Here is a 43,430-nt window from a genome sequence, read left to right as displayed (position 1 = left end):
GCCCGGTTACATTCCGAACCCGGAAGCTAAGCCTCACAGCGCCGATGGTACTGCAGGGGGGACCCTGTGGGAGAGTAGGACGCCGCCGAACTAATATTGATGAAAAGCCCCGTGCCATTCGGCACGGGGCTTTTCTGCGTTTGGGCCTCTAAAGTCGGGTCATGCGATACGACCTGGTCCTCTTCGACAATGACGGCGTTCTCGTCGACAGCGAGCCGATTTCTAACAAGCTCCTCGCCGCTTATCTCACCGAGCTTGGTCACCCCACCTCGTACGAAGACTCCCTCAGGGACTACATGGGTGCCGCCATGCACCGCATTCACGACCTCGTCGAGGAGCGGACCGGACAGCGGTTGCCTGAAGACTTCGATGACGTCTTTCACGGGCGGGTGTTTGCCGCTTTCGAGCGTGAACTCGAGCCCGTGCCTGGAGCTGTCGACGTACTCGACAAACTCACCGCGGACGGGGTCCCGTACTGCGTGGCCTCTTCGGGTAGCCATGAGCGGATTCGGGTCGGGCATCGCAAGACCGGGCTCGACAAGTGGTTCGACGGCGGGCGGATTTTCAGTGCGCAGGACGTCGGGCGGGGGAAGCCGGCGCCGGATCTCTTCCTCTACGCGGCTCAGCGCATGGGTGTGGCGCCGGACAGGTGCGTGGTCGTGGAGGACAGCCTGCTTGGCGTACAGGCCGCTGTAGCGGCCGGAATGGACGTGTACGGGTTCACCGCCATGACGCCGGCGGACCGGCTCGCCGGAGCGACCGGAATTTTCGGCGATATGCGGGAGTTGCCCGGTCTGCTCGCCTGACCTCCTGCTGGGTCGTTGCTGCTGTGAATGCCCTGCGCAACCGCTGTTTTCCGAGATCCTTCAAGATCCTTCGAGAACTATCTACCCATGAGTAGTTTTGGCGCTTACGCTGTGCGGCCATGACAGAAGTGCTGCGGCGTGGCAGAGGCTCGCTGGCGTTCAGTTTCTTTGTGCAGGGTGTCGCGTTCGCGCTCCTGGTGACCCGAATCCCGGCGATCCAGGATCAGTACGGGATATCGGACGGGCTGCTGCCCGTGTTCCTGGCTGCCGTGCCGATCCTGGCCGGCGTCGGCAGTGTGGTCACCGAGAAACTCGTGAAACGGGTGCGGCCGAGCCGCGTCCTGAGGTGGTCCCAGCCCGTCGTGCTGCTCGCCCTGCTCGGTGCGGGGTCGGGGGACACGATGTGGCAGGCGGCCCTGGCGCTGGGGGCGTTCGGGCTCTCGGTCGGGGCGCTCGACGCGTCGATGAACATGCTCGGCGTGAGCCTGCAGCGGGCGTACGGGCGCAGCATCATGCTCGGGTTCCACGCGGCGTACAGCCTGGGTGGGATCGTCGGGGCGTCGCTCGCCTGGGTGGGGGCGCACTGGCAGCTTTCGCTGTTCGTGTCGTACCTGCCGGTGGTCGTGCTGCTGTTGCCGGCCGCCTTTGTGGGGAGCCGCTGGTACGTCGACGGGGACAGTGCGGCCGGTGACGGCGTGGACCTGGACAAGGGTTCCGCGGGCGGGACCGTGGTCTTCAAGATGCTGCTGCCGCTGTGCCTGGTGATGACGTTCGCGTACATCGGGGACTCGACGGTTTCCAACTGGAGTGCGAAGTACCTCCAGGACGTGCTGGGCAGCTCGGAGCAGCTGTCCACGGTTCCGTACAACGTCTACATGGTGATGACGCTCGTGGGGCGCGCGCTCGGGGATCTCGGGGTGCGGAAGTTCGGGGCGGTCGTCGTGGTGCGGTTCGGGGCCGTGGTGGCGGCTGCCGGGTTTGCGGTTGTGGCGGCGGCGCCGGGGGCCTGGGTGGGGATGCTCGGCTTCACGCTGTTGGGGCTCGGGCTGTGCGTGATCGTGCCGCAGACGTTCGCGGCGGCGGGCCGGCTCTTCCCGAACGCATCGGACTCGGCGATCGCCCGGCTGAATGTCTTCAACTATGTGGGCTTCCTTGTTGGTTCGCCCCTTGTGGGAGCTCTGGGCGATGCGTGGAACTATCGCGGGGCCATGCTCGTTCCGATGGTGTTGGTACTCGTCACACTCGTGTACGCCCGGTCCTTCGCCCCCGGAGCGGACCGATACGGTGACGGGCATGAGCGGCCGCGCACAGTTGATGTGGGACGAGGCAGTAACGGGCTATGACTTCGGCCCGGATCACCCGATGGATCCGGTCCGGCTGGCTCTGACGAGGAGTCTCGTCGGGGCACTTGGGCTCGATCGTGAGGTGGAGGTCGTCGCCGCCAAGCCGGCGGGCGAGTCGACGCTGCGCCTCGTGCATCGCGAGGACTACGTGGAGGCGGTCAAGGCCGCCTCCGCCGATCCGGCGTCGGCGGATGGGAGCTACGGCCTCGGGACGCCCGACGACCCGGCCTTCGCGGGGATGCACGAGGTGTCGGCGCTGATCGCCGGTCAGTCCGTGGGCGCGGCGGAGGCCGTGTGGCGGGGTGAGGTGCTGCACGCGGTGAACTTCGCGGGCGGGCTGCACCATGCGATGCCCGGCGCTGCCTCCGGGTTCTGCATCTACAACGATGCGGCGCTGGCCATCGCGCGTCTGCTGGAGCTGGGCGCCGAGCGGGTGGCGTACGTCGATGTGGACGTGCATCACGGGGACGGGGTGCAGGCGGCGTTCTGGGACGACCCTCGGGTGCTGACCATCTCGCTGCACGAGCATCCCCGGACGCTGTTCCCGCAGACCGGGTGGCCTGAGGAGACGGGCGCGGACGGTCCGGCCGAGGGGTCGGCGGTCAATGTGGCGCTGCCGGCGGGGACGGGGGACGCGGGGTGGCTGCGGGCCTTCCACGCCGTGGTGCCCGAGCTCCTCGCGGAGTTCGGGCCGCAGGTCCTGGTGACCCAGCACGGGGCCGACACACACTTCGAGGACCCGCTGGCACACCTCGCGGTGTCGCTCGACGCGCAGCGGGCCGTGCAGGTCGCGTGCCACGACCTGGCGCACACATACGCGGACGGGCGCTGGGTCGCGCTGGGTGGCGGCGGGTACGCGGTGGTGGACGTCGTGCCGCGATCCTGGTCGCATCTGGTGGGGATCGCCGCCGGGCACGAGGTGGCGCCGGAGACGGTGATTCCGGAGAGCTGGCGGCAGGAAGTGTTCGCGCGGACACGGCAGTTGGCGCCCACGCGGATGACGGATGGGCGATGGCCGGTCGCGTACCACGAGTGGGAGTCGGGGTACGACCCGGCGGACCGGCTCGACCAGGCGGTCCTGGCGACGCGGCGCGCGGCGTTCCCGCTGCGTGGGCTGCTGGCGTAGGGCACCGCCTGGCCTGCGGCGCGGGCGGCCTGTGAAGTGCGCGGCGGCACTGCGGGCCCCGGCCAGATGGACCGCCGGGTGGTTCGCGGCGTCACACCGTTGGCCTGGGCCTGGGCTAGGCGGGCCGCCGGCGAGGCGTGCGGCGTCGCCACGGGCCCCGGCCGGACGGACTGCCGAGTGGTGCATGGCGTCACCACGGGCACCTGCCCAGACGGCCGGGTGGTGCATGACATCACGATGGCCCCTGGCCACGCGGGTCTTCGGCGAGGTGTGCGGCGTCACCACGAGCCCCGGCCACGCGAGCCGCGGGAGCGCACGGCCTCATCGCGGGCCCACGCCAGACACCCCGCCAGCAAGGCGTCACCACAACCCCCACCCAGACGCCCGGCTGGCAAGACTCACGCCGTCACCATGTCCCCCGCCCAGACGGATCGTCGGCGAGGTGCCCGGCAGCACACCATGGGCCCACGCCAGACGCGCCACCGCCGGCAAGGCGCAAGGCGTCACCACAGCCGCCACCCAGACGCGCCACCGCCGGCAAGGCGCACAGGCGTCACCACAGCCCCCACCCAGACACCCCGCCGACGAGATACGCCAGGCAGCGGCGCCCCATACCGGCTGGCGCCCGCGCAGCACGCCCCCCGTTACGCCAAGAGTGCGGTTTTCCCCGGTTTTTGGGGTGGCCGGGATCCCAATACGTAAGCATCACAAGCGTGTTGAGCACCGGAGCGTTGCGAGCGCATCTGTTGGCCGCCCGCCTGGCCGGGCCCGTGGCGACGTCTCGCGAGGAGAGTCTGCGCAGTTATCGGCTCTTCGCGGCGCGGGACCCCCGGATACTGCTCGGCCTGGACCCCGAGTGGAGCTGGGGTCAGCGGGAGCTGCTCGCGCTGATGGCGGACAAGTGCGGGGTCTCGGACGATCCACGGCACACGACAGGCCACGATGTGATCGATCCGGAGCGGACCCTGGCGGCGCTGGACGCGTTCGCGAAGCGGCTCGGTGAGGCCGCGCGGAATCGCGTTCCGGTGCTGTTCGGGACGGGGCACCCGCATCGGCTCCTCGGTTTCTACGCCGCGTTGGCGGACGCCCTGTCGGCGGCGGGATGCCCTGTTCTCACCCCCGCGCAGGGTGAGAGTGTCGACATAACGACCCGGTTCGGACTACGTACGTACAGCCTCGACTACGTACGAGGAGTTGCGCTGGTGCGGGAGCCCGGCGCGCGGGTGGCCGGGAGTGAGCCAGGCGCACACACCCACTCGCCGCTGCCGGTGCGCACCGCCCTCGCGGCGGCCGCGCAGGCCGGCGGACGGCTGCCGGAGCTGGTCGTGGGTGACCACGGATGGGTCTGCGGCGCAGGTCAGTTGGGGTTCGACGCGATCGGGCTCGCGGACACGGACGATCCGGCGCTGTTCGTGGGGGAGGCCGAGGGTCAGGTGTCGGTGGTGGTGCCGCTAGACGATGCCGTCCGGTCCGACTACTACCGGCCGCTCACTCGCTATGTACTCAATCGAGCGTGTCTGTCACAGTAGGCGGCCATACGCTGCTCCTCTTCCCCACTCGCACCACACGCCCCTACTCTGGGGAGTGAGCACGCAACGACGTTGAGTCACCGGAAGGGGAAGCCGGTGGCCGTCGAGTGCGGAAGGTTCAGGTGTGTCATGGCTGCTGCTGAGAGTAGGCCTCTGAACGAGGTGCAGTTCCTTACCGTGGCGGAAGTCGCCTCGGTGATGCGAGTCTCGAAGATGACCGTGTACCGGCTGGTGCACAGTGGTCATCTGCCCGCCATCCGGGTCGGAAGGTCCTTCCGCGTCCCGGAACAAGCGGTTCACGAGTACCTCCGCGAGTCCTACGTGGGGGTGGGGACGGCCTGACGGCATCCTTCGGGATCCCTCGATTACGGGCTCAGCGCTGGGCCGGGTAGGCTAGGCCGACGTAGGTCGTGTGGGCCCAGACGCCCCGCACCGAGTGAAGAGAAGTGAGCGAGGGTAGTCGTGGGCTCTGTTATTAAGAAGCGGCGTAAGCGGATGGCCAAGAAGAAGCACCGCAAGCTGCTGAAGCGCACCCGCGTGCAGCGTCGCAACAAGAAGTAAGCGACCGCTGTATCAAGCGCGAGCTGTGGCCCCTCCACCGTCCGGTGGAGGGGCCACAGTCGTTCCAGGGGTCTTTGTCGTTCCAGGAGCTTTGTCGTTCCCGGGGCCTTTGCCGTTTCCGGGCCTTTTCGGGCCGCGTGGTCATCACAGCGCAACATCCAGCCGCTAACGTGAGGCCAGAGCCTGGCGGCGCGGAACGGGGGCGTGGCAGGGCTGCGAGGGAAGGTAGGCGCTGATCTTGGGCAAGGTCGTGCTCGTGACGGGGGTGGCCCGGCAGCTGGGGGGCCGTTTCGTGCGGCGGATCCAGCGTGACCCCGACGTGGACCGGGTGATCGGCGTGGACGTGGTGGCGCCCGCGCATCAGCTGGGGAGCGCCGAGTTCCTGAGGGCGGACATAAGGCAGCCCGCGATCGCCCGGGTGCTCGCCGAGCACGCCGTCGACACGGTCGTCCATCTGGACGTCACGGGCACCCCGCTGGCCGGCGGCGGCCGGGGCTCCGTGAAGGAGACCAACGTCATCGGCACGATGCAGCTGCTCGGCGCGTGCCAGAAGTCGCCGGCGGTGAAGCGGCTCGTGGTGAAGTCCAGTACGAACGTGTACGGGTCCGCGCCGCGCGACCCGGCCGTGTTCACCGAGACGACGCCGCCCAAGTCGCTGCCCAGCGGCGGCTTCGCGAAGGACACCGTGGAGGTCGAGGGGTACGTGCGCGGGTTCGCCCGGCGCCGGCCCGATGTCGCGGTGTGCGTCCTGCGGTTCGCGAACATCCTCGGCCCCGCCGCCGATTCGCCGCTCGCCGAGTACTTCTCGCTGCCGGTCCTGCCGACCGTCCTCGGCTACGACCCGCGGCTGCAGTTCGTGCACGAGGACGACGTCGTCGAGGTGCTGCGGATCGCCTCGCGCGAACCGGCGCGCGGCACGCTGAACAGCGGCACGTTCAACATCGCCGGTGACGGGGTGCTGCTCCTGTCGCAGTGCTCGCGCCGGCTCGGGCGGCCCACGGTCCCGGTGTTCCTGCCCGCCGTGACCTGGGTGGGATCCGCGCTGCGTACGCTGGGCGCGACGGACTTCTCACCCGAGCAGATCAGGCTGCTCACGCACGGGCGGATGGTGTCGACGACCCAGATGCGCGAGACCCTGGGGTACCGGCCCGCGTACACGACGGCGGAGACCTTCGCCGACTTCGTGCGGAGCCGCGGGCCCGGACTGCTGCCGCCGGAGGCCCTCGCGGGGGCCGTCGACCGGATCGCCGCGCTGCCCTTCCTGGGCGGCCACCCCCCGACGCAGAGCGCCAGCTGAGGAGCGCATCAACGATGGCGGATGCCAAGGTCATTCCGTTCGACGACGACCGGTCGCGCGGCGGCGCCGGCAAGGTGGTGCCACGCCGCCGGCTGGTGAACGGCCGGCGCAAGGGCGAGCCCGTCGCCGTACGCGAGGTCGCGCCGCTGCCCGGGCAGCAGGACGGCGAGCCGCCGGCGGCCGGGCGGTCCCAGGGCCGGCAGGAACCACAGGGCGGCCCGGACCGCTCAGACAGGCCGGAGGGGGCGGACGTGCCGAGGGACGGCGGCGGTCTGGAGCGGCGCGTCGCGAGCGGCCTCGCGTTCCTGAGGCGGCGCCTGACGGGCGATTACGAGGTCGACGAGTTCGGCTACGACAAGGAACTCACCGACCAGGTCCTGATGTCCCTGGTGCGGCCCCTGGCCGAGAAGTACTTCAGGGTCGAGGTGAAGGGCATCGAGAACATTCCGGCGGACGGCGGTGCCCTGATCGTCGCGAACCACTCGGGGACGCTGCCGCTGGACGGCGTGATGCTCCAGGTCGCCGTGCACGACAACCACCCGCAGAACCGGCATCTGCGGCTGCTGGCCGCGGATCTCGTGTTCATGCTGCCGGTGGTCAACGAGCTGGCGCGCAAGGCCGGTCACACGCTGGCCTGCGCGGAGGACGCGCAGCGGCTCCTGGAGGCGGGCGAGCTGGTCGGGGTGATGCCGGAGGGGTTCAAGGGCATCGGCAAGCCGTTCAGCGAGCGGTACAAGCTCCAGCGGTTCGGCCGGGGCGGGTTCGTGTCGACGGCGCTGAGAGCCGGGACGCCGATCGTGCCGTGCTCGATCGTCGGGGCGGAGGAGATCTACCCGATGATCGGCAACGCGAAGACGCTGGCGCGGCTGCTCGGGTTCCCGTACTTCCCGATCACGCCGACGTTCCCCTGGCTCGGCCCGCTGGGCGCCGTGCCGCTGCCGACGAAGTGGACGATCCAGTTCGGCGAGCCGATCCCGACGGACGGGTATCCGCCGGAGGCGGCCGACGACCCGATGCTGATGTTCAACCTGACGGATCAGGTGCGGGAGCAGATCCAGCACACCCTGTACAAGCTGCTGGTGCAGCGCCGCTCGGTGTTCTTCTAAGAGTTACGCAGATGGGCGGTCACCTGATCACAGGTGACCGCCCATCCACGTATCGCAGAGAACTACTTCGCGTCCTCGCTGTCGATGCCCAGGCCGGGCAGGAGGCCGGGGAGCAGCGGGGGGAGGGTGACGTCGGGCTTCGGGAGCGGGTTCTTGCCCTCGGACGGGGTGGGGCTGGTGCTGTCGTCCTTGGGCGGGTCGAGCAGGTCGCCCGTGCCGCCGAGGAGGCCGTCGTCGTGGGTGTGTGAGGTGGACGGACGGGGCTTGCCCGAGCTGTCCTGGTGGCTGTGCGACGCTCCGCCGGCGCTCGGCGAGGAGGAGCCGGAGCCGGACGAACCGGGCGTCGTACCGGGGGTGCCCGAGTACGTGCCGGTGGGATCGTCCTTGGTGGGCGTCTTCGGCAGCAGGGACCGCAGCGGACCGACCTCTTGGTCTATGGCGTCGAAGACCGAGCTGACCTCCGCGCCCACGTCACCGAGCTGCACGGGGAGCCGGTTCCGCAGCGCGTCCCAGTTCTCCCGGTGTGACTGGGTGAACGTGGAGAGGGCCTGGATGGGGCCGAGAGAACCGTCTCTGCGGTACGCCTCGGAGAGCAGGCGATGCCCCTCGGCAGCGTCGTACCGGACGCCGGACAGGGTGCGCCTGACCTCGCTGAGGGATTCGTGGTCGAGCTGGCCGGCGCGGCCGCGCTCCATGAGCCGGCGCGCCTCGCTGAGGCGGGTCGAGGCCTGGTCGAGATAGATCTGGCCGCGATCGGTGTCGCCGGCGGCCATGCCGAGCTTCAGGTCCTCCATCCCGCGTTTCAGTCCGTAGAGATGGTCACCGGGGAGGGCGTCGGAGCTGGCGGCTGCGACGCCGCTGAAGGCTCCGGCCGCGACGCCGACGGTGAGTCCGCCGGCCGCGATGCCCTTGGACAGGCGTGAGCGGGGTCGCAACTTCCCCAGCGGGCTCGCCCGGTGAGCGCCTTTGCGCGCGCGCTGCTCGGGCACCGAAGGGCCTGGGCCCGCACCCCCGGCGGCCGTGCCCTCGAGCAGCATGGCCTCCATGGCGGCCACGAGCTGGGCTCGTTGGACCACCTTCACTTCGGGGTCAAGCTCAGGCTTGGGCAGCTCGTCCAGTCCGGTCGCCAGAGCCAACAGCTTGCCCTGCTCGCCCTGATCGGCGGGGGGCTCTTCGTGCTGTACGGCTGCCGCTTCCCGGTCGGACTGCTCCTCCAGGGCCTGGGCGAAGGCGTTCGCCCGCCGGTGTGCCGAAACATTCGCGATCACTGGCGGCACCTCCTCTCGTCATGACGGTCGACTCCCCAGGGGGTCCTGAGGGTTGCACGCCCTGAGCACTTCCACACGTTCGAGTGAGTGGAAGTGGCCCGGGAGTGACCACAGGGAGCCTGCATCCCGCATAACGAGCGACTCGGCACTTGGGTTACGGACGACGGATGATCCGACCGTGATCCCATCTCCCGCTCACAGAAGGTGAGTTGGCGGATACGGAGGGGTGCGGTGCGGCGGGTGGGGCGGGCCCCACCGGCGGCTAGCGGGCGTCGTCCGGGAGCAGTCGTGCCAGGGTGCGCACGGCGCGGTACTGGAGGGTCTTGATCGCGCCTTCGTTCTTGCCCATGACGTGGGCGGTCTCGGCGACCGAGAGGCCCTGCAGGAAGCGCAGGGTCACGCACTCCTGCTGCTGCGGGTTGAGGCGGCGTACGGCGTCGAGCAGTGCCGCGTTCGACAGGGACTCCAGGACCGAGTCCTCGGGGCTGCGTTCGACCTCGTTCGCGTCGAGCATTTCGCCGGTGGTCACTTCGAGGCGGAAACGGCTCGACTTGAAGTGGTCGGCGACCAGGTTCCGCGCGATCGTGACCAGCCAGGCGCCGAAGTCGCGGCCCTGCCAGGTGAACGTTCCGATGCGGCGCAGCGCCCTCAGGAAGGTCTCGCTGGTGAGATCCTCGGCGGTCGCCTTCCCGCCCACGCGGTAATAGATGTAGCGGTAGACGGTGTCGCTGTACTGATCGTAGAGACGGCCGAACGCGTCGGCCTCGCCCGCCTGGGCGCGCTCGACGAGATCCATCATGCGGGCGCTGTCGCTGTCCGCGGCTGGGCGGCGCGCGGTGGACGTGCCTGCGGAACCTGAGCGGGCTCGTCTTCCGACGGTTGTGCTCCCGGTGGCCAGGGCATAGCAAGGACGGGTAGGGCCGTTCGCGGCTGGTGCCGCTACGGCGAGGGCGGGGACGGCGTACGCGGTGGGGACGAAGCCGCGCAAGCGGTCGAAGACCGATGCGCGCAGCGTAGCCAGGCCCGAGGCGTCAACCCCGACGTGTGGGTACACGGGACTCCCAGAGGCAGAGCTTCCATCACGTGCAGTGCGGGACCTTTCACTCGTCGTGTTGACGTGTGGGTACCGGTTTGCGTCTGAGGAGAATAACGCTTCGTGCAGGGAGCGCTACACCCAGTTGCTCAAATCACCGATTACGACGGTTCCGTTACTGAACGGAGTCGATTCGCGTGCCGGAGAGTGACCGTTTGTTGATCGAATCAGTGCAGATTCGGTCTGGGTGCACGGTGCGTTGCGGACGAGTCGACCTCTGCGTGACTGGCGGAGGCCGTGCACGGGTAAGGGGTTGAGAATCCGCGGCGACACTTCAGGCCCCGGGGTGCGGCCGGGGCCTGTTCGTCAGCGGCGGCGGCGGTGCAGGGCGACGGCGGCCGCGGTGCCGCCGGCCAGTGCGCCGACTCCCGCGGCGGCCGGGATGCCGACCTTCGCGGCCTTGCGGCCGGTGCGGTAGTCGCGCAGCCGCCAGTCACGTTCGCGCGCGTGCTTGCGCAGTTTCGCGTCCGGATTGATCGCGTACGGATGCCCGACGAGCGACAGCATCGGGATGTCATTGTGCGAGTCGCTGTACGCGGCGCAGCGGCGCAGGTCGAGGCCTTCGGCGGCGGCGAGGGCACGGACGGCCTCGGCCTTCGCGGGGCCGTGCAGGGGTTCGCCGACGAGCTTGCCGGTGTAGACGCCGTCGACGGACTCGGCGACCGTGCCGAGGGCGCCGGTCAGGCCGAGGCGCCGCGCGATGATCGTCGCCGTCTCGACGGGGGCCGCGGTGACGAGCCACACCTTCTGGCCCGCGTCCAGGTGGGCCTGGGCGAGGGCGCGGGTGCCGGGCCAGATGCGCTCGGCCATGTACTCGTCGTAGATCTCCTCGCCGATGGACATCAGCTCGGCGACGCGGTGGCCCTTGACGATGGACAGCGCGCTGTCGCGGGCGTCCTGCATATGTTCCGGATCCTCGACGCCGGCGATCCTGAACCACGCCTGCTGCCAGCCGAACTTGACCAGCTCGCGGCGCCTGAAGAACTTCCGCTTGTAGAGGCCGCGGCCGAAGTGGAAGATCGCGGCGCCCTGCATCACGGTGTTGTCGAGGTCGAAGAAGGCGGCGGCGCGGACGTCACCGACGACGGGGAACTCGGGTTCCTGGACGCCTTCGGGCTGTTCCGTCTCGACGAGCTTTTCCAGCTCCTGCGACGACTTGCGGGCGGCCTCGGCCGAGGCCTCGCCGGCCAGCACGCTGCGCGCGGTGGCGGGGCGCCTGCGAGGAGTGAGCCATCCGATTCCGATGTGCGGCACGAAGTGCCTCCTGCCGGGGTGGTGGTCGGGAGACGGGCGGGCCATGACGTGAGCATAGCCAGTTGGTTCCCTGGTTCCGGAGTCGTGCGGATTCGGCCTCGTGAACTCTGCGCGACCGAGTCATGAAAGAAGAGGCCGTCCGGGTGCTCCGGGTGCCGCGGGCGGAGCGAGAATGGCCGGTATGAGCCCCATTTTTCGCCGGAGCGAGAAGAAGAGCCCCGAGGAGCGCCTGGTCACCCTGATCGGGAAGCCCGGCTGCCATCTGTGTGACGACGCGCAGGTGGTGATCGAGAAGGTCTGCGGCGAGCTCGGGTCGGCCTGGGAGAAGAAGGACATCACTCAGGACGAGGAGCTGTACCGCTTGTACTGGGAGCAGATCCCCGTGGTGCTGGTGGACGGAGCACAGCATGACTTCTGGAAAGTGAACGAGGACCGACTTCGGCGTGCGCTGACGGGCTGACGTGCCGGGCGGGGCGCGCGGGAGTCGTGAGCGTCACTGACCGACCAGTCCAAACGGTCCGGAAAGTCGCTTAGGATCGTGGGCGGTTTGGTCTCGGGGGCGTGGATCGAAGAGGAGAGTGGGCGGTTTTGCCCCCTTCACGTAGGCAACGAAGCGGCTGGCGCGGCGGTTCCACAAGTGCGTGCCAGGGGCGCGTGACCCCGGTCACGTTGCCCGGGCAAATCGGACACAATCTTTGTGCACGCGTTCACAAAGACATAGCCTGCATTCGACGGGGCGGTCACGGAAATTTCAGCCGCCCGCAGCCCCGCTCTACCCGCAGGAGCACCGTGGCAACTGGCCGAACTCACCGACCGGCGACCCGCAGCCGAGGCATTCCCGAGGCCACTGTCGCCAGGCTTCCGCTGTACCTCCGAGCCCTCACCGCTCTGTCGGAGCGCTCGGTCCCCACGGTCTCCTCGGAGGAGCTCGCGGCCGCGGCGGGGGTCAACTCCGCGAAGCTGCGCAAGGACTTCTCGTACCTCGGCTCGTACGGCACTCGCGGTGTGGGGTACGACGTCGAGTACCTCGTCTACCAGATCTCGCGCGAGCTCGGGCTCACCCAGGACTGGCCGATCGTCATGGTCGGTATCGGTAACCTCGGCGCCGCCCTCGCCAACTACGGCGGGTTCGCCTCGCGCGGCTTCCGGGTCGCGGCGCTCATCGACGCCGACCCGGCGATGACCGGCAAGTCCGTCGCGGGCATGGCCGTGCAGCACGCCGACGAGCTCGAGAAGATCATCGACACGAACGGCGTCTCCATCGGTGTCATCGCGACCCCCGCGGGCGCGGCCCAGCAGGTCTGCGACCGGCTCGTCGCCGCCGGTGTCACCTCGATCCTGAACTTCGCGCCGACCGTCCTGGTCGTGCCGGACGGCGTCGACGTGCGCAAGGTCGACCTCTCCATCGAGCTTCAGATCCTCGCCTTCCACGAGCAGCGCAAGGCCGGCGAGGGCCAGGAGAGCGAGACCGAGACCGAGAGCGCGGCCGGTACGGAGAATGCGGAGACGGTCGAGGCCGAGACCGCCGTCGCGCCGAAGCAGAACCGCAAGGGACCCGACGGGGACGTCCCCGCCGTGATGCCGGCATGAGTCTCCTCGTCGTAGGCCTGAGCCACCGCAGCGCCCCCGTCAGCGTTCTTGAGCGCGCGGCGCTCTCCGCGGATGCCCAGGGCAAGCTGCTCCAGGACACGCTCGCCGCCGAGCCCGCCGTCGAGGCCTCGGTGCTGTCGACGTGCAACCGCATCGAGCTGTACGCCGACGTTGACAAGTTCCACGCGGGTGTCGCCGAGCTCTCGACCCTTCTCGCCCAGCACAGCGGCGTCGGTCTGGAAGAGCTCACTCCTTATCTTTATGTGCACTACGAGGACCGGGCCGTCCACCACCTCTTCTCGGTGGCGTGCGGGCTCGACTCGATGGTCGTGGGCGAGGGCCAGATCCTCGGCCAGATCAAGGACGGCCTCGCGCGCTCGCAGGACCTGCACACCGCGGGCCGCCTCCTGAACGACCTGTTCCAGCAGGCCCTGCGGGTCGGCAAGCGGGCCCACTCGGAGACCGGCATCGACCGGGCCGGCCAGTCCCTGGTCACCTTCGGCCTGGAGCAGCTTGCCGACGGCACCCCCGTCGACGGCTGGGCGAGCGGCAAGCGTGCCCTGGTGATCGGCGCGGGCTCGATGTCCTCGCTGGCCGCCGCGACGCTCGCGCGCGCCGGAGTTTCCGAGATCGTCGTCGCCAACCGCACCCTGGAGCGCGCCGAGCGCCTCGCCCAGATTTTGAGCGAGCCCGGCGGCACCGGCGTGACCGCGCGCGCAGTCCGCATGGACGCCGTGGGCGCCGAGATGGCCCGCGCCGACGTCGTCGTCTCCTGCACCGGCGCGACCGGACTCGTACTCGCCGAGGCCGAGATCAGCGGCGCCATCGGCGAGCGTGAGCGCGAACTCGCTCTGCTCGACCTGGCCATGCCGCGTGACATCGACGCCGCCGCCCACCGCCTCGCCGGAGTGCGTCTCGTCGACATCGAGTCGCTCGCCGAGGCCTCGGCCGACGCGCCGATGGCCGCCGACGTGGACCAGGTGCGGGGCATCGTCTCCGACGAGGTCGCCGCGTTCGGCGCCGCCCAGCGCGCCGCGACCATCACGCCGACCGTCGTCGCCCTGCGCACGATGGCCGCCGACGTGGTCGCCGGCGAGATCGCGCGGCTCGACGGGCGCCTCCCGGAGCTCGACGAGAAGCAGCGCGCCGAGATCACCCAGACCGTGCGGCGCGTCGTGGACAAGCTCCTCCACGCGCCCACCGTGCGGGTCAAGCAGCTCGCGGCCGAACCCGGGGGCGCCGGGTACGCGGACGCGCTGCGGACCCTTTTCGACCTCGACCCGGAGGCGGTAGCCGCCGTCTCGCGGGCCGATCTGAACGAGCTGAACGAGCCGGTAGCCAAGAATCGAGGCCGGGCATCATGACGGACAGGGCACTCAGGCTCGGGACCAGGCGCAGCAAGCTCGCCATGGCCCAGTCCGGGCACGTGGCTGAGGCCGTGCGCCAGGTGACGGGACGTCCCGTCGAGCTGGTCGAGATCACCACGTACGGCGACACCTCCCGTGAGCAGCTGGCGCAGATCGGCGGCACCGGGGTGTTCGTCGTCGCGCTGCGCGAGGCGCTGCTGCGCGGCGACGTCGACTTCGCCGTGCACTCCCTCAAGGATCTGCCGACCACCCCCCACCCCGGCCTCACGCTGGCGGCCGTGCCGCTGCGCGAGGACCCGCGCGACATCCTCGTCGCCCGTGACGGACTGACCTTCGCCGAGCTCCCCGACGGGGCCCGCGTGGGTACGGGTTCGCCGCGCCGCATGTCGCAGCTGAACGCATACGCGCGCAGCCACGGTATGCGCATACAGACCGTACCGATCCGCGGGAACATAGACACCCGCATCGGTTACGTGCACAACGGGGAGCTCGACGCCGTCGTGCTCGCCGCCGCCGGACTGAACCGGATCGGCCGTACCGGGGAAGTGACCGACTTCCTCGCGGTCGACACCGTTCTGCCCGCCCCCGGCCAGGGGGCTCTGGCGGTCGAGTGCGCCGCGTCCGACGCGGACCTCGCCGCCGCGCTCGCCGAGCTCGACGACCCGTTCACACGAGTCGCCGTGACCGCCGAGCGATCCCTGCTCGCCGCCCTGGAGGCCGGCTGCAGCGCACCTGTGGGTGCGCTGGCCGACCTGCTGGCCGACGGGCAGATTGCCAACGAAATGCGCCTGCGCGGCGTCGTCGGGACCACCGACGGCTCCTCGCTGGTGCAGCTGTCCACCACCGGTCCCGTGCCCGAGACAGATGACCAGGCGCAGGCGCTCGGTCGCGAACTCGCTGCCGAGATGCTTGCCAAGGGCGCGGCCGGTCTGATGGGGGAGCGAGCACTTTGAGCCCCACCACCTCTGACCCTTCCGCCACCTGGGCAACCGGGCACGTCACCTTCCTCGGTGCCGGACCCGGAGATCCAGGACTACTGACGCTGCGCGCCGTGGAGGCGCTCGCCCGAGCGGATGTGCTGATCGCCGAGCCCGAAGTGCTCGACGTCGTCCGCACACACGCGAAGGCGGGCGTGACCGTCCTCGGCGCGGAGAACCCGGGCACACCGGGGCAGACGGCTGCTGATGATGCGTCAACTGCCGTCGCGGTCCCCGCGTTGAGGGACTGCGCCAATCTTGTCATGGAGGCCGCGCGGGGCGGCAAGCGGGTCGTCCGTGCGGTCAGCGGTGACCCCGGGCTCGACACGTACGCGGCCGACGAGATGCTCGCCTGCGCCGCCGAGGGGATCGACTTCGAGGTCGTTCCCGGCATCGCGGCCGCCGTCGGTGTGCCCGCGTACGCCGGTGTGCCGCTGCGGGACGCCCAGGGCGCGGACGTGCGCTTCGTCGACGCCCGTACGGCTTCCGACCGGTGCTGGACCGAGGTCGGCGCGTCCGACGGCACGGTCGTCGTGTCGACGACGCTCGACGCGGTGGCCGCGGCCGCCGGTGAGCTGGTGGCGGCGGGCCGTAAGCCGGACACCCCACTCACCGTCACGGTCGGCGGTACGACGACGCGCCAGCGGACGTGGACCGCGACGCTCGGCACCATCGCCCAGACCTTCAAGCAGGCGAAGGTGCTGCCGTCCCCGGACGGCGGGCGCCCCGTCATAGCCGTGGTCGGCGAGCGTTCCGCCGCCGCCCAGCGCGACCAGCTCGCGTGGTTCGAGTCCAAGCCGCTGTTCGGCTGGAAGGTGCTCGTGCCGCGTACGAAGGAGCAGGCGGCGTCGCTCTCCGACCAGCTCAGCTCCTACGGGGCCGTGCCGCACGAGGTGCCGACGATCGCCGTCGAGCCGCCGCGGACGCCCCAGCAGATGGAGCGGGCGGTCAAGGGCCTCGTCACCGGGCGCTACGAGTGGATCGCCTTCACCTCGGTGAACGCGGTCAAGGCCGTGCGCGAGAAGTTCGAGGAGTACGGGCTCGACGCCCGTGCCTTCGCCGGGATCAAGGTCGCGGCCGTCGGTGAGCAGACCGCCAACGCGCTGATCGCGTTCGGTGTGAAGCCGGATCTCGTGCCGAGCGGTGAGCAGTCCGCCGCCGGTCTGCTCGAGGACTGGCCGCCGTACGACCCGGTCTTCGACCCGATCGACCGGGTGTTCCTGCCGCGGGCCGACATCGCCACGGAGACGTTGGTCGCCGGGCTCATCGAGCTCGGGTGGGAGGTGGACGACGTGACCGCGTACCGGACGGTGCGGGCGTCGCCGCCGCCGGCGGAGACGCGGGAGGCGATCAAGGGGGGCGGGTTCGATGCCGTTCTCTTCACTTCGTCGTCGACCGTGCGGAACCTTGTGGGTATCGCCGGTAAGCCGCACAACGTGACGGTGATCGCTTGTATTGGTCCGGCTACCGCCAAGACGGCGGAGGAGCATGGGCTTCGGGTTGATGTGATGGCTCCTGAGCCGTCTGTGCATCGGCTGGCGCAGGCTCTCGCGGACTTCGGTGCGCGGCGGCGTGCCGCTGCGCTTGAAGCTGGGGACCCTGTGTCCCGGCCGTCTGAGCGGCGGCCGGGGGCGCGGCGGCGGCGCGCGGCGCCGTAGGGTCGAGATGGGTGGGCGCCCTTGTGCCGTGACCCGGCGCATGGGCTGTGCCCACCCGTTCCGCCCCTGGCGGACCAGCTGCCCACAGCAGTAAGCGGTGGGAGTCGTAGTGAGACACGGAGTGTTGGTGTGACCGAGTACGGATCGTTTCCTGGTGTGCGGCCTCGGCGGTTGCGGGTCAATCCCGCTATGCGGCGCATGGTTGCCGAGACTCGGTTGCATCCGGCTGATCTGATTCTGCCCGCGTTCGTGCGGGAGGGGATCAGTGAGCCCGTCGAGATCGGGTCCATGCCCGGGGTCGTGCAGCACACCCGCGACACCCTGAAGAAGGCCGCCGTCGAGGCGGTCGAGGCCGGGGTCTCCGGGATCATGCTCTTCGGCGTGCCGGAGGAAGAGAAGAAGGACGCTCTGGGGACGGTCGGTACGGATCCCGACGGGATTCTCCAGGTCGCCCTGCGCGACGTACGCGCCGAGGTCGGGGACGACCTGATCGTCATGTCCGACCTGTGCCTCGACGAGTTCACGGACCACGGCCACTGCGGTGTCCTCGACGCCGACGGCCGCGTCGACAACGACGCGACCCTGGAGCGTTACGCCGAGATGGCGCAGGTCCAGGCCGACGCCGGCGCCCATGTCGTGGGCCCCAGCGGCATGATGGACGGCCAGGTCGGCGTCATCCGCGACGCGCTCGACACCATCGGCAAGGAAGACGTCTCGATCCTCGCCTACACGGCGAAGTACTCGTCGGCGTTCTACGGGCCCTTCCGCGAGGCCGTCGGCTCGTCGCTGACCGGCGACCGCAAGACGTACCAGCAGGACCCGGCCAACGTCCGTGAGTCGCTGCGCGAGCTCGCCCTCGACCTGGAGGAGGGCGCCGACATGGTGATGGTCAAGCCGGCCGGCCCCTACCTCGACATCCTCGCCAAGGTCGCCGAGGCGGTGGACGTGCCCGTCGCCGCGTACCAGATCAGCGGCGAGTACGCGATGGTCGAGGCGGCCGCCGAGCGCGGCTGGATCGAGCGCGACCGCGCCATCATGGAGACGCTGCTCGGCATCAAGCGCGCCGGCGCCAACATGATCCTCACGTACTGGGCGACGGAGGCGGCGCGGCAGCTGCGCTGAGCCGCACCTTCTGACTACGTAAACGGCCCGGCCCTCAGGTCTCCCTGAGGGCCGGGCCGCTTACGTAATCGCTTGAGCGTCAGAGCTTCTCGGGCGTGCGGATGCCCAGGAGCGCCATGCCCTGGTGCAGGGTGCGGGCCGTCAGGTCGCACAGGAACAGGCGGTTCTCGACCTGCTCCGGGGTGTCGGCCTTCAGGACCGGGCACTGGTCGTAGAACGTCGTGTACAGCGACGCCAGCTGGTACAGGTACGCGGCCAGCTTGTGCGGGGCGTGCTCGGCGGCGGCCTCGAAGACCGTGTCGCCGAACGCGTCCAGGTGCAGGCCGAGCGCGCGCTCCGCCGGGGCCAGCTCCAGCTCCGGGTGGGCGGCCGGGGTGGCCGACTCGCCGGCGCGGCGCAGGATCGACTTGATCCGGGCGTACGCGTACTGGAGGTACACGCTCGTGTCGCCGTTCAGCGACACCATCTGGTCCAGGTCGAACTTGTAGTCCCGGCTCGGCGACGTCGACAGGTCGGCGTACTTCACCGCGCCGATGCCCACGTACCGGCCGTTCTCCACGATCTCCTGCTCGGTCAGGCCGACCTTCTCGGCCTTGTCGCGCACGACGGCCGTGGCCCGCTCGGCGGCCTCGTCGAGGAGGTCCTCCAGGCGGACCGTCTCGCCCTCACGCGTCTTGAACGGCTTGCCGTCCGCGCCGAGGACCGTGCCGTAGCCCATGTTGTGGGCCGTGACCTCGTCGCTCAGCCAGCCCGCCCGGCGGGCCGTCTCGAAGACCATCTTGAAGTGCAGCGACTGGCGCACATCCACGACGTAGATCAGCGAAGTGGCGTGCAGGTCGACGACGCGGTCGCGGATCGCGGAGAGATCGGAGGCCGCGTAGCCGAAGCCGCCGTCCTTCTTCTGCACGATCAGCGGGACCGGCTGGTCGTCCTTGCCCTTGATGTCGTCGAAGAAGACCACGAGCGCGCCCTCGGAGCGGACGGCGACGCCCGACTCCTCCAGCTGACGCGCCGTCTCGGCCATCATGTCGTTGTAGGCGCTCTCGCCGACGATCTCGTCGTCGCGGATCTCCATGTCGAGCTTCTCGAAGACCGAGTAGAAGTAGACCTTCGACTCGTCCACGAACCGCTGCCACAGGTCGAGCGTCTCCTTGTCGCCCGACTGCAGCGCGACGACCCGCTTACGGGCCCGCTCCTTGAAGTCCTCGTCCGCGTCGAAGACGGCGCGGGACGCCTTGTAGATCCGGTTGAGGTTCGACATGGCCTGCTCGCCGTCGACCTCGTCGGCCGGGGCCAGCTCGCCCGGGTGCTCGATCAGGTACTGGATGAGCATCCCGAACTGGGTGCCCCAGTCACCGATGTGGTGCCGGCCGATCGTCTTCTCGCCGGTGAAGTCGAGCATGGCGCGCAGGGCGTCGCCGATGACCGCCGACCGCAGGTGGCCGACGTGCATCTCCTTCGCGACGTTCGGCTGCGCGTAGTCGACGACGGTGACGCCCGCGTTCTCCTTCAGCGGGACGCCGAGGCGGTCGTCGGCGGCACGGGCCGCCAGCGTCTCGGTGATCGCCTTGTCGGTGACCGTGACGTTCAGGAAGCCGGGGCCCGAGACCTCGACGTCGGCGAGCAGGTCGCCGGCCGTGATCCGCTCGACGACCTGCGTGGCCAGCTCGCGCGGGTTGGCCTTCGCCTTCTTCGCGAGCGCCAGGATCCCGTTGGCCTGGAAGTCGGCCCGGTCGCTACGTCGCAGCAGCGGGTCCGCGGCGCCGGCCTCCGGCAGGGCAGCCGAGAGGGCGTCCGCGAGACGCTGGTGGACGGAAGCGGTGAGGGACGTGACCGAGGCCATGGGGAGACGCCGTTCTGCTCGGGTGCCTGGGTTTCTGGAACTCTCCGTGCCCGGAGAGACTCTCCATACACGGAGAACGTCAGTATCCCACGCGGTGAAAAGCGGTTTTCGCGGATACGGGCGTTGCTGGGAGAATGGTGTACGTCAGGTTCCTGACGTACACCACGTATGAGGAAGAAGGACGTGCCGATCGTGGCTCAGAGCACAGAGACCACCGACTGGGTCTCCCGTTACGCGGACGAGGTCATTGCCGAGTCGGAGCGTCGTGCCCCGGGCAAACCGGTCGTCGTCGCGTCCGGACTCTCCCCGTCCGGGCCCATCCACCTGGGCAACCTGCGCGAGGTCATGACCCCGCACCTGGTCGCCGACGAGGTCCGCCGCCGCGGGTACGAGGTCCGGCACCTGATCTCCTGGGACGACTTCGACCGGTACCGCAAGGTCCCGGCCGGTGTCCCCGGCACCGACGCGTCCTGGGCCGAGCACATCGGCAAGCCCCTCACCGCGGTCCCCGCGCCCGCCGGTTCGGCGTTCCCGAACTGGGCGGAGCACTTCAAGGCCGCGATGATCGAGGCGCTCGCCGACCTCGGCGTCGAGTTCGACGGCATCAGCCAGACCGAGCAGTACAAGGCGGGCGTCTACCGCGAGCAGATCCTGCACGCGATGAAGCACCGCGGTGACATCGACGCGATCCTCGACCAGTACCGCACCAAGAAGGCCCCGGCCAAGAAGCAGCAGGGCCAGAAGCCGGTCGACGAGGCCGAGCTGGAGGCCGCCGAGGGCTCCGGCGCCGCGTCCGAGGACGACGGCAGCGGCGGCGCGGGCGGCTACTACCCGTACAAGCCGTTCTGCGGCGAGTGCGGCAAGGACCTCACCACCGTCACGTCGTACGACGACGCGACGACGGAGCTGTCCTACACCTGCACGCTCGACGGCTTCACCGAGACGGTCCGGCTCTCCGAGTTCAACCGCGGCAAGCTGGTCTGGAAGGTCGACTGGCCGATGCGCTGGGCGTTCGAGGGCGTCGTCTTCGAGCCGTCCGGTGTCGACCACTCGTCGCCGGGCTCGTCGTTCCAGGTCGGCGGGCAGATCGTCGAGCTGTTCGGCGGCAAGCAGCCGATCGGCCCGATGTACGCCTTCGTCGGCATCAGCGGCATGGCCAAGATGTCCTCCAGCAAGGGCGGGGTCCCGACCCCGGCCGACGCGCTGCAGATCATGGAGCCGCAGCTGCTGCGCTGGCTCTACGCCCGCCGTCGTCCCAACCAGTCGTTCAAGATCGCCTTCGACCAGGAGATCCAGCGGCTCTACGACGAGTGGGACAAGCTGGAGTCCAAGGTCGCCGACGGGTCCGTCCTGCCGGCCGACGCGGCCGCCTACACGCGCGCCGTGGGCACCGCCGCCGGTGAACTGCCGCGCACGCCGCGCCCGTTGCCGTACCGCACGCTGGCCTCCGTCGCCGACATCACCGCCGGCCACGAGGACCAGTCGCTGCGCATCCTCAGCGAGCTCGACCCGGCGAACCCGGTCACCACGCTCGACGAGGTACGGCCGCGGCTCGACCGTGCCGAGGCGTGGATCAGCAAGTACGTGCCGGCCGAGTCCCGCACCCTGGTGCGCGCCGAGCCCGACACGGAGGCCCTCGGCGGGCTCGACGACGCGGCCCGCGAGTCGCTGCGGCTCCTCCTGGAGGGCCTGGACTCGCACTGGTCGCTCGACGGCCTGACGCACCTCGTCTACGGCGTGCCGAAGGTCCAGGCCGGTTTCTCGGCCGACGCGACGCCGAAGGAGCTGCCGCCGGAGATCAAGACGGCCCAGCGGACGTTCTTCGCGCTCCTGTACCACCTGCTGGTCGGCCGTGACACCGGGCCGCGACTGCCTACGCTGCTGCTGGCGGTGGGCGCGGACCAGGTGCGGAAGCTGCTTGGCGCGTAGGCGCTAGCCGCTCGTGCATGTGAAAGGGGCGCCCCGGATATCCGGGGCGCCCCTTTCATGCGTTGCTGCGGCTGCTGGCGTTGCTGCGGCTCAGGCGATGTGGTTCTCGATGAACTCGCTGTTCAGGCGCTCGAGGAACAGGTCCATGTAGCGCTGGAGTTCGCGTGGCTCCAGCTTGATGCCGTACGTCGCCTCGACGTTGGCGTGGAACGTGCCCGGCGTCGGCGCGCCCTCACCCTCTATCGACTTGCGGAACACTTCGTAGAGGTCCTCCTCCGTGAGCGGCGCCTCGCCGTTCTCGGCGATCCCGTCGCCGAGCGGGCGGGTCCGGCCGGGACCGGCGGGAACGGGGAACTCCGGGTCGTGGGGCTCCGGCTGGGGCTGGGCCGGGGCCTGGGGCTGAGCCTGTGCGTGCGGCTCGGGCGAGGCCTGGGCCTGGGCGGGAATGAAGACTTCCGGCTGAGGCTGCCCAGGGTTCTGGCCGGCGTTCTGCTCCGGGCCCTGGGCCTCGTACCACTGCTCGTACTGCTGCTCAGGGTCGTAGTTCGGGTCGTAGCCGCCCCCGTACGGTCCCGCCTGCTGGGGCGTCTTGAACCACGGGCTCGCCTCGTCCGCGACGGCGGTCCCCGCGGCGGCTGCCACGGGCTGGGCCGGGGTCTCGGCGGCCGTCCCGGCCGGGGCGGCCTGGACCAGCTCGGGCTTGGGCGGCGCGGTCACCGGGGTCGTCGAGGCCGGCGGCAGCAGTACCGGTTCGATGCCGGCGGCGGCGAGGCCCGAGGCGGCCGTCTCCTCGAGCGGGACGCCGTAACGCGCGAGGCGCAGCGGCATCAGGGACTCGACGGGGGCCTTGCGGCGCCAGCCGCGGCCGAAGCGGGAGTGCAGCCGGGCCTTGTAGACCATGCGCTCGCGCTCCAGATTGATGACGGCCTCGTAGCTGCGCAGCTCCCACAGCTTCATGCGGCGCCACAGCAGGAACGTGGGCAGCGGGGAGAGGATCCAGCGGGTGAGGCGGACGCCCTCCATGTGCTTGTCGGCGGTGATGTCCGCGATCCGGCCGACCGCGTGCCGGGCCGCCTCGACCGCGACGACGAACAGGATCGGGATGACGGCGTGCATCCCCACGCCCAGCGGGTCGGGCCACGCGGCCGCGCCGTTGAACGCGATCGTCGCCGCCGTGAGCAGCCACGCCGTCTGGCGCAGCAGCGGGAACGGGATGCGGATCCAGGTCAGCAGCAGGTCGAGCGCGAGGAGTACGCAGATGCCCGCGTCGATGCCGATCGGGAACACATAGCTGAAGTTCCCGAACCCCTTCTGGAGCGCGAGCGAGCGCACGGCCGCGTAGGACCCCGCGAAGCCGATGCCGGCGATGACCACCGCTCCGGCGACGACCACGCCGATGAGTATGCGGTGAGTCCGGGTCAGCTGTGGCACGGCCACGCGAGTCCCCTCCCTGTACGGCTGATTGGCCGCAACAGCCTCGCACATCGATGCGGAGGGCCGTGTCCCGGTACGCCGGGAGCCCGGCCCCATAAGGGACCGGGCTCCGCAAAAGGCTTGTCAGGGTGGGGAGTTGAGGATCCCGCCCCGGTTCAGTTTCAGGACTTCGAGCTGGCCTTGGCGGACGGCTTGTCGGAGGCCTTCTCGGACGGCTTGTCCGACGCCTTGTCCGACGGCTTCGCCGAGGAGCTGCTGGACTCGTTCGCCGCGACGACCGCCGCGACGGCCTCCTTCGCGGCCTTCTCGGCGTCCTTCACCAGCTCGGAGGCGTCCGGCGCCCCCTGGCCCGCGAGACCGGCGCCGTTGTAGTCGATCGTCACGACGACGTTCTTCACGCGCGCCACGATCGTCTGCTGCTTGAAGGTGCCTTCCTTCTTCTTCAGCTCGTACGTCACGGCCGTCGCCTCGTCGCCCGTGCCGCTCACCGGCTCGGCCTTCGGGGACTTCGCGCCCTCGGTCGACTGCGCGTCCGTGACCTGCTTCGTGAAGTAGGTGTGCGCCAGCTTGTCGCCGCTGCCGCGGGTCGCGTCCGAGTCGAAACGCATCAGCGACGCGTTCAGCCAGCGGAACTGCGAACCGTCGACGCCCTTGTTGTCGAGGCTCGACCAGGAGCAGGTGCCGCGCACCGACTCGTCGTCGGAGGAGCCCGCCTTGCCCGCCTTCGCCGCCGGCACGAGGGAGTCGAGCGTGTTCTTCGAGATCGCCGAGCAGGGCTGGGGCAGCGAGCCGTACGCCGCCGGCTTCACCTTGACGGTGTCGGCGGACGCGGCGGCCGACGGCTTCGACGAGCTCTTCTTCGCCCCGTCGGAGGAGCCCGAGCCGGAGGAGCAGCCGGCTGCGACGAGGATCACCGGCACGGCGGCTGCGCAGACGAATACGCGGTTGAGTCGCTTGGTCGGTCGGTGCATGGTTCCTTATTCTCCGGGTTTGCCTGATACGTACCCGGAGGTGCGGCCCGGGTCCGATGGGTCACCGTACGCCCAAGCCGCGCCGGGCGGTTCCGGATCGGCGGACCCGCCCGGGTGGGATACCGCCGGTTACTCGCTCAGCCGCCCGGCCAGTTTGACGGCCAGTTCCTGCGCTCTGTCCTGCATTTCCTTGCTGTCCGGGGCCATGACGGCGGGTCCGGACTGCTCCTCGTACTCGATGGTGACGATGACGTTGGACGTGCGGAACACCACAGTCACGGTCCGGTGGCCGCCCGTCGACGCGGACGCGCTGAGCTGGTCGTCGAGGAACGCCTCGTCACCGAGACCCTGGAGGACGCGGGGCCGCAGGTCGGCGCTCTGCGCGTCGTCGCCGGAGGCGCTGGCGGAGGTGCTGGCGGAGGCGTCGACGGACGCGCTCTCCGAGGCCGAGCCCCCCTTCTTCCCGCCCTTCCCCGTCCCCTTGTCCTTCTTACTGGCGCCGGCGGACGGGGAGGCGGACGATGAAGAGGAGGAGGACCCTGACGACGTGCCTCCGGGAGCCGGCTCCGGCAGGTGCGCCGCCAGCCGCTTCGACGCGAAGACCTGACCGGCCTCCGTGTCGTCGCTGACCGTGTTGTCGTAGGAGACGACCCGCTCGAAGTCGATCAGGAGCCGGTGCGAGGCGTCGGTGCCGTCGTCCTTCCAGCGGCAGCCCACGCGCCGGTCCGTGTCGTACGTGACCGTGGCCGCGCCCTCGTAGGCCTTGTCGCGCTGGTCGCCCTCGGGGAGTTCCTTGATGCCGGGGAGCATCTTGTCGAGGGTGCCGCGGTCGAGCTGGCGGCACGGCTCGGGGAGCGTGCGGTATTTGCCGGGGTGGGCGGCGGGGGCGCTGGTGCCGGTGTCACCGGGCTTGGAGTCGGTCGTGTCGCCGGACGGGCCGGGCCCGCCGGTGCAACCGGTGAGCAGCGCTGCGAGGAGCGCGGCGACGCCGGGTACATACGCCTTCCGCTGCACGGTGAGGGCCCCTCTCGACAAAGGTGACACGTCGTCGGACGTGGTTATTCGGTTGCCGCGACGAGGCGGCCGATGGACACAATGTCTATCGCACGCACCGCCGTGGACGCCGGTCCGATATCCCATTCGTTGACCTTGGCGCCGGTATTTGCGATTACAGACTTTTGATCAAGTACGAGAAGGTGCGGGGGAAAGAGGGCGTTATGTCGTACGTAGAGGTGCCGGGCGCGAAGGTTCCGATCCGGATGTGGACGGATCCGGCGACGGTCGAGGACGTGGCGATGGCTCAGCTGCGGAACGTGGCGACGCTGCCGTGGATCAAGGGCCTGGCCGTGATGCCCGACGTGCACTACGGCAAGGGTGCGACGGTCGGCTCGGTGATCGCGATGCACGGGGCGGTCTGCCCGGCGGCGGTCGGGGTGGACATCGGCTGCGGCATGTCGGCGGTGAAGACGTCGCTGACGGCGAACGACCTGCCGGGTGACCTGTCCCGCCTGCGCTCGAAGATCGAGCAGGCGATCCCGGTGGGCCGCGGTATGCACGACGACCCGGTCGACCCGTCCCGCCAGCACGGCTTCGGCACGGCGGACTGGGAGGACTTCTGGGGCCGCTTCGAGGGGGTCGCGGACGCGGTCAAGTTCCGCGAGGAGCGGGCGGTCAAGCAGATGGGGACGCTGGGCGGGGGAAATCACTTCATCGAACTTACGATCGATACTGAGGGTGTCGTGTGGCTCATGCTGCACTCCGGTTCGCGCAACATCGGCAAGGAACTGGCCGACCACCACATCGGCGTCGCGCAGAAGCTGTCGCACAACCAGGGCCTCGTCGACCGGGACCTCGCCGTCTTCATCGCGGAGACCCCGCAGATGGACGCGTACCGCAGCGACCTGTTCTGGGCGCAGGAGTACGCGAAGTACAACCGCGCCATCATGATGGAGCTCTTCAAGGACGTGATCCGCAAGGAGTTCAAGAAGGCGAAGCCGACGTTCGAGCCGGTCATCTCCTGCCACCACAACTACGTGTCGGAGGAGCGGTACGACGACATGGACCTGCTCGTCACCCGTAAGGGCGCGATCCGCGCGGGTTCCGGCGAGTACGGGATCATCCCGGGCTCCATGGGCACGGGGTCGTACATCGTGAAGGGGCTCGGGAACGCGGCGTCCTTCAACTCCGCTTCGCACGGCGCCGGCCGCCGGATGAGCCGGAACGCGGCGAAGAAGCACTTCACGACGCGGGACCTGGAGGAGCAGACGCGGGGTGTGGAGTGCCGTAAGGACTCCGGCGTCGTCGACGAGATCCCGGGCGCGTACAAGCCGATCGAGCAGGTCATCGACCAGCAGCGGGACCTCGTCGAGGTCGTGGCGAAGCTGAAGCAGGTCGTGTGCGTGAAGGGCTGACCCCGTAAGGCTTAAGAGCTGAGGCCTACTTCGAGTGCGTCACCGCGTAGATCATGACCAGGGCCACCAGGTGGATGCCGAAGAGGAAGTAGGCGAGGTACCACCACATGTGGCGTTCGCCGCGCTTTTCCTCTGCGCGGCGGCGCTCGTCGTGTTCCTGTTCCAGGGACTCCAGCGGGTCGGGGGACTCGGGTGCCATCACAGCTCCCTGTGGACCTTCGTGTTCGAGGCCTGGGCGCGGGGGCGGACGACGAGGAGGTCGATGTTCACGTGGCTGGGGCGGGTGACCGCCCAGGTGATCGTGTCGGCCACGTCGTCCGCCGAGAGCGGCTGCGCGACGCCCGCGTAGACCTTCTCCGCCTTCTCCGTGTCGCCGGCGAAGCGGGTGAGGGCGAACTCCTCCGTCTTGACCATGCCGGGCGCCACCTCGATGACCCGGACCGGCGTCCCGAGGATCTCCAGGCGCAGCGTCTCCGCGAGCACGTGCTCGGCGTGCTTCGCGGCCACGTAACCGCCGCCGCCCTCGTACGTGGCGAAGCCGGCCGTTGAGGAGAGGACGACGACCGTGCCGTCGCCGCTCGCGGTGAGCGCGGGGAGCAGGGCCTGGGTGATGTTGAGCGTGCCGATGACGTTCGTCTCGTACATCCGGCGCCACTCGGCCGGATCGCCCGTCGCGACGGGGTCGGCGCCGAGCGCGCCGCCCGCGTTGTTCACGAGGACGCCGATGGTCTTGAAGGCCGTCGCGAACTCGTCGACCGCGGCGCGGTCCGTGATGTCGAGCGCGTAGGGCATCGCCTCGTGGCCCGCCTCGTTGATCTCGGCGGCCAGCTTCTCGATGCGGTCCTTGCGGCGCGCGGTGAGCACGACCCGGTACCCGGCCGCCGCGAGCTGTCGGGCGGTGGCCGCCCCGATTCCGCTGCTCGCGCCGGTGACGACGGCGATGCGGGAGGCGGCTGCGGGCGCGGCGGCGGTCATGGACGTGCTCCTCGGGCGTGGGTCTGACACTCGGACGACTCCAGCCAGGATAGGCAGGCGGCGCGCGGTGCTGTCACCGGCCGCCGCGGGGCGCGTACATGATCACGGCCATGCCGGCCAGGCAGATGAGTGCTCCGGTGACGTCCCAGCGGTCGGGCCGGTATCCGTCGGCGACCATGCCCCAGGCGATCGAGCCGGCGACGAACACGCCTCCGTACGCGGCCAGGATGCGGCCGAACTCGCCGTCGGGCTGGAGCGTGGCGACGAAGCCGTAGATCCCGAGCGCGATCACGCCCGCGCCGATCCAGGCCCACCCTCTGTGCTCGCGCACGCCCTGCCAGACGAGCCAGGCGCCGCCGATCTCGAAGAGGGCGGCGAGGACGAAGAGGAGCGCGGAGCGGGCGACGAGCATGGGCACAGGCTGTCATGCCCGGCCGGGGGCGTTCGCCGTCGCCTGCCGGGCGGGGCCGGCTCGCGCAGGCGCCTACCGCGTCTGTGGTGCGTAGGCCGTCGGCGGTACCCCCACCGTGGCGGTGAAGTCGCGTACGAGGTGGGCCTGGTCGGCGTATCCGAGGTCGGCGGCGAGGGCGGCCCAGTCGACGGCGGCCTCGGAGTCGGCGCGTTCCAGGGCCTGGTGGATGCGGTGGCGGAGGATGACCCACTTCGGCCCGACGCCGACGTACGCGGAAAAGAGGCGTTGCAGGGCCCGTACGGAGATGCTCTGGGCGGCCGCGAAGTCGCCGACGCGGTGCACGGTGGCGTCGGAGCGGATGAGGTCGACGAGGGTGATGGCGAGGTCGGCCTGCGGGTCGTCGGCGGCGCCGAGGCCGAGCAGGAACGCGTCGAGCGCGGCCACGCGCGCGTGCTCGTCGTCGGGCCCGGTGACCGTCTCGGCGATGTCGGCGGGCGCGCTCGCGAACACGTCGTGCACGGGCAGCTCCTGTCCCGTCCACTGGAGTACGGGCACGTCCGGAGCGAACGGGCGGAAGCCGCCGCTGCGGAACTTCACCCCGCACACCCGGCCGCGTCCGGTGAGTTTCCTGGTGAACAGGCCGAGTGCGACGCCGGTGACCACGCCGACGGGCTCGTCCCACGTCGTGGCCGGGCTCTCGTCGCCGTAACGCTCGAAGGTCACGTTGACCGAGGGGTGCGGGACGATGTGCGAGGCGTAGGGCTCGGAGAGGTCCCAGTCCAGGAACCAGTAGTTCTCGACGTAGCGGCGCAGGGGTGGGGCGGGCTCGTGGCGGCGCAGCCGTACGCGGGTGAGGAGCTCCTGCGGGGCGACGATGCCGCGGGTGCCACGGCGGGGTGCGGCCATGGCCGGATCGTATGTCGCCTTTCTTCAAGACGTCTCTTCAAGACGCCTCTTCAAGGCGTCGCCTTTCTTCAAGACGGCCGGTGTTCGGGTTCGTAGCTTGGCGTCATGAGTGAGATGACTGAGCGGGCGAGCGGAATCGGTGAGCTTCTCGGGGTGGCGGTGGAGCGGGCTCTGCCGGTGGTCGGCGCGCTGTCCGACGACCGGCTCGACGCGCCCACGCCGTGCGCGGAGTACGACGTGAAGGCCCTGGTGAACCACCTCTTCAACGTGGTGGTGCAGTTCCAGCGCCTCGCGGTCAAGGAGGACTCCGACTTCTCGGCGACCCCGGACCACGTGGGCGCCGGGCCTGACTGGCGTGAGCGGTTCGGCGAGGAGGCCCGCAAGCTGGTGGCTGCCTGGTCGGCGCCGGGGGCGGAGGAGGGGACGACCGGCGCGATGAACATGCCCGCGCCCCTGGTCGGCTCGATGGTGCTGCTCGACCTGACCGTGCACGCGTGGGACCTGGCGCGGGCGACGGGGCAGGAGTACGTGCCTGAGGGGGACGAGCACGCCGTCGTGGACCGGCTGGCCGGGGCGGTGGCCGAGCTGGGGCCGACGGCGCGGTCGATGGGGGTGTTCGGCGAGCCGGTCGCGGTGGCGGAGGGGGCGTCGGAATTCGAGCGGCTGCTCGCGGCGTCGGGGCGGGATCCGGGGTGGGCGCCCGCGTAAGGGCTGACGCATAAGGGCTGACGTGCGATCCCGGGTGCCCGTGGAGTGACGCGCGGCACCCGGGAATAGCTGGAACGCCGCCACCGTTCGTGGGTATAGTTGAATAATCAACAACCGCGAAGGGTGAGCAGCCATGCAGTTCGGAATCTTCAGCGTCGGCGACGTCACGGCCGATCCGACGACGGGCCGTACGCCGACGGAGCACGAGCGCATCAAGGCCATGCTCGCCATCGCGCAGAAGGCGGAAGAGGTCGGCCTCGACGTCTTCGCCACCGGCGAGCACCACAACCGGCCGTTCGTGCCGTCCTCGCCGACGACGATGCTGGGCTACATCGCCGCCCGCACCGAGAACCTGATCCTGTCGACGTCCACCACGCTGATCACCACCAACGACCCGGTGAAGATCGCCGAGGACTTCGCGATGCTCCAGCACGTCGCGGACGGCCGCGTCGACCTGATGATGGGCCGCGGCAACACCGGCCCGGTCTACCCCTGGTTCGGCAAGGACATCCGCGAGGGCATCAACCTCGCGATCGAGAACTACGCCCTGCTGCGCCGGCTGTGGGACGAGGACGTCGTGACCTGGGAGGGCAAGTTCCGTACGCCGCTCCAGTCCTTCACGTCGACGCCGCGGCCGCTCGACGGGGTCGCGCCCTTCGTCTGGCACGGCTCGATCCGCTCGCCCGAGATCGCCGAACAGGCCGCCTTCTACGGGGACGGGTTCTTCCACAACAACATCTTCTGGCCGATGGAGCACACCAAGCAGATGGTGAACCTCTACCGGCGCCGCTTCGCCCACTACGGGCACGGCACCCCCGAGCAGGCGATCGTCGGACTCGGCGGCCAGGTGTTCATGCGCAAGAACTCGCAGGACGCGGTGCGCGAGTTCCGCCCCTACTTCGACAACGCGCCGGTCTACGGGCACGGCCCCTCCCTGGAGGAGTTCACCTCGCAGACCCCGCTGACCGTGGGATCCCCGCAGCAGGTGATCGAGCGGACGCTCGGCTTCCGGGACCACGTCGGTGACTACCAGCGCCAGCTGTTCCTGATGGACCACGCCGGCCTGCCCCTGAAGACCGTCCTGGAGCAGCTCGACATCCTCGGCGAGGAGGTCGTGCCGGTGCTGCGCGAGGAGTTCGCGAAGATGCGCCCGGCGAACGTGCCGGACGCCCCGACGCACGCCTCCCGCGTCGCCGAAGGCTTCGTCTCGCCCATCTCGTACACCACGCCCGCCGAGCAGGAAGGAAGTGCCGCATGAAGCTCGTCGTCGTGTCGGCGGGGCTGAGCGCCCCCTCGTCCAGCAGGATCCTCGCGGACCGGCTCGCCCAGGCGGTGACCGCCCAGGCCGGGCCCGGCGTCGAGGTGACCTTCGTCGAGCTGCGTGACCTGGCCGTCGAGATCGCCCACAACCTGGTCACCGGGTTCCCCGGGCCCGCCCTCAAGGCGGCGCTCGACGCGGTGGCCGGGGCGGACGGCCTGATCGCCGTGTCGCCGGTGTTCGCGGCCTCGTACAGCGGCCTTTTCAAGTCGTTCTTCGACGTGCTCGACCGGGACGCGCTCACCGGGAAGCCCGTGCTCGTCGGGGCGACCGGCGGGACGCCGCGGCACTCGCTCGTCCTGGAGCACGCGATGCGGCCGCTCTTCGCCCACCTGCGGGCCGTCGTCGTGCCGACCGCCGTGTACGCGGCGTCGCAGGACTTCGGAGCGGAGGGCCTGGCGGAGCGCGTCGAGCGAGCCGGCGGCGAACTCGCCCGGCTCATGACCGGCCTCGCCGCCGCCCGCCCCGCGCCGGTGGCGGAGTGGGGCGACGACGTGATCCCGTTCGAGCAGCAGCTCGCCGCGCTGCGGGCGTAACAGGGAGTTACTGGTGGGCGGCCGGGGCGACCCAGGCCGTCCACCCGGGGGTGCCGGGCAGGCGATGTGGCGTCCAGCCGTGCGTGTAGTGCGGCTGGCTCTGTCCCTTTTCCGTGAGGACGGCCGTCGGCTCCTTCGCGGCTTGCTTCACCAGGCCCGCGACGGACGTCGACATGTTGTTCCCGGACACCTCGGCCGAGGCGCAGCCCCCGGCGTACGCGATCGGGATGGCGCGCGGGCCCGCGACCAGGCACGGCGGGCGCAGGCCCAGGTCGCGCAGACCGTCGGCGGCGGCGCGGTAGCGCTGGTTCGCGGCGGCGGCCGTGTCCCTGACGTCGGCGAGGACGACGCTCTGCGACGTGAGCTGAGCGGCGACCACGACTCCTACGACGACCAGGACGCTCCGCGCGCGGAAGCGGGCGAACAGGCCCGCGACCGGCAGCGCCACCAGCGCGTACGCCGGGAGCAGGAAGCGCGGGGCCGAGTAGTCGAGCAGCAGCAGATAGGGCACCGAGAGTGACACGGCGCACGCGACGGCGAGCGCGGCCGGCGGGAACCGGCGGTCGCGCAGGGCGAAGCCGAGCGCGGCAAGCGCGAGTACCGGCAGGGCCAGCCACCACAGCGTGAAGCCGGTGGAGACGTGGGTCACCGTGCAGGGGCGGCAGAGCACCGGACCGTCGAGGCTGTGCCAGGCGTTGGCGAAGTTGAGGTGCAGGCCCATCGTGCCCTCGGTGGCGCTGGACACGTGCAGGCGTTCCTGGATCGAGCCGAAGCGGATGAACGCCTCCGCGACCCACTGGGCCATCCCCAGGACGAGCCCGCCCACGAGGTAGGGCAGCATCCGGCGGCCGCGGAACAGGGCCACCACGAACAGCGGCAGGGTGAGCCAGACGACGTCCGACGCGCGGAACAGGGCGGCCGCTGCGACACATCCCGCGAGCCACCAGCCGGCGCGCGGCTCGCCCCGGAGCACCGCCCGCAGGAACCAGCCCACCGCGCCGACCGAGGCGAACGCCACCCACAGGTTCGGCATCGCCTGCGGCCCGTAGAGCAGGGTGACCCAGAGGCCCGCGAAGAGGAGTGCGGCGAGGGCGGTGGTGCGGGCCCCGACGATCGGCCGCCACACGCGGAACGCGGCGTACAGTGCGGCCGACGACAGCAGCGTGAGCCCGACGCGCAGGACCACCGTGGACGAGGTGAGCGCGATGATCGGCGCGGTCAGGAAGCTGGTGCCGCGCGAGCGGGGCGCGCTGAAGAACGCGGTGGGTATGCGCGGGTCGTACTGGGACACGTAGACCGACTCGTCCCAGCCGAGTACGTGGGCGAGCTGCGGCACGACGAACACGAACTGCGCGAGCGCGTACCCGACGGCCACGACGAGCAGCCACGGAACGCCCCGCACCCCCCACCCCACCGGACGCCCGGCCTCCGCACCCGGGGGGGTGGGGGCGGGGCCGAGGGGGTCCGGTGTGACGGGAGTGGGGGGTGGGGCGCTGTGGGGGGTGGTTCTGGGGGCGGGGGTTTCGGAGGGGGAGGGAGCGGTGGGGGCTGAGGCGGAGGTGGAGGCGGAGGTGGCCTCGGCCGACACGGTCTCGGACGCGGGGGGTGTGGGTTCTGGAGCGGTCTGAGAACCGGTGTCCGGAGCTGTCAGGGAATCCGTTTCCGGAGCCGGAGAAGCCGCCGGGTTCGGCTGTCGCTCGGGGCGTGGTGCGGACCGGGGGGCGGGCCGCCGCCGGTGATGAACGGCCCGCCTCCCCCGGCCCTCGGTGGCTCGTTCCCGCTGGGCCCCGGGGGCCGTGAGGCCTCGCGGGTGAGCCGGTTCAGGAGCAGACGTGCCGCGTCGCGCGTCGTCGCTCATGTGCCTTCCCCCTTGCTTGCTTCAGCGTCAGGTAAGACCTAGGCGTCAGGTGGGACGCGGGTCGGAGCGGGCCCCGCGCGGGGCCGCGGGCGAGGTGCCCCGGGCCGGACGGCGGGTCGAACGGGCTTTGCGGCGCGCCCAGTTGGCCGCGCGGTATCGCAGCCGCTCCCAGGACCTCAGGCGCCGCGACGCACGCAGCTCGCCGAACAGGAGCTCGTAGCGGCCGACGATCGGGTCCGGGTCGTACCGGTGCGCCGACGCGAACGCCGCACGGGCCATCGCGTGCCGCTTGGGCTCGTCCTCGATGAGGTCGACGAGGGCCTCGGCGATGGCGCGCGCGTCCCCGACCGGCACGAGCCGGCCGTCGACGCCGTCCGTGATGATCTCGGCGGGGCCGAGCGGCGCGTTCGTGCTGACCACCGGGACCCCGCAGCGCATCGCCTCGACGAGCGTCATCCCGAAGGACTCCGCGTCGGAGGCGGACACGACGATCGAGGACCGCGCGAACTCCGGCTCGATCGGCGAGCGCGCGCCCATCAGGTGCGCGCGCCCGGTCAGGCCGAGCCCGGAGATCAGCTCGCGCAGCTTCGCCTCCTCGGGCCCGCCGCCGTAGATCCGCAGCTGCCACTCGGGCGCCTGCACGGCGACCGCCGAGAACGCTTCGAGCAGCAGGTCGAACCGCTTGCCCGGGGCGAGCCGGCCGGCGGTCGCGATGATCTTTGGGGTGCCGTCGGAGGGCTCGCAGGGCGCCTCCGGCACGATGTTCGGGACCGACAGGACCCGCACGCCCGGCAGGGTCATGCGCGCCCGGTACGCCTCCGCGTCCGCCGCCGTCATGGTGACCACGGCGTCGAGGGAGCGGTAGTGGCGGGCGAGCACCGCGCGGAGCTTCTTGCTGTGGGCCTCCAGGCGCAGGTGCTCCTGCCCGATGCGCAGGGCGGTGCGGGGGCCGAACATCGCCAGGTAGACGTTGATCCCGGGGCGGGTGCCGATCACCACGTCAGCGTCGCAGTGCTCCAGGTACTCCCGCACGCGCAGATCGTGCAGCCGGGTGTACTGCTTGTGGCGCTTCTCGGCGCTGGGGAAGTCCTGGGCCGGTTCCTCGTACGTCGCGTAGCGCGTGTCGACGCTCCCGATGCGGGTGTCGACGAGCGGGACAAGGGTGACCTCGGGGTCGATCTCGAACCGCGGCACCTCGCGGTGGCGTGACATCGAGACGATCTCCACGTCGTGGCCCCCGCGCCCGGCGAGCGCCGAGGCGAGGTTGAGCGTGGTCCGTACGGTCCCGCCGATCGCGTACGCGTTGTGCAGCAGGAACACGATCTTCATGGACAGCCCTCCCGGCGGACTCTCTGCCCGCGACATATCAGGGGGAGCGTGGTGCAGCCAGGTAAGCCGCCGGTCCTGAGCGGGTGAGAGGCGGGTAAGAAGGGGGCTGGCCGGTCCCCGGTCGGGGGTTGAGCTGCGGCGACGGCAGGGCACACTGGAACGCGTGTCCCCTACCGCCGCGTCCGCCGCCCCCCGCGCCACGTCCCCGACCGTGCTGCTCGCCGAGGACGACCGCGCCATCCGCCACGCCCTGGAGCGGGCCCTGACCCTGGAGGGCTACGCGGTCACGGCCGTCGCCGACGGGGTGGAGGCCATCGCCCAGGCTCACCGCAGCGCGCCCGACATCCTCGTCCTGGACGTGATGATGCCGGGCATCGACGGCCTCCAGGTGTGCCGGGTGCTGCGCGCCGAGGGGGACCGCACGCCGATCCTGATGCTGACGGCGCTCGTCGAGACGCCCGACCGGATCGCGGGTCTGGACGCGGGCGCCGACGACTACGTCGTGAAGCCGTTCGACGTCGACGAGGTCTTCGCCCGGCTCCGCGCGCTCCTGCGCCGCACCGACGGCACGGCCTCCTCCGAGAACGGCCACCACGTGGCGCCCGACACCCCGGACGGGCAGGTCACGGCCGCCGATGTGCGCATGGACCCGCAGGCCAGGCGCGCCTGGCGCGGGGACCGTGAGCTGGAACTCACCCGCACCGAGTTCGACCTCCTGGAACTCCTCGTGCGCAATGCGGGCATCGTCCTCGACCACGCCACGATCTACGACCGCATCTGGGGCTACGACTTCGGCCCCGGCTCGAAGAACCTCGCCGTGTACGTCGGCTATCTGCGCCGCAAGGTCGACGAGCCCGGCGCCACCTCCCTGATCCACACCGTGCGTGGCGTCGGCTACGTGCTGCGGGAGGACTGAGGTTTGGTACGTCGCCGCCTGCGCGCGTTCCTGCGGCGGCGGGGGAGCGCCCGGTCGCTGCGCACCACGTTCGCCGTGTCCTTCGCCGCCGTCGCCGCGGTCGTCACCGTCCTCGTGGGCCTTCTGTCGTACGACGCCGCGGCCCGGCTCGTCCGCGTCGACCAGCAGGCGGTGTTCAACGAGGTCGTCCACGATCTGAAGGTGCAGGTCAAGCACGAGAAGCTCACCCCGTACGACTTCGTCGTGGGCGACCCCGACCACGACGGTCCGCGCGACGACCTGATCCGGCCGGCCCGCACGAACGTCCAGATCCTCGGGTCCGGCGGCGTGATCGTCGACGCGGGCAGCCCGCGGCTCCCCGTGAACGCGGCGGACAAGCTGACCGCCGACTACGCGAAGCCCGGCCTGACGTCGGACGGCAAGGGCGTGTCGGGCCCCGGGTCACGGCGTGACGTGCAGCTGGGCGGCGACGAGTACCGCATGACGACCGTGTCGCTGGGCGGCGGACGCGGGGCCGTGCAGGTCGCGCAGCAGTTCAGCGACACCGAGGATCTGCTGCGTCAGCTCCAGCGGCGTACGGGTGTGGTGGCCCTCGCCGTGATCCTCGCCTCGGCCTTCGTCGGCTGGTGGCTGGCCCGGCGCATCACGCGCCGCCTGGTCCTGCTCGCCGGGGCGGCGGAGGAGGTCGCGGGCACCGGGCATCTCGATGTGCGGGTGCCGGTCGAGGGCGGCGACGAGGTCGGCAGCCTGGGCCGGTCCTTCGACCGGATGCTGGGGCGCCTCGCGCGCGCCATCGAGGACCAGCGGCGCCTCGTCCAGGACGCGGGGCACGAGCTGCGTACGCCGCTCACCTCGCTCCGTACGAACATCTCGCTGCTCCGCCGCATAGAGGATCTGCCGCCGGCCGCCCGCGAGGAGCTGATCGCCGACCTGGCGCAGGAGTCCCGCGAGCTGACCGACCTGGTCAACGAGCTGGTGGACCTGGCCGCGGGCAAGGAGGACGACGAGCCGGTCGTCGAGGTGGAGCTCGCCGACACCGCCGAGGACGTGGCGGTCCTGACCCGCCGCCGGACCGGCCGCGAGATCACGGTGCGCGTCACGGGCGCCACCGCGATCCAGGGCCGCCCGGCCTCGCTCCAGCGCGCGCTGTCCAACCTCGTGGAGAACGCGGCCAAGTTCGACCGCGGCGGCACGGAGCCGATCCAGATCGTGGTGACCGGGGGCATCCCGGACGGCGTACGCGTCGAGGTGCTCGACCGGGGTCCCGGCATCGCGGACTCGGACCTCGAACGCGTCTTCGACCGCTTCTACCGGGCCCCGGCGGCCCGCAGCCTCCCCGGCTCAGGCCTGGGCCTGTCCATCGTCCAGGAGGTCGCGTCCGCCCACGGCGGCCGCGCGTTCGCGGAGCGCCGCACGGGCGGAGGAGCGGCGATCGGATTCACGGTACGGGGGGTCCGGACGGAGGAAGAGGCGTGACGGGGCGCTCCGCTGGGGGCGGGGGGCCGGCTTCGGTCTGCCGCCGGGGCTCCTCGGCGGTGGCGCTTGCCGAGCCGGGCCGGGCGCCCTTCGAGGACTACGTGGAGCAGGTCTTCGTCGCGCTCCACCAGAATTCCGGAGCGGACCCATGACCGCGGCACCCGCTTCCGCCTCCGCGCCCGCCCCCGCCCGCCAGATGTGGCCCCTCTACGCGGCCGGGTTCACCACCGCCTTCGGGGCGCACGGGATCGCCGCCAACCTCGGTGGCCACACCCATGGCGCCGTCACCTCCCTGATGGTGCTCGGTGGGCTGCTCGCCCTCTACGACGGCGCCGAAGTGCTGCTCAAGCCCGTTTTCGGCACCCTCGCCGACCGGGTCGGCGCCCGCCCCGTCCTGCTCGGCGGACTCGCCGCCTTCGCCGCCGCGTCCGCCCTGTACGTCGTCGCCGACAGCCCCGGCTGGCTCTGGGCCGCGCGTCTCGGGCAGGGCGCCGCCGCCTCCGCCTTCTCGCCGTCCGCCTCCGCGCTGGTCGCCCGCCTCAACCCGGCCGCGAAACACGGCCGCGCCTTCGGCAGCTACGGCTTCTACAAGTCCGTCGGCTACACCCTCGGCCCCCTGCTCGGCGGCGTCCTGGTGTGGGCCGGCGGCCTGCGCCTGCTGTTCGTCGTCCTCGCCGTGCTCGGCGCGGCGGTCGCCGTGTGGGCCGCGCTCGCCGTACCCGCCGTACCGCCGCTGCCCAAGGCCCGGCAGACGGTCCTCGACCTGGCCCGGCGCCTCGCCGACCCGGCCTTCCTCACCCCGACGACCGCGCTCGCGGCGGCGACGGCGGCCCTGTCGGTCGGGGTCGGTTTCCTGCCGGTCTCCGGCCGTGCGGACGGGCTCGGCACGGTCGCGACCGGGGCGGCGGTGTCGGTGCTCGCGGGGTGCGCGGCCGTCGTCCAGCCACGCGCCGGGCGCGCTCTGGACGACGGGCGCCTCACCGCCCGTACCGGTCTGACGGCGGGGCTGCTGGTCACCGCCGTGGGCATGGCCTGCGTGATGCTGCCGGGGCTGACGGGCATCCTCCTCGGGGCCGCGCTGACCGGCGCCGGTACGGGGCTGATCACCCCGCTCGGCTTCGCCACGCTCGCCGCGAGCACGCCCACGGAACGGCTCGGCCAGACGATGGGCGCCGCCGAACTGGGCCGCGAACTGGGCGACGCGGGCGGCCCGTTGCTGGTCGCAGCCGTTGCCTCGTACACGACACTGACGTACGGCTTCGGGGCGCTCGCCGTCCTGATCGGGGTCGTCGCGGTGGTGGTGTTCGCACAGCGCCGGCCGGTGGCGCCCGTGTCGCGGGAGCCGTGACTCAGGTCTGGCGCCGGGCGCGCAGGACGTGGCGGGCGATCAGGGCCGCGATCAGGACGCCGAGGACGATGAGCGCGTAGAGCTGGTAGCGGCTGATCACGTCGTACACGGCGGTGATGTGGGTGCCGGTGACGTAGGCCAGGGTCGCCCACAGGCCGACCCAGAGCGCGGCGCCCAGGGCGTTGAAGACGATGAAACGGCGCCAGGGCATACCGCTGGTCCCGGCGATGATGCCGTTGACCTGGCGCAGCCCCTCGACGAACCGGGCCACGATGACGATCGCGCCGCCGTGCCGCTTGAAGAAGTCCTCCGCCTTGGCGAACCGCTCGGGGGTGATGAACACGTAGCGGCCCCAGCGGTGCACGAAGGCGCGTCCGCCGTAGTGGCCGATCAGATAGCCGATGTTGTCGCCGACGACGGCGGCCGCGAAGGCGACGGCGGCGACGGCGAAGATGTTCAGCTGACCGGCCCCGGCGTAGACCCCGGCGGCGATCAGAATCGTCTCGCCCGGCGCGGGCACCCCGAAGTCCTCCACGAGAACCACGGCGCCGACAGCCCAGTACCCGTAATGACTGAGCAACGGAGCGAGATGGGCCAACGGGCCGGGCAGGGGCGTCGCCATATCTGAACGGTACGCCGGAGGTGCCTCAGCACGGCAGATCGACCGTCACCGCGCCCCCACCCCCCATGTTCTCCGCGTACGCAGACCCCCCGTGCGCCACCGACGCCGCCCGTACGAAGGCGAGGCCCAGGCCCGAGCCCTGGCTCGTGCGGCTCGCCTCCGCGCGGGCGAAGCGGTCGAAGGCCCGGGGCAGGAACTCGGCCGGGAAACCGGGCCCCTCGTCCGTGACGCGCAGCCGTAGCCTCCCGCCCCCGACCGTCGCCGTCACCCGTACCGTCCCGTCGCCGTGGCGGAGCGCGTTGTCGACGAGGTTGCCGATCGCGGGCTGCAGCCAGCGCGCGTCGACGTCGACCGTCGCGTCGGGCACGGCGACGGTCAGGGCGCGCCCGGCCCGTTCCGCCGTACGCAGATGCGGCGCGACCGCCGCCTCGACGAGGTCGGGTAGGCGCAGCGGGAACCGCGTGATGTGGGCGTTGCCGCCGAGTTCCTCCAGATCGAGGAGCGCGTTGGACAGGTCGATCAGGCGCTGGACCTCGGTGTCCACGGAGCGCAGCGTCTCGGTGAGTTCGCCGCTGGAGCGGGGCCGGTGCAGCGCGACGTCCAGCTCGGCGCGCATCAGCGTCAGCGGCGTACGCAGTTCATGGCTGGCGTCCGCGACGAACCGCCGCTCGCGCTCGGCGGACGCCTCGAGCCGCTCCAGCATGTGGTTGAGGGTGTGCCCGAGCCGGGTGATGTCGTCGTCGCGGTCGGCGGGTACGTCGAGCCGGGTGTTCTGGGCGCCGTCCGCGAGCGTCGCCGCGCCGCTGCGGTAACGCTCGACGGGGCGCAGGGCCGCGCGGGCCGTGCGGTAGCCGACGTACGACGCGGCGATCAGCGTCAGCGCGGACGCGAAACCGAGCTGGGCGAGGAGTTCGCGCAGCGCCTCGTCCCGGTGCCCGCGCCGGAGCGCGGCGATCACGATGCGGGGCTGCCCGGCCGCCGTGACGCGCCGGGCCTGGAGGCGCAGGGTGTCGGAGGTGATGGGCAGGAGCGAGCCGATGTCCCGTCGGATGGTCGCGCCGCCCGCGACGGCGGCCAGCTCGGCGGGCGTGAGCAACTGCCGGGGGAGCGCGTCGCTGGACCGCAGGACGTGCCCCTGCCCGTCGAGGACTTGCTTGAGGCTGCCGCTGGGGCCCGGCGGCAGGGGTGATCCGGCGCGTACGGCCCGGTCGAGCCCGCGCTGGTAGGCGGTGAGGTCGTCGTTGAGCTGCTGGTCGAGGGCGGTCTTGACCCGCCAGTAGACGAGCCCGGCCGCGCCGGTCAGGACCAGGGACATGGTGACGGCGACGGCGAGGACGAGCCGGGTGACGACGGGCATCCGGCGCAGCCGGGCCCGTATACCGGCCGGTTGGCCTGCCGTGTCCTGCCGGGTCACGGTGCGGTCTCCAGGCGGTAGCCGTGCCGTGTCCTGCCGGGTCACGGTGCCGTCTCCAGGCGGTAGCCGCGCCGTGTCCTGCCGGGTCACGGTGCCGTCTCCAGGCGGTAGCCGCGCCGTGTCCTGCCGGGTCACGGTGCCGTCTCCAGGCGGTAGCCGCGCCCGCGCAGGGTCGTGATCGTCGTACGGTCGAAGGCGCGGTCGACCTTGGCGCGCACCTTGGAGACGTGGACGTCGATGGCGTTGCTGCGGAGGTCGGTCTCGCCGTCCCAGACCTCGTCGAGGAGCTGGAGCCGGGTCACGACCCGCCCCGCGTTGTCCATCAGCACCCGCAGGACGTCGAACTCGCGCCGGGAGAGCTCGAGTTCGGCGTCGCCGCGCCAGGCACGGTGCTGCTCGGGGTCGAGAACGAGGTCACCGACCTGGAGGCGGCCTGAACTGTCGGGGCGGCGCCGGGATATGGCGCGCAGCCGGGCGAGCAGTTCGTCCATGGCGAAGGGCTTGACCACGTAGTCGTCGGCGCCGGCGTCGAGCCCGGCCACGCGCTCGCTGATCGCGCCGCGCGCGGTGAGCAGGATCACGGGTACGTCGATGCCTTCGCCGCGCAGCGTGCGGCACACCTCGACGCCGTCCATCCCGGGCAGCATGACGTCGAGAAGTACGGCGTCCACGCGGGGGTCACGGGCGGCGGCGAGGCCGGAGGGCCCGTCGTAGCGTCCCTCGGCGGTGTGACCGGACTCGCCGAGGAAGCGGACGACCAGATCCGTGAGCCGTTTCTCGTCGTCGACGACCAGGCAATGCATATCGGCCAGGCTAACGGGGCGGCTGCGCCGGGCTTTCGGGGGCGATGGTGCTGGGCTGACGGGGACGGCTGCGCCGGGATTTCGGGGGCGATGGTGCTGGGCTGACGGGGACGGCTGCGCCGGGATTTCGGGGGCGATGGTGCTGGGCTGACCGGGGCGAGGGCGCTGGGCTGACGGGGACGGCTGCGCCGGGATTTCGGGGGCGATGGTGCTGGGCTGACCGGGGCGAGGGCGCTGGGCTGACCGGGGCGGGGGCTGGGGCCGTCCGCCGAGTCGGCGTGGTGCGGGCGGCTGGGCTGTCGTCCACTCCGAACGGTACGCCGGCCAGGCGTCTGGACCGTCGCCGGGCCTTGCCCGGCCTGACAGAACCCCCGCGCCGCCACTCCGGCCGCCCCCGCCCGGCCCCCCGACAGCCGCACCTCGACCGCCCCCGCCCGGCGAAGCCCCCTCCCCGCCCGGCGAAGCCCCCTCCCCGCCCGGCGAAGCCCACCCCACCCGGCGACAGCCCCCCCCACGACGGCCGTCAGGAACCCTTCATGGTCTGTTCATGTGACTTCCCTACCTTCCTTCATGTCGCGGTGCTCCGCGGGCCGCGACCGGTCCGCCGTCTGCCATGCCGTGACGGAAGGGACAGTCATGTACGCAGCGGCAGCGGTCACGGTGCTCGCCGGTAAGGGCATCACCGACCACATCGCCCCCACGGACCTCATCTCCCGCGGTGGTCTGGACGTCGTAGCGCTGCTGATCCTGGTCGGCTGGCTCTACCGGCGCCGCCCCAGCGCGCCGGAGATCCCGCTGGTCCTGGCCGGGCTGAACATCGGCCTGTTCGCCGCGATGAGCACGATCAGCGCGGGCAAGTTCCCCGCCGGCGTCGGCTTCGGACTGTTCGGCATCCTCTCCCTGGTGCGCCTGCGCAGCGCCGCGTTCACCCTGCGGGACGTCGCCTACACCTTCGTCACCTTGGTCATCGCCCTGTGCACGGGCCTGCCGCAGCGCCAGACGTGGCTGGTCGTCGGGCTCGTGGCCGTCGTCCTGGTCGCCGTCCTCGTGGTCGACGACCCCAGGTCGTACGACCCGCCGACCCGCACCGTGAAGCTCACGCTCGACCGGATCTACCCCGATCCCTCGCTCATCGCCGCCGACGTCGCGCTCCGCTTCGGGCAGGCCCCGCTCTCCGTGGCCGTCGACGAAGTCGACTACGTACGCGAGACCACCCGGGTCTCCGCGCGGTACCCGGACGTGGCCGGTACCGATCTGGGTACCCTCGCGGACGCGGAACCGCGCGAGCAGGTGGTCGTGTCATGACCCCGGCGTCAGCCTTCGCGGCAGGGCTCGGCCTGTCCGCCCTGCGGGGCGCCACGCTCGCCGAGGTCGACGCGGCCGCCGCGCTCCAGCACCGCACCGACCGTAAATATCTGGTCCCGCTCGACCAGGCACGCGTTTTCGTCCGCCGGCTCGCCGACGATCATCACGTCCTCGACCTGGGCGGACGCCGTACGACGAGCTACCTCAGCGCCTACTTCGACACCGAGCGCCTCGCGTCCTGGCACGCGCACGTGCAGGGCCGGCGCCGCCGCTGGAAGGTCCGGACCCGCCTGTACGCGGAGGACGGCCTGTGCCGGGTCGAGGTCAAGACGAAGGACGGCCGCGGCAACACGGTCAAGCACGCACTGCGCGTCCCGGCCGCCGCCTACGGCGAACTGGACGCGCAGGCAGCGGACTTCGTGGACGAGAACCTCGAGCGCTCCGGGATCCCCGTAAGGGCCGCGGACCTGGTACCCGCCGCCGAGATCCGTTACGTCCGTGCCGCCCTCGCCGACCTCGACAACGGCACCCGCGTCACCCTCGACGGCGTCCTGACCTGCGGACACGGTGACCGCACCGCCGCCCTCGACCCCGGCCACGTACTCGTGGAGACGAAGGGCGGCCTCCAACTCGCCCCGGCCGACCGCCTGTTGCTGAGCCTCGGCGTACGCCCGGTGTCCCTGAGCAAGTACGTCGTCGGCCAGTCCCTGCTCAGGCCCGGCCTGCACGACAACGACGTACGACGGCTCGCCCGCACCCACTTCACCGCACCGACGAGCACGGACCCCCCAACGGGCCCCCTTCCGGATCCCCTCCCGG

General features: G+C 71.0%; 40 protein-coding genes and 1 rRNA gene (1 of these 41 only partly in view). 25 read left to right on the top strand and 16 right to left on the bottom strand.

Annotated elements, in window-relative coordinates; genetic code table 11:
• The 9 genes from rrf to ABZ893_RS25855 all read left to right on the top strand — a co-directional run.
• Nucleotides 1–91: ribosomal RNA gene (gene rrf, locus ABZ893_RS25895) — 5S ribosomal RNA — on the top strand; the annotation flags it as partial.
• 70 nt (nucleotides 92–161) lie between these two features.
• Nucleotides 162–806 carry an HAD family hydrolase gene (locus tag ABZ893_RS25890; RefSeq protein WP_361407775.1) on the top strand — a complete coding sequence of 215 codons (645 nt, stop codon included), beginning with the start codon at nucleotides 162–164 and terminating at the stop codon, nucleotides 804–806.
• 119 nt (nucleotides 807–925) lie between these two features.
• Nucleotides 926–2,149 (top strand): MFS transporter, encoded by a 1,224-nt coding sequence (locus ABZ893_RS25885; protein WP_361407773.1) that lies wholly within the window; start codon nucleotides 926–928, stop codon nucleotides 2,147–2,149.
• Entirely contained in the window at nucleotides 2,100–3,275 is a 1,176-nt protein-coding gene (locus ABZ893_RS25880; protein WP_361407771.1) for an acetoin utilization protein AcuC, read from the top strand. The genes ABZ893_RS25885 and ABZ893_RS25880 overlap by 50 nt, the downstream gene beginning before the upstream one ends.
• 713 nt (nucleotides 3,276–3,988) lie before the next feature.
• Entirely contained in the window at nucleotides 3,989–4,804 is an 816-nt protein-coding gene (locus tag ABZ893_RS25875) for a phosphatase (RefSeq protein ID WP_361407769.1), read from the top strand.
• A 129-nt stretch (nucleotides 4,805–4,933) separates the two neighbouring features.
• Nucleotides 4,934–5,146, top strand: a complete 213-nt coding sequence (locus tag ABZ893_RS25870) for a helix-turn-helix domain-containing protein (RefSeq protein ID WP_361407767.1) — start codon at nucleotides 4,934–4,936, stop codon at nucleotides 5,144–5,146.
• 120 nt (nucleotides 5,147–5,266) lie between these two features.
• Entirely contained in the window at nucleotides 5,267–5,365 is a 99-nt protein-coding gene (locus ABZ893_RS25865) for an AURKAIP1/COX24 domain-containing protein (protein ID WP_003948845.1), read from the top strand.
• Nucleotides 5,366–5,603: 238 nt separating this feature from the next.
• On the top strand, nucleotides 5,604–6,662 hold the full coding sequence (locus tag ABZ893_RS25860) for an NAD-dependent epimerase/dehydratase family protein (RefSeq protein ID WP_361407765.1): 1,059 nt from the start codon (nucleotides 5,604–5,606) through the stop codon (nucleotides 6,660–6,662).
• Between the two features lie 14 nt (nucleotides 6,663–6,676).
• Nucleotides 6,677–7,768: a lysophospholipid acyltransferase family protein gene (locus ABZ893_RS25855; protein ID WP_361407763.1), complete on the top strand. Its 1,092-nt coding sequence runs from the start codon at nucleotides 6,677–6,679 to the stop codon at nucleotides 7,766–7,768.
• 62 nt (nucleotides 7,769–7,830) lie between these two features.
• Here the strand turns inward: ABZ893_RS25855 and ABZ893_RS25850 are convergent, their stop codons facing one another.
• From ABZ893_RS25850 to ABZ893_RS25840, 3 genes are all read right to left on the bottom strand, one after another.
• A complete protein-coding gene (locus tag ABZ893_RS25850; protein WP_361407761.1) occupies nucleotides 7,831–9,036 on the bottom strand; it encodes a DUF5667 domain-containing protein in 1,206 nt (401 codons plus the stop codon).
• A gap of 262 nt (nucleotides 9,037–9,298) precedes the next feature.
• Nucleotides 9,299–10,090: an ECF subfamily RNA polymerase sigma factor, BldN family gene (locus ABZ893_RS25845; protein WP_361407759.1), complete on the bottom strand. Its 792-nt coding sequence runs from the start codon at nucleotides 10,088–10,090 to the stop codon at nucleotides 9,299–9,301.
• A gap of 345 nt (nucleotides 10,091–10,435) precedes the next feature.
• Entirely contained in the window at nucleotides 10,436–11,428 is a 993-nt protein-coding gene (locus tag ABZ893_RS25840; protein WP_361407757.1) for an HAD-IB family hydrolase, read from the bottom strand.
• A gap of 127 nt (nucleotides 11,429–11,555) precedes the next feature.
• Between ABZ893_RS25840 and ABZ893_RS25835 the strand changes: the two genes are divergently transcribed.
• The 6 genes from ABZ893_RS25835 to hemB all read left to right on the top strand — a co-directional run bounded on the left by ABZ893_RS25835 (nucleotide 11,556) and on the right by hemB (nucleotide 18,097).
• On the top strand, nucleotides 11,556–11,843 hold the full coding sequence (locus tag ABZ893_RS25835) for a glutaredoxin family protein (RefSeq protein WP_361407755.1): 288 nt from the start codon (nucleotides 11,556–11,558) through the stop codon (nucleotides 11,841–11,843).
• 329 nt (nucleotides 11,844–12,172) lie between these two features.
• On the top strand, nucleotides 12,173–12,973 hold the full coding sequence (locus tag ABZ893_RS25830; protein ID WP_361407753.1) for a redox-sensing transcriptional repressor Rex: 801 nt from the start codon (nucleotides 12,173–12,175) through the stop codon (nucleotides 12,971–12,973).
• The gene (locus tag ABZ893_RS25825; RefSeq protein WP_361407751.1) at nucleotides 12,970–14,337 is read left to right on the top strand and encodes a glutamyl-tRNA reductase; all 1,368 of its coding nucleotides are present in this window, start codon (nucleotides 12,970–12,972) and stop codon (nucleotides 14,335–14,337) included. The genes ABZ893_RS25830 and ABZ893_RS25825 overlap by 4 nt, the downstream gene beginning before the upstream one ends.
• Nucleotides 14,334–15,293: a hydroxymethylbilane synthase gene (hemC, locus tag ABZ893_RS25820; RefSeq protein ID WP_361407749.1), complete on the top strand. Its 960-nt coding sequence runs from the start codon at nucleotides 14,334–14,336 to the stop codon at nucleotides 15,291–15,293. Before ABZ893_RS25825 ends, hemC begins: the two co-directional genes overlap by 4 nt.
• A complete protein-coding gene (locus tag ABZ893_RS25815; RefSeq protein ID WP_361407747.1) occupies nucleotides 15,290–16,975 on the top strand; it encodes a uroporphyrinogen-III synthase in 1,686 nt (561 codons plus the stop codon). Before hemC ends, ABZ893_RS25815 begins: the two co-directional genes overlap by 4 nt.
• 129 nt (nucleotides 16,976–17,104) lie before the next feature.
• Nucleotides 17,105–18,097, top strand: coding sequence for a porphobilinogen synthase (gene hemB / locus ABZ893_RS25810; protein WP_361407745.1), 993 nt, complete (start codon nucleotides 17,105–17,107; stop codon nucleotides 18,095–18,097).
• 79 nt (nucleotides 18,098–18,176) lie between these two features.
• Here the strand turns inward: hemB and argS are convergent, their stop codons facing one another.
• Entirely contained in the window at nucleotides 18,177–19,940 is a 1,764-nt protein-coding gene (argS, locus tag ABZ893_RS25805; RefSeq protein WP_361407743.1) for an arginine--tRNA ligase, read from the bottom strand.
• Between the two features lie 183 nt (nucleotides 19,941–20,123).
• Here argS and lysS point away from each other — a divergent pair, with 183 nt between their 5' ends.
• Nucleotides 20,124–21,869 carry a lysine--tRNA ligase gene (lysS, locus tag ABZ893_RS25800; protein WP_361407741.1) on the top strand — a complete coding sequence of 582 codons (1,746 nt, stop codon included), beginning with the start codon at nucleotides 20,124–20,126 and terminating at the stop codon, nucleotides 21,867–21,869.
• Between the two features lie 90 nt (nucleotides 21,870–21,959).
• Here lysS and ABZ893_RS25795 read toward each other — a convergent pair whose 3' ends face one another.
• The 3 genes from ABZ893_RS25795 to ABZ893_RS25785 form a co-directional block, all read right to left on the bottom strand.
• The gene (locus ABZ893_RS25795; RefSeq protein ID WP_361407739.1) at nucleotides 21,960–23,306 is read right to left on the bottom strand and encodes a DUF2637 domain-containing protein; all 1,347 of its coding nucleotides are present in this window, start codon (nucleotides 23,304–23,306) and stop codon (nucleotides 21,960–21,962) included.
• A gap of 158 nt (nucleotides 23,307–23,464) precedes the next feature.
• Nucleotides 23,465–24,274: a DUF3558 domain-containing protein gene (locus tag ABZ893_RS25790; RefSeq protein WP_361407737.1), complete on the bottom strand. Its 810-nt coding sequence runs from the start codon at nucleotides 24,272–24,274 to the stop codon at nucleotides 23,465–23,467.
• Nucleotides 24,275–24,403: 129 nt separating this feature from the next.
• Nucleotides 24,404–25,288, bottom strand: coding sequence for a DUF3558 domain-containing protein (locus ABZ893_RS25785; protein ID WP_361407735.1), 885 nt, complete (start codon nucleotides 25,286–25,288; stop codon nucleotides 24,404–24,406).
• Between the two features lie 203 nt (nucleotides 25,289–25,491).
• On the opposite strand from ABZ893_RS25785, the gene ABZ893_RS25780 reads away from it, so the two are divergent.
• The gene (locus tag ABZ893_RS25780) at nucleotides 25,492–26,685 is read left to right on the top strand and encodes an RtcB family protein (protein ID WP_361407733.1); all 1,194 of its coding nucleotides are present in this window, start codon (nucleotides 25,492–25,494) and stop codon (nucleotides 26,683–26,685) included.
• A 25-nt stretch (nucleotides 26,686–26,710) separates the two neighbouring features.
• Here the strand turns inward: ABZ893_RS25780 and ABZ893_RS25775 are convergent, their stop codons facing one another.
• The 4 genes from ABZ893_RS25775 to ABZ893_RS25760 all read right to left on the bottom strand — a co-directional run bounded on the left by ABZ893_RS25775 (nucleotide 26,711) and on the right by ABZ893_RS25760 (nucleotide 28,978).
• Nucleotides 26,711–26,884 (bottom strand): hypothetical protein, encoded by a 174-nt coding sequence (locus ABZ893_RS25775; RefSeq protein ID WP_361407731.1) that lies wholly within the window; start codon nucleotides 26,882–26,884, stop codon nucleotides 26,711–26,713.
• Nucleotides 26,884–27,660, bottom strand: a complete 777-nt coding sequence (locus tag ABZ893_RS25770; RefSeq protein WP_361407729.1) for an SDR family NAD(P)-dependent oxidoreductase — start codon at nucleotides 27,658–27,660, stop codon at nucleotides 26,884–26,886. The genes ABZ893_RS25775 and ABZ893_RS25770 overlap by 1 nt, the downstream gene beginning before the upstream one ends.
• A 73-nt stretch (nucleotides 27,661–27,733) precedes the next feature.
• The gene (locus tag ABZ893_RS25765; RefSeq protein WP_266676542.1) at nucleotides 27,734–28,072 is read right to left on the bottom strand and encodes a YnfA family protein; all 339 of its coding nucleotides are present in this window, start codon (nucleotides 28,070–28,072) and stop codon (nucleotides 27,734–27,736) included.
• Between the two features lie 72 nt (nucleotides 28,073–28,144).
• The gene (locus ABZ893_RS25760; protein WP_361407727.1) at nucleotides 28,145–28,978 is read right to left on the bottom strand and encodes a helix-turn-helix domain-containing protein; all 834 of its coding nucleotides are present in this window, start codon (nucleotides 28,976–28,978) and stop codon (nucleotides 28,145–28,147) included.
• Between the two features lie 114 nt (nucleotides 28,979–29,092).
• On the opposite strand from ABZ893_RS25760, the gene ABZ893_RS25755 reads away from it, so the two are divergent.
• The 3 genes from ABZ893_RS25755 (at nucleotide 29,093) to ABZ893_RS25745 (ending at nucleotide 31,540) form a co-directional block, all read left to right on the top strand.
• On the top strand, nucleotides 29,093–29,686 hold the full coding sequence (locus tag ABZ893_RS25755) for a TIGR03086 family metal-binding protein (RefSeq protein ID WP_361407809.1): 594 nt from the start codon (nucleotides 29,093–29,095) through the stop codon (nucleotides 29,684–29,686).
• Between the two features lie 133 nt (nucleotides 29,687–29,819).
• On the top strand, nucleotides 29,820–30,944 hold the full coding sequence (locus ABZ893_RS25750) for an LLM class flavin-dependent oxidoreductase (protein WP_361407725.1): 1,125 nt from the start codon (nucleotides 29,820–29,822) through the stop codon (nucleotides 30,942–30,944).
• The gene (locus tag ABZ893_RS25745) at nucleotides 30,941–31,540 is read left to right on the top strand and encodes an FMN reductase (RefSeq protein WP_361407723.1); all 600 of its coding nucleotides are present in this window, start codon (nucleotides 30,941–30,943) and stop codon (nucleotides 31,538–31,540) included. Before ABZ893_RS25750 ends, ABZ893_RS25745 begins: the two co-directional genes overlap by 4 nt.
• Before the next feature lie 7 nt (nucleotides 31,541–31,547).
• Here the strand turns inward: ABZ893_RS25745 and ABZ893_RS25740 are convergent, their stop codons facing one another.
• Nucleotides 31,548–32,942, bottom strand: a complete 1,395-nt coding sequence (locus ABZ893_RS25740; RefSeq protein WP_361407721.1) for a hypothetical protein — start codon at nucleotides 32,940–32,942, stop codon at nucleotides 31,548–31,550.
• A gap of 501 nt (nucleotides 32,943–33,443) precedes the next feature.
• Nucleotides 33,444–34,727: a glycosyltransferase family 4 protein gene (locus tag ABZ893_RS25735; RefSeq protein ID WP_361407719.1), complete on the bottom strand. Its 1,284-nt coding sequence runs from the start codon at nucleotides 34,725–34,727 to the stop codon at nucleotides 33,444–33,446.
• Between the two features lie 211 nt (nucleotides 34,728–34,938).
• On the opposite strand from ABZ893_RS25735, the gene ABZ893_RS25730 reads away from it, so the two are divergent.
• The 3 genes from ABZ893_RS25730 (at nucleotide 34,939) to ABZ893_RS25720 (ending at nucleotide 38,467) form a co-directional block, all read left to right on the top strand.
• Nucleotides 34,939–35,643, top strand: a complete 705-nt coding sequence (locus ABZ893_RS25730; protein WP_361407807.1) for a response regulator transcription factor — start codon at nucleotides 34,939–34,941, stop codon at nucleotides 35,641–35,643.
• A gap of 3 nt (nucleotides 35,644–35,646) precedes the next feature.
• Entirely contained in the window at nucleotides 35,647–37,119 is a 1,473-nt protein-coding gene (locus tag ABZ893_RS25725; protein ID WP_361407717.1) for a HAMP domain-containing sensor histidine kinase, read from the top strand.
• A gap of 148 nt (nucleotides 37,120–37,267) precedes the next feature.
• Entirely contained in the window at nucleotides 37,268–38,467 is a 1,200-nt protein-coding gene (locus ABZ893_RS25720; protein ID WP_361407715.1) for an MFS transporter, read from the top strand.
• Nucleotide 38,468: 1 nt separating this feature from the next.
• On the opposite strand, the gene ABZ893_RS25715 is transcribed toward ABZ893_RS25720, so the two are convergent.
• The 3 genes from ABZ893_RS25715 to ABZ893_RS25705 all read right to left on the bottom strand — a co-directional run bounded on the left by ABZ893_RS25715 (nucleotide 38,469) and on the right by ABZ893_RS25705 (nucleotide 41,306).
• Complete coding sequence (locus ABZ893_RS25715; RefSeq protein ID WP_361407713.1) at nucleotides 38,469–39,089, bottom strand: DedA family protein; 621 nt, start codon at nucleotides 39,087–39,089, stop codon at nucleotides 38,469–38,471.
• Between the two features lie 25 nt (nucleotides 39,090–39,114).
• The gene (locus tag ABZ893_RS25710) at nucleotides 39,115–40,503 is read right to left on the bottom strand and encodes an ATP-binding protein (protein ID WP_361407711.1); all 1,389 of its coding nucleotides are present in this window, start codon (nucleotides 40,501–40,503) and stop codon (nucleotides 39,115–39,117) included.
• A 131-nt stretch (nucleotides 40,504–40,634) separates the two neighbouring features.
• On the bottom strand, nucleotides 40,635–41,306 hold the full coding sequence (locus ABZ893_RS25705; RefSeq protein WP_361407709.1) for a response regulator transcription factor: 672 nt from the start codon (nucleotides 41,304–41,306) through the stop codon (nucleotides 40,635–40,637).
• A 636-nt stretch (nucleotides 41,307–41,942) separates the two neighbouring features.
• Between ABZ893_RS25705 and ABZ893_RS25700 the strand changes: the two genes are divergently transcribed.
• Both ABZ893_RS25700 and ABZ893_RS25695 read left to right on the top strand, forming a co-directional pair.
• Complete coding sequence (locus tag ABZ893_RS25700; protein ID WP_361407707.1) at nucleotides 41,943–42,611, top strand: DUF4956 domain-containing protein; 669 nt, start codon at nucleotides 41,943–41,945, stop codon at nucleotides 42,609–42,611.
• Nucleotides 42,608–43,430, top strand: the 5' portion of a protein-coding gene (locus ABZ893_RS25695) for a polyphosphate polymerase domain-containing protein (RefSeq protein ID WP_361407705.1). Its footprint extends 32 nt past the window's final position; only the first 823 of its 855 coding nucleotides appear in the window; its start codon is at nucleotides 42,608–42,610; its stop codon lies beyond the right edge, outside the window. The genes ABZ893_RS25700 and ABZ893_RS25695 overlap by 4 nt, the downstream gene beginning before the upstream one ends.

Source organism: Streptomyces sp. NPDC046821 (genome assembly GCF_040645335.1).
GTDB lineage: Bacteria > Actinomycetota > Actinomycetes > Streptomycetales > Streptomycetaceae > Streptomyces.
Note: the sequence above shows the minus strand (reverse complement) of the source record. Positions and strands in the feature narration are given on the sequence as shown.

What these genes read in the sequence shown, in the direction of transcription:
- ABZ893_RS25890 (WP_361407775.1), top strand. Translation starts at nt 162, where the DNA reads ATGCGATACGACCTGGTCCTCTTCGACAATGACGGCGTTCTCGTCGAC.
- ABZ893_RS25885 (WP_361407773.1), top strand. Translation starts at nt 926, where the DNA reads ATGACAGAAGTGCTGCGGCGTGGCAGAGGCTCGCTGGCGTTCAGTTTC.
- ABZ893_RS25880 (WP_361407771.1), top strand. Translation starts at nt 2,100, where the DNA reads ATGAGCGGCCGCGCACAGTTGATGTGGGACGAGGCAGTAACGGGCTAT.
- ABZ893_RS25870 (WP_361407767.1), top strand. Translation starts at nt 4,934, where the DNA reads ATGGCTGCTGCTGAGAGTAGGCCTCTGAACGAGGTGCAGTTCCTTACC.
- ABZ893_RS25855 (WP_361407763.1), top strand. Translation starts at nt 6,677, where the DNA reads ATGGCGGATGCCAAGGTCATTCCGTTCGACGACGACCGGTCGCGCGGC.
- ABZ893_RS25840 (WP_361407757.1), bottom strand. Translation starts at nt 11,428, where the DNA reads ATGGCCCGCCCGTCTCCCGACCACCACCCCGGCAGGAGGCACTTCGTG.
- ABZ893_RS25835 (WP_361407755.1), top strand. Translation starts at nt 11,556, where the DNA reads ATGGCCGGTATGAGCCCCATTTTTCGCCGGAGCGAGAAGAAGAGCCCC.
- ABZ893_RS25825 (WP_361407751.1), top strand. Translation starts at nt 12,970, where the DNA reads ATGAGTCTCCTCGTCGTAGGCCTGAGCCACCGCAGCGCCCCCGTCAGC.
- hemC (WP_361407749.1), top strand. Translation starts at nt 14,334, where the DNA reads ATGACGGACAGGGCACTCAGGCTCGGGACCAGGCGCAGCAAGCTCGCC.
- argS (WP_361407743.1), bottom strand. Translation starts at nt 19,940, where the DNA reads ATGGCCTCGGTCACGTCCCTCACCGCTTCCGTCCACCAGCGTCTCGCG.
- ABZ893_RS25790 (WP_361407737.1), bottom strand. Translation starts at nt 24,274, where the DNA reads ATGCACCGACCGACCAAGCGACTCAACCGCGTATTCGTCTGCGCAGCC.
- ABZ893_RS25780 (WP_361407733.1), top strand. Translation starts at nt 25,492, where the DNA reads ATGTCGTACGTAGAGGTGCCGGGCGCGAAGGTTCCGATCCGGATGTGG.
- ABZ893_RS25775 (WP_361407731.1), bottom strand. Translation starts at nt 26,884, where the DNA reads ATGGCACCCGAGTCCCCCGACCCGCTGGAGTCCCTGGAACAGGAACAC.
- ABZ893_RS25770 (WP_361407729.1), bottom strand. Translation starts at nt 27,660, where the DNA reads ATGACCGCCGCCGCGCCCGCAGCCGCCTCCCGCATCGCCGTCGTCACC.
- ABZ893_RS25765 (WP_266676542.1), bottom strand. Translation starts at nt 28,072, where the DNA reads ATGCTCGTCGCCCGCTCCGCGCTCCTCTTCGTCCTCGCCGCCCTCTTC.
- ABZ893_RS25760 (WP_361407727.1), bottom strand. Translation starts at nt 28,978, where the DNA reads ATGGCCGCACCCCGCCGTGGCACCCGCGGCATCGTCGCCCCGCAGGAG.
- ABZ893_RS25755 (WP_361407809.1), top strand. Translation starts at nt 29,093, where the DNA reads ATGACTGAGCGGGCGAGCGGAATCGGTGAGCTTCTCGGGGTGGCGGTG.
- ABZ893_RS25750 (WP_361407725.1), top strand. Translation starts at nt 29,820, where the DNA reads ATGCAGTTCGGAATCTTCAGCGTCGGCGACGTCACGGCCGATCCGACG.
- ABZ893_RS25745 (WP_361407723.1), top strand. Translation starts at nt 30,941, where the DNA reads ATGAAGCTCGTCGTCGTGTCGGCGGGGCTGAGCGCCCCCTCGTCCAGC.
- ABZ893_RS25735 (WP_361407719.1), bottom strand. Translation starts at nt 34,727, where the DNA reads ATGAAGATCGTGTTCCTGCTGCACAACGCGTACGCGATCGGCGGGACC.
- ABZ893_RS25720 (WP_361407715.1), top strand. Translation starts at nt 37,268, where the DNA reads ATGACCGCGGCACCCGCTTCCGCCTCCGCGCCCGCCCCCGCCCGCCAG.
- ABZ893_RS25715 (WP_361407713.1), bottom strand. Translation starts at nt 39,089, where the DNA reads ATGGCGACGCCCCTGCCCGGCCCGTTGGCCCATCTCGCTCCGTTGCTC.
- ABZ893_RS25705 (WP_361407709.1), bottom strand. Translation starts at nt 41,306, where the DNA reads ATGCATTGCCTGGTCGTCGACGACGAGAAACGGCTCACGGATCTGGTC.
- ABZ893_RS25700 (WP_361407707.1), top strand. Translation starts at nt 41,943, where the DNA reads ATGTACGCAGCGGCAGCGGTCACGGTGCTCGCCGGTAAGGGCATCACC.